The 55,433-nt window shown below is 74.6% G+C and carries 56 protein-coding genes, 1 tRNA gene and 1 riboswitch; of the genes, 24 read left to right on the top strand and 33 right to left on the bottom strand.

Going from position 1 to position 55,433, the window contains the following annotated elements; translation table 11 throughout:
- Positions 1-9 precede the first annotated feature (9 nt).
- Positions 10-84: riboswitch (cyclic di-GMP riboswitch) on the bottom strand.
- A 112-nt stretch (positions 85-196) separates the two neighbouring features.
- Positions 197-1,672, bottom strand: a complete 1,476-nt coding sequence (locus tag EJA20_RS02285) for a peptidase M16 family protein (RefSeq protein WP_129336560.1) — start codon at positions 1,670-1,672, stop codon at positions 197-199.
- Positions 1,673-2,083: 411 nt separating this feature from the next.
- Here EJA20_RS02285 and EJA20_RS18565 point away from each other — a divergent pair, with 411 nt between their 5' ends.
- A complete protein-coding gene (locus tag EJA20_RS18565) occupies positions 2,084-3,130 on the top strand; it encodes a hypothetical protein (protein WP_164983802.1) in 1,047 nt (348 codons plus the stop codon).
- Positions 3,131-3,363: 233 nt separating this feature from the next.
- Here the strand turns inward: EJA20_RS18565 and EJA20_RS02270 are convergent, their stop codons facing one another.
- The 4 genes from EJA20_RS02270 to EJA20_RS02255 form a co-directional block, all read right to left on the bottom strand.
- Entirely contained in the window at positions 3,364-4,299 is a 936-nt protein-coding gene (locus tag EJA20_RS02270) for a carbohydrate ABC transporter permease (RefSeq protein ID WP_129336557.1), read from the bottom strand.
- Positions 4,296-5,480 (bottom strand): carbohydrate ABC transporter permease, encoded by a 1,185-nt coding sequence (locus tag EJA20_RS02265; RefSeq protein ID WP_205687321.1) that lies wholly within the window; start codon positions 5,478-5,480, stop codon positions 4,296-4,298. Before EJA20_RS02265 ends, EJA20_RS02270 begins: the two co-directional genes overlap by 4 nt.
- Before the next feature lie 96 nt (positions 5,481-5,576).
- Positions 5,577-6,884 (bottom strand): ABC transporter substrate-binding protein, encoded by a 1,308-nt coding sequence (locus tag EJA20_RS02260; RefSeq protein ID WP_129336556.1) that lies wholly within the window; start codon positions 6,882-6,884, stop codon positions 5,577-5,579.
- Between the two features lie 86 nt (positions 6,885-6,970).
- The gene (locus EJA20_RS02255; RefSeq protein ID WP_129336555.1) at positions 6,971-8,608 is read right to left on the bottom strand and encodes a GH39 family glycosyl hydrolase; all 1,638 of its coding nucleotides are present in this window, start codon (positions 8,606-8,608) and stop codon (positions 6,971-6,973) included.
- A gap of 177 nt (positions 8,609-8,785) precedes the next feature.
- Here EJA20_RS02255 and EJA20_RS02250 point away from each other — a divergent pair, with 177 nt between their 5' ends.
- Positions 8,786-9,829 carry a LacI family DNA-binding transcriptional regulator gene (locus EJA20_RS02250; RefSeq protein ID WP_129336554.1) on the top strand — a complete coding sequence of 348 codons (1,044 nt, stop codon included), beginning with the start codon at positions 8,786-8,788 and terminating at the stop codon, positions 9,827-9,829.
- 289 nt (positions 9,830-10,118) lie between these two features.
- On the opposite strand, the gene EJA20_RS02245 is transcribed toward EJA20_RS02250, so the two are convergent.
- From EJA20_RS02245 to EJA20_RS02235, 3 genes are all read right to left on the bottom strand, one after another.
- The gene (locus tag EJA20_RS02245; RefSeq protein WP_129336553.1) at positions 10,119-11,708 is read right to left on the bottom strand and encodes a hypothetical protein; all 1,590 of its coding nucleotides are present in this window, start codon (positions 11,706-11,708) and stop codon (positions 10,119-10,121) included.
- Positions 11,705-12,463, bottom strand: coding sequence for a hypothetical protein (locus tag EJA20_RS02240; RefSeq protein ID WP_129336552.1), 759 nt, complete (start codon positions 12,461-12,463; stop codon positions 11,705-11,707). The genes EJA20_RS02245 and EJA20_RS02240 overlap by 4 nt, the downstream gene beginning before the upstream one ends.
- A 368-nt stretch (positions 12,464-12,831) precedes the next feature.
- Complete coding sequence (locus tag EJA20_RS02235) at positions 12,832-13,113, bottom strand: hypothetical protein (RefSeq protein WP_205687320.1); 282 nt, start codon at positions 13,111-13,113, stop codon at positions 12,832-12,834.
- Between the two features lie 37 nt (positions 13,114-13,150).
- Here EJA20_RS02235 and EJA20_RS02230 point away from each other — a divergent pair, with 37 nt between their 5' ends.
- On the top strand, positions 13,151-13,366 hold the full coding sequence (locus EJA20_RS02230; protein ID WP_420836395.1) for a tyrosine-type recombinase/integrase: 216 nt from the start codon (positions 13,151-13,153) through the stop codon (positions 13,364-13,366).
- A gap of 103 nt (positions 13,367-13,469) precedes the next feature.
- Here EJA20_RS02230 and EJA20_RS02225 read toward each other — a convergent pair whose 3' ends face one another.
- The 11 genes from EJA20_RS02225 to EJA20_RS02180 form a co-directional block, all read right to left on the bottom strand.
- Positions 13,470-15,524: a KAP family P-loop NTPase fold protein gene (locus EJA20_RS02225; protein WP_129336550.1), complete on the bottom strand. Its 2,055-nt coding sequence runs from the start codon at positions 15,522-15,524 to the stop codon at positions 13,470-13,472.
- A 515-nt stretch (positions 15,525-16,039) separates the two neighbouring features.
- Positions 16,040-16,112, bottom strand: a tRNA-Arg gene (locus tag EJA20_RS02220).
- 64 nt (positions 16,113-16,176) lie between these two features.
- On the bottom strand, positions 16,177-16,755 hold the full coding sequence (locus tag EJA20_RS02215) for a substrate-binding domain-containing protein (protein WP_129336549.1): 579 nt from the start codon (positions 16,753-16,755) through the stop codon (positions 16,177-16,179).
- Entirely contained in the window at positions 16,752-17,054 is a 303-nt protein-coding gene (locus EJA20_RS02210) for a hypothetical protein (RefSeq protein WP_129336548.1), read from the bottom strand. Before EJA20_RS02210 ends, EJA20_RS02215 begins: the two co-directional genes overlap by 4 nt.
- A gap of 47 nt (positions 17,055-17,101) precedes the next feature.
- Positions 17,102-18,718, bottom strand: a complete 1,617-nt coding sequence (locus EJA20_RS02205) for a molybdopterin-dependent oxidoreductase (protein ID WP_129336547.1) — start codon at positions 18,716-18,718, stop codon at positions 17,102-17,104.
- A 280-nt stretch (positions 18,719-18,998) separates the two neighbouring features.
- On the bottom strand, positions 18,999-19,505 hold the full coding sequence (locus tag EJA20_RS02200; protein ID WP_129336546.1) for a hypothetical protein: 507 nt from the start codon (positions 19,503-19,505) through the stop codon (positions 18,999-19,001).
- Between the two features lie 185 nt (positions 19,506-19,690).
- Positions 19,691-20,032, bottom strand: a complete 342-nt coding sequence (locus tag EJA20_RS02195) for a rhodanese-like domain-containing protein (RefSeq protein WP_129336545.1) — start codon at positions 20,030-20,032, stop codon at positions 19,691-19,693.
- Complete coding sequence (locus tag EJA20_RS19000) at positions 20,029-20,172, bottom strand: hypothetical protein (protein WP_205687319.1); 144 nt, start codon at positions 20,170-20,172, stop codon at positions 20,029-20,031. The genes EJA20_RS02195 and EJA20_RS19000 overlap by 4 nt, the downstream gene beginning before the upstream one ends.
- Entirely contained in the window at positions 20,139-20,291 is a 153-nt protein-coding gene (locus EJA20_RS18995; protein ID WP_205687318.1) for a hypothetical protein, read from the bottom strand. Before EJA20_RS18995 ends, EJA20_RS19000 begins: the two co-directional genes overlap by 34 nt.
- Entirely contained in the window at positions 20,288-20,755 is a 468-nt protein-coding gene (locus EJA20_RS02185; protein ID WP_129336544.1) for a hypothetical protein, read from the bottom strand. Before EJA20_RS02185 ends, EJA20_RS18995 begins: the two co-directional genes overlap by 4 nt.
- Positions 20,756-20,775: 20 nt before the next feature.
- Positions 20,776-21,195, bottom strand: a complete 420-nt coding sequence (locus EJA20_RS02180; protein WP_129336543.1) for a MarR family winged helix-turn-helix transcriptional regulator — start codon at positions 21,193-21,195, stop codon at positions 20,776-20,778.
- A 40-nt stretch (positions 21,196-21,235) separates the two neighbouring features.
- On the opposite strand from EJA20_RS02180, the gene EJA20_RS02175 reads away from it, so the two are divergent.
- The 5 genes from EJA20_RS02175 to EJA20_RS02155 all read left to right on the top strand — a co-directional run bounded on the left by EJA20_RS02175 (position 21,236) and on the right by EJA20_RS02155 (position 25,561).
- Positions 21,236-21,850 carry a maleylpyruvate isomerase family mycothiol-dependent enzyme gene (locus tag EJA20_RS02175; protein ID WP_129336542.1) on the top strand — a complete coding sequence of 205 codons (615 nt, stop codon included), beginning with the start codon at positions 21,236-21,238 and terminating at the stop codon, positions 21,848-21,850.
- 663 nt (positions 21,851-22,513) lie between these two features.
- A complete protein-coding gene (locus EJA20_RS02170) occupies positions 22,514-23,260 on the top strand; it encodes a hypothetical protein (protein WP_129336541.1) in 747 nt (248 codons plus the stop codon).
- 175 nt (positions 23,261-23,435) lie between these two features.
- Positions 23,436-23,810, top strand: a complete 375-nt coding sequence (locus EJA20_RS02165; RefSeq protein ID WP_129336540.1) for a hypothetical protein — start codon at positions 23,436-23,438, stop codon at positions 23,808-23,810.
- A 3-nt stretch (positions 23,811-23,813) separates the two neighbouring features.
- Positions 23,814-24,965 (top strand): PEP/pyruvate-binding domain-containing protein, encoded by a 1,152-nt coding sequence (locus EJA20_RS02160; protein ID WP_240674902.1) that lies wholly within the window; start codon positions 23,814-23,816, stop codon positions 24,963-24,965.
- Complete coding sequence (locus EJA20_RS02155; RefSeq protein WP_205687317.1) at positions 24,965-25,561, top strand: hypothetical protein; 597 nt, start codon at positions 24,965-24,967, stop codon at positions 25,559-25,561. Before EJA20_RS02160 ends, EJA20_RS02155 begins: the two co-directional genes overlap by 1 nt.
- Positions 25,562-25,897: 336 nt before the next feature.
- On the opposite strand, the gene EJA20_RS02150 is transcribed toward EJA20_RS02155, so the two are convergent.
- Together EJA20_RS02150 and EJA20_RS02145 are read right to left on the bottom strand one after the other, a co-directional pair.
- Positions 25,898-26,365, bottom strand: a complete 468-nt coding sequence (locus EJA20_RS02150) for a peptidase S9 (protein WP_129336538.1) — start codon at positions 26,363-26,365, stop codon at positions 25,898-25,900.
- A gap of 53 nt (positions 26,366-26,418) precedes the next feature.
- The gene (locus EJA20_RS02145; protein WP_164983801.1) at positions 26,419-27,015 is read right to left on the bottom strand and encodes a dihydrofolate reductase family protein; all 597 of its coding nucleotides are present in this window, start codon (positions 27,013-27,015) and stop codon (positions 26,419-26,421) included.
- Positions 27,016-27,291: 276 nt separating this feature from the next.
- Between EJA20_RS02145 and EJA20_RS02140 the strand changes: the two genes are divergently transcribed.
- Positions 27,292-29,292 (top strand): putative bifunctional diguanylate cyclase/phosphodiesterase, encoded by a 2,001-nt coding sequence (locus EJA20_RS02140; protein ID WP_129336536.1) that lies wholly within the window; start codon positions 27,292-27,294, stop codon positions 29,290-29,292.
- Between the two features lie 22 nt (positions 29,293-29,314).
- On the opposite strand, the gene EJA20_RS02135 is transcribed toward EJA20_RS02140, so the two are convergent.
- Genes EJA20_RS02135 through EJA20_RS02125 form a run of 3 tightly spaced genes read right to left on the bottom strand, consistent with a single transcriptional unit; the run spans position 29,315 to position 31,148 of the window.
- The gene (locus EJA20_RS02135) at positions 29,315-29,983 is read right to left on the bottom strand and encodes a maleylpyruvate isomerase family mycothiol-dependent enzyme (protein ID WP_338068787.1); all 669 of its coding nucleotides are present in this window, start codon (positions 29,981-29,983) and stop codon (positions 29,315-29,317) included.
- Positions 29,984-30,031: 48 nt separating this feature from the next.
- On the bottom strand, positions 30,032-30,607 hold the full coding sequence (locus EJA20_RS02130; protein ID WP_129336535.1) for a TetR/AcrR family transcriptional regulator: 576 nt from the start codon (positions 30,605-30,607) through the stop codon (positions 30,032-30,034).
- A 7-nt stretch (positions 30,608-30,614) separates the two neighbouring features.
- The gene (locus tag EJA20_RS02125) at positions 30,615-31,148 is read right to left on the bottom strand and encodes a sugar O-acetyltransferase (protein WP_129336613.1); all 534 of its coding nucleotides are present in this window, start codon (positions 31,146-31,148) and stop codon (positions 30,615-30,617) included.
- Between the two features lie 226 nt (positions 31,149-31,374).
- Here EJA20_RS02125 and EJA20_RS02120 point away from each other — a divergent pair, with 226 nt between their 5' ends.
- The 8 genes from EJA20_RS02120 (at position 31,375) to EJA20_RS02085 (ending at position 39,808) form a co-directional block, all read left to right on the top strand.
- Positions 31,375-32,664, top strand: coding sequence for an MFS transporter (locus EJA20_RS02120; RefSeq protein WP_129336534.1), 1,290 nt, complete (start codon positions 31,375-31,377; stop codon positions 32,662-32,664).
- A gap of 267 nt (positions 32,665-32,931) precedes the next feature.
- The gene (locus tag EJA20_RS02115) at positions 32,932-33,801 is read left to right on the top strand and encodes an oxygenase MpaB family protein (protein ID WP_164983800.1); all 870 of its coding nucleotides are present in this window, start codon (positions 32,932-32,934) and stop codon (positions 33,799-33,801) included.
- Between the two features lie 157 nt (positions 33,802-33,958).
- Complete coding sequence (locus EJA20_RS02110) at positions 33,959-34,759, top strand: sensor domain-containing protein (RefSeq protein WP_129336532.1); 801 nt, start codon at positions 33,959-33,961, stop codon at positions 34,757-34,759.
- A 151-nt stretch (positions 34,760-34,910) separates the two neighbouring features.
- Positions 34,911-35,507, top strand: a complete 597-nt coding sequence (locus EJA20_RS02105; RefSeq protein WP_129336531.1) for a helix-turn-helix domain-containing protein — start codon at positions 34,911-34,913, stop codon at positions 35,505-35,507.
- Positions 35,508-35,704: 197 nt separating this feature from the next.
- On the top strand, positions 35,705-36,814 hold the full coding sequence (locus EJA20_RS02100) for an ABC transporter substrate-binding protein (RefSeq protein ID WP_129336530.1): 1,110 nt from the start codon (positions 35,705-35,707) through the stop codon (positions 36,812-36,814).
- Complete coding sequence (locus tag EJA20_RS02095; protein ID WP_129336529.1) at positions 36,811-38,190, top strand: amidohydrolase family protein; 1,380 nt, start codon at positions 36,811-36,813, stop codon at positions 38,188-38,190. The genes EJA20_RS02100 and EJA20_RS02095 overlap by 4 nt, the downstream gene beginning before the upstream one ends.
- Positions 38,187-38,981 carry an ABC transporter ATP-binding protein gene (locus tag EJA20_RS02090; RefSeq protein ID WP_205687316.1) on the top strand — a complete coding sequence of 265 codons (795 nt, stop codon included), beginning with the start codon at positions 38,187-38,189 and terminating at the stop codon, positions 38,979-38,981. The genes EJA20_RS02095 and EJA20_RS02090 overlap by 4 nt, the downstream gene beginning before the upstream one ends.
- Positions 38,978-39,808 (top strand): ABC transporter permease, encoded by an 831-nt coding sequence (locus tag EJA20_RS02085; protein ID WP_129336528.1) that lies wholly within the window; start codon positions 38,978-38,980, stop codon positions 39,806-39,808. Before EJA20_RS02090 ends, EJA20_RS02085 begins: the two co-directional genes overlap by 4 nt.
- Positions 39,809-39,893: 85 nt before the next feature.
- Here the strand turns inward: EJA20_RS02085 and EJA20_RS02080 are convergent, their stop codons facing one another.
- On the bottom strand, positions 39,894-41,060 hold the full coding sequence (locus EJA20_RS02080) for an endo-1,4-beta-xylanase (RefSeq protein WP_129336527.1): 1,167 nt from the start codon (positions 41,058-41,060) through the stop codon (positions 39,894-39,896).
- A gap of 293 nt (positions 41,061-41,353) precedes the next feature.
- Here EJA20_RS02080 and EJA20_RS02075 point away from each other — a divergent pair, with 293 nt between their 5' ends.
- The 3 genes from EJA20_RS02075 (at position 41,354) to EJA20_RS02065 (ending at position 43,219) form a co-directional block, all read left to right on the top strand.
- Positions 41,354-41,590, top strand: a complete 237-nt coding sequence (locus EJA20_RS02075; protein ID WP_129336526.1) for a hypothetical protein — start codon at positions 41,354-41,356, stop codon at positions 41,588-41,590.
- Positions 41,591-41,885: 295 nt separating this feature from the next.
- Entirely contained in the window at positions 41,886-42,650 is a 765-nt protein-coding gene (locus EJA20_RS02070; RefSeq protein ID WP_129336525.1) for an AMIN-like domain-containing (lipo)protein, read from the top strand.
- 134 nt (positions 42,651-42,784) lie between these two features.
- The gene (locus EJA20_RS02065; RefSeq protein ID WP_129336524.1) at positions 42,785-43,219 is read left to right on the top strand and encodes a VOC family protein; all 435 of its coding nucleotides are present in this window, start codon (positions 42,785-42,787) and stop codon (positions 43,217-43,219) included.
- A 120-nt stretch (positions 43,220-43,339) separates the two neighbouring features.
- On the opposite strand, the gene EJA20_RS02060 is transcribed toward EJA20_RS02065, so the two are convergent.
- The 6 genes from EJA20_RS02060 to EJA20_RS02035 all read right to left on the bottom strand — a co-directional run bounded on the left by EJA20_RS02060 (position 43,340) and on the right by EJA20_RS02035 (position 50,198).
- A complete protein-coding gene (locus tag EJA20_RS02060) occupies positions 43,340-43,906 on the bottom strand; it encodes a GNAT family N-acetyltransferase (protein WP_240674900.1) in 567 nt (188 codons plus the stop codon).
- A gap of 32 nt (positions 43,907-43,938) precedes the next feature.
- Entirely contained in the window at positions 43,939-46,176 is a 2,238-nt protein-coding gene (locus EJA20_RS02055) for a putative bifunctional diguanylate cyclase/phosphodiesterase (RefSeq protein WP_129336523.1), read from the bottom strand.
- 26 nt (positions 46,177-46,202) lie between these two features.
- Entirely contained in the window at positions 46,203-47,975 is a 1,773-nt protein-coding gene (locus EJA20_RS02050; RefSeq protein WP_129336522.1) for a CYTH and CHAD domain-containing protein, read from the bottom strand.
- A 150-nt stretch (positions 47,976-48,125) separates the two neighbouring features.
- Entirely contained in the window at positions 48,126-48,482 is a 357-nt protein-coding gene (locus tag EJA20_RS19675; protein ID WP_129336521.1) for a DUF8129 domain-containing protein, read from the bottom strand.
- Positions 48,483-48,588: 106 nt separating this feature from the next.
- Complete coding sequence (locus EJA20_RS02040; RefSeq protein ID WP_129336520.1) at positions 48,589-49,758, bottom strand: zinc-dependent alcohol dehydrogenase; 1,170 nt, start codon at positions 49,756-49,758, stop codon at positions 48,589-48,591.
- Positions 49,755-50,198 carry a hypothetical protein gene (locus EJA20_RS02035; RefSeq protein ID WP_129336610.1) on the bottom strand — a complete coding sequence of 148 codons (444 nt, stop codon included), beginning with the start codon at positions 50,196-50,198 and terminating at the stop codon, positions 49,755-49,757. The genes EJA20_RS02040 and EJA20_RS02035 overlap by 4 nt, the downstream gene beginning before the upstream one ends.
- 115 nt (positions 50,199-50,313) lie before the next feature.
- Here EJA20_RS02035 and EJA20_RS02030 point away from each other — a divergent pair, with 115 nt between their 5' ends.
- The gene (locus EJA20_RS02030; RefSeq protein WP_129336519.1) at positions 50,314-50,871 is read left to right on the top strand and encodes an OsmC family protein; all 558 of its coding nucleotides are present in this window, start codon (positions 50,314-50,316) and stop codon (positions 50,869-50,871) included.
- 81 nt (positions 50,872-50,952) lie between these two features.
- Positions 50,953-51,747, top strand: coding sequence for a hypothetical protein (locus EJA20_RS02025; RefSeq protein WP_129336518.1), 795 nt, complete (start codon positions 50,953-50,955; stop codon positions 51,745-51,747).
- Between the two features lie 120 nt (positions 51,748-51,867).
- Here EJA20_RS02025 and EJA20_RS02020 read toward each other — a convergent pair whose 3' ends face one another.
- Positions 51,868-52,866 carry an aldo/keto reductase gene (locus EJA20_RS02020; protein WP_129336517.1) on the bottom strand — a complete coding sequence of 333 codons (999 nt, stop codon included), beginning with the start codon at positions 52,864-52,866 and terminating at the stop codon, positions 51,868-51,870.
- Positions 52,867-53,003: 137 nt separating this feature from the next.
- Between EJA20_RS02020 and EJA20_RS02015 the strand changes: the two genes are divergently transcribed.
- Together EJA20_RS02015 and ddaH are read left to right on the top strand one after the other, a co-directional pair.
- Positions 53,004-53,585 (top strand): SRPBCC family protein, encoded by a 582-nt coding sequence (locus tag EJA20_RS02015; RefSeq protein WP_129336516.1) that lies wholly within the window; start codon positions 53,004-53,006, stop codon positions 53,583-53,585.
- Positions 53,586-53,664: 79 nt separating this feature from the next.
- Positions 53,665-54,507 carry a dimethylargininase gene (ddaH, locus tag EJA20_RS02010; RefSeq protein ID WP_129336515.1) on the top strand — a complete coding sequence of 281 codons (843 nt, stop codon included), beginning with the start codon at positions 53,665-53,667 and terminating at the stop codon, positions 54,505-54,507.
- 118 nt (positions 54,508-54,625) lie between these two features.
- Here ddaH and EJA20_RS18560 read toward each other — a convergent pair.
- On the bottom strand, positions 54,626-55,433 hold an 808-nt coding region (locus tag EJA20_RS18560), incomplete at its 5' end, for a CAP domain-containing protein (protein WP_164983799.1).

Raw genomic sequence — 55,433 nt, 5'->3', positions numbered from 1 at the left:
TTCCCTCGGTTCGGCGGCCCGGCTGACCGCGAGGGTCCCGTGGCTTTGCGACCCCGCCTCGCGACGGGTGTGCCGTTGTCGTCTCTCCCACGACCCATCGGCCGCAGCAGTGCCGGCGTGAGGGGACCGTCCTGCGACCCGTGCGAGTGCGACCTCGCTCGAGGCAGGGCGTCGAGCCCCGGACGCGCGGCGGTCGTCAGTCCTGCCCCAGCCATGCCTTCAGGTCGAAGCGGAGGTCGGCGGACACCTCCGCGTCGATGGCTGTGACCACGGCGTCGGCGCCCGAGAAGTCCCGCGGGTCGACCGTGATGAAACAGCCCCGAGCACCGAAGAGCTGGCGCGCACGACCGTCCACACCCACCCCGACGACCTCGCCGAGCTCGATGGTGTGCACGTCGCCGTCCGTGTCGCGGAACTCCACCCGCTGCCCGTCGAACCCGAGGGCGCTGCCCTTCGCCGCGGAGGCACGGAAGCGCCGCCGCATCGGCGGGGTCGTCATCACGCGGGACATGGAGCACCCCGTCCCGTCGGGAAGCGCCGTGTCCGGCTCGATCCCACTGGGGACGAGCAGCTGCGCGCCGTGCAGCGCCTCCTGCGCGATCACCGCGACCGCCGCGGGCTCGAGCTCGGCGGCCTCGGCCCGCGCCTCGGCGTAAGTGAGCACCGGCAGGCCCGCGAGAAGACGTGCTGCAGCTTCGTCGAGGTCGTCGACGGGGTCGCGCTCCTCGTTCCCGGCGTCCCACCACTCGAGCATCTCGGAACGCTCGTCGTCGGTCACGCCCACCTCGGTCCGACGCGCCAGCTCCCGCGCCATCGCCTCGGCCACCGCACGCTGCGCGCCGGGGGCGACGCGCGCCCCCAGCTGCACGAGCACGCGACCCGTCCCCGGCAGCCGTTCGACGTCCGGCTCCAGCGAGTACACGTCCCCCTGGCCGTGGCGCAGCTCGTCCTCCAGGCGTGTGCAGATCGCACCCACCAGCGCCGGGACGACCGGGCCGTCCGGGAGCACGAAGGACAGGACCGGGCCTGCACCCTCCGAGGAGCCGACCACGCCGGGACGGGACGTCTGGACGAAGGGGCGCACCGGCACCGCTCCGGGGGGGAGGTCGAGGTCGAGGCCCTCCGGCAACGGGCCGACGACCGTGAGGACCGCGTTGTCGCGGACGAACCACCGTCGCACGTGGTCGGCGAGGACGTCACGTTCGGCTGCCTGGGGGCCCGTCCCCCAGATCATCGACAGACCTGGGCCCTCGTTGCCGAAGCGGGTGTGACGAGCGGCGTCATGAGGACCGAAGCCCGCCTCGCTCTGCTCGGCGGCGAGGACCTTGGCCTCGTGCTCCAGGTCCTCGAACGAGGGCGACGTGATGCCCGCGACGACCTCCCGGAGGAACGTGGCCACCAGCTCCGGCCGTCCTGCAGCCCAGAACGCCGTCCGGTGCATGAGGACCGCCGCGTTCGACTCGAACCGCCCGCGGCTGGTGCCGTGCATGACGAGGTGCTCCACCAGGTGCGTGACACCGCGCGTCGCCATCGTCTCGTCCGCCCACCCCACGCCGACGTGCAGCGTGGCCTTCGTGCGGCCCGGCTGGTCGACGTGCAGCAGGCGCAGCCCACCGAGCGTCCCGATCGTGGTCGCCCCGGGCGACGTCGACTCCACTGCTGCGTCCTGCACGAGGTGTCCTTCCGGTCGAGCCGTGGCCTGCACGGCGCCGCACGAGCAGCGGCGGCCTCCACGACCTACGGACGTCGCCCACCCCAGCTGAGGGCCCTGTGCAGGGTTCACCCGCTCCCTCCCCCGGAGGGCGCAGTGCCGGGACGACAGGACTGCGATCCTGCTCAATCGCCCCTCGGCCGGACGCCTCAGCCTTCGACGGCTCCCGCCATGACGCCCGTGACGAGTTGGCGCCCGAGGAGCACGAGGACGACGAGCAGCGGCAGCGCGATGAGCAGCACGCCGGACATCACCAGGCGTGGTCCGCCGTGTGGCGCCGCCCAGCTGCGGCACGACGAGGGGCAGCGTCATGTGTGAGCGCGGCACGGTGGCGGAGCGGTCGGGACCTCGTCTACGTCCTAGCCTGCTGCGATGAGCACCGGAAGACCGGGCGGCAGACGGAAGGCGTCGTTCCCCGCCGATGGCGGTGCGACGGAGCAGCCGCGCTACCGGGACACCACCAACGCCTACATCGACGACGAGCGGGTCGTGCTGTTCGGCCCTGTCACGTCACGGTCGGTGGCCGCGGCCGCCCGACGCCTGGCCGAGAAGCCGCTCCGCAGATTTCACACCCACCAGACGGAACTCCGCGACATCGACTTCCTCGTCGACCTCCCGCCGCTCCACGGTGCAAGCATCACGATCGACCGGCTGCAGGACGGGAAGGCCGCCATCGGAGACGTGGGTCGCCTGGCTCACCACGCGGACACGCTGACGTCGCTCAAGATCAGCCCGGGGCGTCGCACCGAGCATCTCGAGGTCCTGTCCGAATTGCCGCACCTGCGGGAGCTCTACGTCGAGGGCGATGGGCTGCTCACCGGACGGATCCTCGGGCGCGTCCTTCAGGGCGCTCCTGCTACCGAACACCTCGCGCTCGAGCGGATCTCGAAGGTCGAGCTCGACCTCCTCTCGAGTGCCGGCCGGCTCCGCGCCCTCGCTCTGAAGCTGGGCTCCGTCGTCGCCCTCGACGCGATTTCTGACCTCGCTGCCTTGAGATTCGTCGAGGTGTGGCAGACACGGGGCGTCACCGGCCTGCAGCCGATCGTCACGCTCCCTGAGCTCGAAGTCCTGCATCTGGAGGCGCTGCCTCGCGCGTCGGCTGAGGACTGGTCGACAGCAGCGAGCCTCCGCCACGCCAACCTCTTCAACATCAGCCTCCCCGAGGGCCCAGGGACGGTCGCGCAAGCACCTGAACTTCGGCAGGTGAGGCTCGGCGGACTTCAGACTCGGGAATCGGTGGCGCCCTTTCGACACCATCCCCACCTTCACGGCCTGCGAGTGCTGCTGCGCGGCGAGGGGCTCGTGCAGCCCTGGGGCCTCGACCACCTCCCCGACGCACCGTTCGTCGCCCACGCTGCCGGGAACATGGGCCTACCGCCGTACGGCTGGTTCGGCGACTACCTGCAGAGGCCGTCATGAGAGCTGACGAGGGCTACGCCCACCTCGAGGGTCAGGGCCAGCACCTCATCGACGGAGCCCACCGCGACGCCGTCGAGCTCGACCTGCCAGGACAGGCCCGCCTGGACGGCCTCCGCGTTCGGGGCATGCCGTCCCCTCGGGCATCGTCGCCGGCACGGTGGCCGGGACGCCATCGTGCCGGCGATCCTGCTCGCCGCGGTCGCCCGCAGCGCAACGGTCGGGCGACCGCGCGACTAGCCCTTGACGGCGCCCGCCATGACGCCTGCGACGAGCTGGCGCCCGAGGAACACGAACACCACCAGCAGCGGCAGCGCGATGAGCAGCACGCCGGACATCACCAGCGCGTGGTCCGCCGTGTACGCGCCGCGCAGCTGCGGCACGACGAGCGGCAGCGTCATCTGCGACCGCAGCACCACCGACGGCCAGAAGAAGCTGTTCCACGACTCGACGAAGGTGAACAGCGCCAGGGTCGCGGCTGCCGGGCGGGCGGCGGGCAGCGCGACGGACCAGAAGGTGCGGAACATGGACGCGCCGTCGACGCGCGCGGCCTCGACGAGCTCGTACGGCAGCGCCTCGGACAGGTACTGCGTCATCCAGAACACGCCGAACGCGATGACGAGGTTCGGCACCACGAGGGCGGCGAGCCGGTCGATCCAGCCGAACTCGTTCATCATGAGGAACATCGGCACGGTGCCCAGCTGCATGGGCACGGCCATCGTCGCGATGATGAATGCGTAGAGCGGCTTGCGGCCCCGGAAGTTCAGCTTCGCGAACGAGAAGCCGGCGAGGGTGGAGAAGAACACCACCGACGCCGAGACGATGACCGCCACCAGCAGCGAGTTGACGAAGGACGCCCAGAACTGCACCTGGTGGTTCGTCACGATGTCGACGAAGTTGCTGAACAGCTGCGGGCCGGGGAACGCACGCGGGACGGGGTCCCGGGCAATCTCCAGCCGCGTCGAGGACCCGAGCAGCGCCGTGTAGTACAGCGGGAAGACGGACACGGCGACGACGACCGCCAGGAACGCGTACGTCACCCAGCCCGGCCGCCGGTTGGCGGGGTTGTGGGACTGCTCGTTGAGGCGGATCGGCCGGCCCTGCGCCGCCCGCTTCTCGGCGTACTTCTTGGCGCCCTTGCCGGAGATGTTCTCGATCAGCGCGGTGCTCATCGGTCCAGGCCCTTCTGCGAGGTCGGCGAGGCGGTCGGCGGGACGGTCGACGAGGGGGTCGGCGAGGAGGGGAGCGCGTCCGGGTGGCCGCTGCGGCTGACGGTCCCGACGAGGGTCGGCACCCCGGCCTCGCGGGCGGCCCGCTCGGCGGCGGCCGCCGCGGCGCGCTTCTCGGCGAGCAGGCGCTTCGTCTGCGCGGCGGGGATCTTCGTCCGCGGCGCCTTCGTCGAGGCGATGCGCCGGGTGAGCGCGAAGTTCAGCAGCGTGAACACGACGATGACGGCCGCGAACAGCCACGCGACGGCGGCGGCCTGCCCGAGGCGGTCCGGCCACTCGCCGAACCCGAGCGTGAACAGGTAGAGCACGGTCGTCAGCCACTCGTCGTTGGAGCCGCCGGTGCCCGTGCCGTCGAACATCCGGGCCTCGTCGAAGATCTGCAGGCCGCCGATGGTCATCGTCAGGACGACGAAGATCATCGTCGCGCGGATGTTCGGGATGGTGATGGAGAAGAACTGCCGCAGCCGGCCGCTGCCGTCCAGCGTCGAGGCCTCGTAGAGCTCGCGCGGGACGGCCTGCATCGCGGCGAGGAAGATGAGCGCGTTGTAGCCCGTCCAGCGGAAGTTCACCATCGTCGCGATCGCGACGTGGGACAGCAGGCGCTCCTGGTAGAAGGGCGAGTCGACGCCCTCGAACAGCCCGAGCTGGTGGATGAGCGGGGTGACGAGGCCGAACTGGCCGAACACCTGCGCGAAGATCAGCGCGCTCGCCACGGGCATGACGACGAACGGCACGAGCACGCTCATGCGCCAGAAGGTCCGCGTGCGCAGGTTCTGGTCGAGCACGGCGGCGATCGCCAGCGCGAGGGCCAGCTGCGGCACGATCGACAGCGCGAAGATCGAGAACGTGTTCTGCAGGGACGTCCAGAACGCCGGCTGCTCGAGCACCCAGCGGAAGTTGTCCAGGCCGACGAAGTCGCCCTTGCCGAGGCGGCGGTGCCAGTCGTGCATGGCGACAACGACGTTGAACGCGATGGGGAAGATGCCGAACACCGCGAAGCTGAGGAAGAACGGCGAGATGTAGAGGTAGGGCGAGACCTTCACGTCCCACCTCGACGCGCGTCGGGTGACGGCGCGCAGACCGGTGGGTCCGGGGCGGCGGGGGGCCGCGGCGATGCTGGCCATGGATACGTCCCTCGGGAGGCCGTGGGTGGGGTGGAGCCGACCGCCGCGGCCCGGCTCGGGGCCGGGCCGCGGCGGTCGGGGATGTGAGGGCCGGGGTCAGTCCGTCAGGCCGAGGGCGTCGAACTCCTCGACGACGGAGTCCCAGGCCTCGTCGGGCGTCTGGCTGCCGTCCTCGACGCGCTTGAGGCCGTCCATGACGAGCGTCTGGATGCCGGCGAAGTTCACGCCGCGGTAGCCGCCGGCCGCGGCCTCACCGGCGTCGGCCGCGAGCTGGCCGTAGATGCCGCCGACCGTCTGGCCGCCGTAGAACTCGTTGGCCGTCTCGGAGACCGTCGGGTCCTCGATGGCCTCGAGCTGCGAGGGGAACTGGCCGTTCTCGAGGAACATCGCGACCGCGGCCTCGGGCGAGGTGAGGTAGTCGGCGAGCTTCGTGGCCCACTCGACGTTCGGGCCGGCGGCCGGGACGGAGAAGAACGAGCCGCCCCAGTTGCCGCCGCCCTCGGGGAAGACGTCGGCGATCGTCCAGCCGGTGATGCCGGCGGCGTTCTCCTCGATGATGCCGGTCATCCACGCGGGGGTGATGACGGTGGCCCACTGGCGGCTCTGGAACCCGGCGCCCCAGTCGGCGTGGCCGATGGCGATGCCGGAGGACACCTCCTCCTCCGCCGCCGTGGCGAAGTCCATGAAGTAGTCCCTGACCGCGGTGTTCTCCGCGAGCGGCAGGGCCTCCCCCGTCTCCGGGTCCTCGAAGGCCGCCGGCAGCAGGTTGATCGCGGCCTGCATGGGCGTGGTCACCGAGTCGGTCCAGGTCGCGTCCGAGGCGGCCGTGAACTGGCGCCCCGCCTCGAGGAACGTGTCCCACGTGGCGTCCTCGCCGCCGACGAACTCGGCGAAGCCCTCGGGGTCGGACGGCAGGCCGGCCGCGGCGAGCAGCTCGGCGTCGTAGGCGATGGCGAGCGGGCCGATGTCCGTGCCGTAGCCCTTGATCTCGTCGTCGACGGTGCCCTGGCTCTGCTTCCAGTCCACCCAGCGGCCGGGGACCTCGGGCAGCGTGGCCCAGTCCTCGGGGACGGCCATCATCTCGGTCCACCAGTCGAGCTCGACGAGGTGCACGTCCGACAGGCCGGCGCCGTTGGAGGCGAGGCCGTTGCGCAGCACCGTCTGGGCGGAGGCGCCGTCGGGGAACGAGTTGATCTCGACCGTGATGCCGTTCTCCTCCTCGAAGCCGTCGAGCAGCTCCTGCGGGAAGTCCATCCACGCGGCGACGGTCAGCGTCTCGGGCTTCTCGCCCGAGCCACCGCCGGAGCCGGCGTCGGCCGAGCCGCCGCCGCAGGCGGTGAGCAGCAGGGCGGTGGTGGCGGCGGCCGCGGTGGCGGCGGCGCCCCGGGTGCGGTTGATCCTCATCGGTGAGGCCCTCTCTTCGTCGAGAACTGGGAGTCGGACTGCAGGGTGCTGCGGGTGCGGGTGCTGCTGGTCGTCCGCGCTGGTGGTCAGCCCTGCGGGGACGGCACGAGGGACGCCAGGGCCCAGGCGGGCAGCTCGAGGTCGATCTCGAGCACCCCGGCGTCGGAGACGGTGAGGGTGCTGCGGTGGAGGCGGTCGGCGACCTCCCGCAGCTCGGCAGTCTGCTGCCGCGTGAGGTTGAGCGGGGCGCCCATGAGGTGCCACGCCTCCGCGACGTTGCCGTGCTCCCAGTCGAGGACCTCGACCGCGTAGGACGACCCCGGCTCGAGGCCCTCGACCGTGTGGCGGACCCGGCGGGCCGGGCCGACCTCGGCGAGGTGGCGCGTCTCGTCGTACCGGTTCGCGGAGCCGATGCCCCGCGTGCCCATGTCCTGCGGGTAGTTGTAGAACAGCGCCGAGAGGCTGCCGTCCGCCGACGAGCGCGTGATGGCGCCGTGCGGCGTCTGGAGCAGCAGCCGGTCCCCCAGCCGCGCGAGCATCCGCATGGCGTGGAACGTGGGCTTGTGCAGGCCCTGCTCGTTGACGAGGCCGAAGCCGCCGTGGAACGGGCCGATGCCGGCGCCGCCCTCCTCGAACACGTCGGTGAACGTCCAGTAGGAGACGGAGTCGGCCAGCGGCGCGGCCTCCAGCAGCGCGCGGGTGATGTAGGCCGCGGCGAAGAGGGTGTCGTGCATGGCGTCACGGCTGGACGGCGAGCTCGACCACTCCGTGATGTGCAGGCCGGCGTCGGGGAACGGGCTCGCGGCGATGATCTTCCGCATCGCGACGAGGTCGTCGCGCGTGGCATCGACGTGACGGTGGATCGACTTCCCCTTGCCCGCGGAGTCGAAGGCGAAGTCCGTCGGGTACAGGTGCGTGGACAGGAAGTCGACGGGGACGTCCCGGGTGGCGCACCACTCGATGAACTCCTCGATCCACACGGGCTTCCACGGCAGCGCGTCGGGGTCGGGCGCCTCCGCGGTGGCGACCTCGGCGGAGCGGTCCTGCGTCTCGCCGGCGTAGCGGTCGTCGGGGACGAAGACGCTCGTCGAGGGGCCGCCGACCTTGAGCTCGGGGTCGACCGAGCGGACGGCCCGGGCCGTGGCCTCGTAGAGCTCGAAGTACTGCGTGCGGGTGCCGGTCCAGAAGTGCGGCACGAGGTTCGGCTCGTTCCACACCTCGAAGGGCCAGGTGCGCACCTCGTCGATGCCGTACCGGTCGACCCAGTGCTGGACCGTGGCGGTGACGAGCCCGACCCAGGCGCCCATGTCGTTCGGCGGGCTGCAGTGCGCCTTCCACCAGAACAGCGTCTCGGTCTGGGTGGCCAACGCGCGGGGCATGAACCCGAGCTCGACGAAGGGCTTGGCGCCGGCGTCGAGGATGGCGTCGAACACCTTGTCGACGTAGGAGAACGTGAGGACGGGCTCCGGCAGGGGCGTCGACGGGCCGAAGCCGCCGCCGTTGTCCGTGCGGTAGACGAACATGTCGTCGTGGAACAGGCCGTGGAAGCGGACGTAGCGGGCGCCGAGCACGTCGACCGCCTCGCGGAAGTGCGCCTGCCAGTCGGCCCGCAGGGCCTCGTTGGCGCGGCCGGCGCCGACGCACGCGTTCCACACGTGGTGCAGCACGTCGTCCGCGGGCTTCTGCCCGTCGACGACCAGGGTCGCCGCGACGGTGTCGGGCATGGAGAACTCCTTCGGTCCCTCGTGTCCGTGGCGCTCCGGTCCGAAACTGTTTCGAAACCTTTGCGGGTCGGCTCACTGTAGGACACGCGCGGAGGAGAGGGAAGCCCCTCGACGAAGCGCTGCTGCTCGTGCGTACGATGTACGTCGCCGAAACATCTTTCGGAACGGGGAGGCACTGTGGCCGGACGTGCGGCAGACGGGCGGTCGACGCTCGCGGACGTCGCGCGCGCGGCAGGGGTGTCGACGGCGACGGTGTCGAAGACCCTCAACGGGCGCCAGGACGTGGCCGCCAGCACGCGCGAGAAGGTCCTGGCCGCGGTGGCGTCCCTGGGTTACCGCTCATCGACGCAGCCGAGCCCGGAGTCGGCGCGGCGCGCGGTCGCCGTCGTCTTCGACATCCCGGCCTCGCCCTACATCCTCAACGTCTTCCAGGGCGTGCTCGCCGCCGCCACGGAGGCGGGGCTGGACCTCATCACCCGGCTGGCGCCGGACAAGCAGGGCCGCCGGCAGCGCAGCACCGCGCACGCGTGGGTGTCCGACCAGGCCGACTCCGGTGTCGTCGGGATCGTCGGGCTGACACTGTCAGCGCCCGACGCGCTGCTCGACGCGGCAGCCGACGCGAACCTGCCCTTCGTCATGGTCGACCCCGTCGACACCCAGCACCGCCGCATGGTGAGCGTGGGCTCGAGCAACTGGGCCGGCGCGCGCGCCGCCACCGACCACCTCATCGGCCTGGGCCACCGACGCATCGGCTGGATCGGCGGCCCCGAGGCCTCCATCGCCGCCCGCGACCGCCTCTACGGCTACCGGGCTGCGCTCGACGCGGCGCACCTCGAGGTCGACGCCGCGCTCATGCGCACCGGCTCCTTCGACGTCGCCTCCGGCGAGATCTACGGCCGCGAGCTGCTGGCCCTGCCTGACCCGCCCACAGCGATCATGGCCGGCGACGACGAGATCGCCGTCGGCGTCCTGGCGGCGGCGCGAATCCTGGGCGTCCCCGTGCCGGAGCGGCTCAGCGTCGTCGGCTTCGACGACACCCCGCAGGCGGCGTGGACCACGCCACCCCTGACGACCGTCCACCAGCACCTCGACGGCATGGGCCGCATGGCGGTGCAGACCGTCGTCGCCATGTCAGGCGGCACCCGCCCGGCCTCCCGCCACGTAGAGCTGGCGACGTCCCTCACCCTCCGCGACACCACGGCTCCCCCGCCGCCGCACTGACCACCCTCGCTCGCGCAGGAGCAGTAACGACACCCGCTTTAGGAGTTCGATCTTGGTCTGTGGATGACGCTCTGATTTGCGGAACTACATAAGGGTAATTCGCGGGGTGACCCGATTTCCAAGTTCACGCTGACCACGCGCTGACCCCGAACTTCCTGGGGAAGCTCAGAGCGCCCTCCTGCCGCGAGGGGCGGCAGCCGTGGCAAGTGGCACTCCCGGGCGCGTCCATTGCGCCCTGGAGCGCTCCACTCTCGATGCGAAGGTCTCCGGGAGCACGCCAGCCGCCCGGTCAACCCGACAGGTACTCAAGCACCGCGGCAATCGCAGCGTTGCGCATCTGGCGAGCGCGGGTCGGCCCCACGTACCACGCCTCCATGAACTTCTGCTCATTCGAAGCTAGTACGTCGCCGATTGTCTCGAGCTCCAAACTGTGGAGGCGCTCGCGAAGAAAGTATGTGATGTCAAGCCGGTCGACGGGCTTCTTCAACTGCTGGAGCAGCGCTTCGTTGCCCTCCGTTCCGATCGCATCTAGCGAAAGCTCATCGATCGGGCGGTAGGCGGGATGATTTGCCCCGAACTCGACCATTCGCTTCACAGAAAGTGCGCTACGGACAGTGCTGCCGTACCCGACTGGATCTGCATCCAGCGCGAACTGGCACCCCAGGTTCACCATGTATCGAGTGCCTACCTCGCTCCTGGTAGCACGGATCCCAGACACGCCCTCCTGCAGCACGCCGCTATAGCAGAGGAGCCGAAGGGCTTCTCTCACAGGCTGCGGAGCGTTCCGGTGAATCCAGATGAATGAAGAGGTTTCAGGAGCTGCCGCGTTCCTCCTATAGAGCGCCGGCAACACATCACCTTCAAGGAATCGCCTTCCCCAGTCAACCAAATCTGCATGGCCGGGGTAGCGCTCGGACAGGCTTGAGTGCTCTGCCCAGATTTCCTCGCGGTAGTACTCGCGAATCGACTCCTGGACGTTCCTACGATTAAAGGGGGAGGTTCTCGCCAGTGTCTTCAGCAAAATTCTCGGGTTTCCCGTAGCGGCGAAAGCGAGCGTGTCGAAAACCTCGCCATTCGCCTCAATCGCGCGGCGGAGCGAGGCCTCCTGCTTGTAGACGATCTCGCGCATCTTCGCGGCGTAGTCGTCGTCAGTGACCGATCGATCGACGCTGAGCACGGTGGCGTCGTGATTTGGTTGGAAGGTCGGCCCGTACGAGGTCGCCCCTGGGTACACAGCCGCCTTGACGGCCATGTACGGGCTCCGGAGGTCACGCATCAGGCTGAAGAACTGGCGCTGTTGTTCAGGGATGAAGACGTGGGCAGCTTCATCGACCAGAAGGATGATCCGGCGCAGCCCCGCAGAGCGGCACAGATCTTCTATGGCATCACCCAGGACGTCGACTCCCGGAGGCTCAATCGGCGTTGCGGGCTGCGTACCCCCCTTCCAGGCATCTTCGAAGATCGACTCGACCTGCTCCATCGCGCTCGGCTGAGTGCCCCCTCCTCCGCAGAGGGCATCGATCGCAGAGCCGGCCGGAAGAGCCAACCCGTAGGTAGTTGCGGCGCGGACAATACGGTTGCAGATCTTCGCAATCATCCAGGCCTGGAACCTGCCTGCGGTGGGCGCGGTGATCAGGCCGGCCCGCGCGAACGTGAGGTAGACTGGAAGAACCCTCTTCTCCCGAAACTCTTGTTTCAACTCGGCTTCAGCGGTCCGCAGGAGGAACGATTTTCCCACACCTCTGCTACCGCGGAGGATCACAGGCGAGCGGCTCTTGAGTGCATCGACTATGTCTCGGTCGGCCGACGTCTCGACGTAGTAGTTGAGAATCTCGTCCAGACCAATGTCTTCAGTCCTGAAGAACAGGTCGAGGCTCATCGCTCAGCCCCCTCAACCGGCAGCCCGAGATCCGTCCTTACGCACTTTAGATGGCCTAGGGAGTGCTCAAGCGTCGCAGCCAGCTTCCCATCAGCGTCGCTCTTCAGGAGCTCCTCGCCGTACCTCACATATAGCAGAAACAAGACCGCCTCGCCGACCCTTCGACCCGTCTGAATCCAGTCATTCAGCACGTCAGACGAGTACGTCAACTCCGTCGGGACCGTTCTGGTGGCCGCCAACTTGCCATGCATGAACTGCGAACAACGTCGATAGCTTTCCTGGGCCCGAGATGCGTATGGCCCCGCCTCCTCGGCCGCGAATTCATTGAACTCGATTACGAACGCCCGAGCGAGCACGCCCTCGTTCTCGTCAATTGCTTTACCCCACGAGAAGTCCGCGCGATCTCCTACCCACCTTCGGCGGTGAAGTTCGTTCGCCGAGAAGTAAACGGCCGCAAAGCTGAGTTCGAGGGTCACGCGTAAGGCGCTATAGGCCAAGCTGTAGAGCCCAGTGGTGGCGGTATACAGAGCCCAGCCGAGGTGCCGCCGCGCCTCCGCCAACTGGTGGCCTTCGGGTTTGTGCGCAAGCCGCCGTTCCCACTCAGAAAGGTCGCGGTCTAGTTGCAGCAAGGCACCGAGCATCTCTGACCGCTCTTGGATCGCCTCCTCGAGGACACCTGCGGCGCGACTGTGCAGAGCCGTCATGGACTCTGCAACTGGTCCACGCACTGCTTCGGGTACCTCGACACGCTCCATGACATCCCCCAACTAGTCCGCTGGTGATCATAGGGAGGCAACAGGACCGCGGTCACAGACCCCGCGGGTGAAGGTGCGCGCGGCACCGGCATCCGGCGGTGTGGGAGTCGTGACGCAGACCGGAGCATGTCCCATCGACATGGGCACTCCTCCCCGAAGCATGTGCGGTGCAAGAAGAGTCGCCGCACGTCATCGCCCGACGCCGGCCGGTGTCTCACCCAGGCCTCGAAGCGCCTCGCGTGGTCTCGCTGGGTGTCCATGGTGTTCGCGAAGGCATCTGCGAGCAGTCGGTCGAGCCGGCCCGGGCCCGTCGTCGGAGACGAGGAGTGCCTCGGCGCGCGCGAAGAACACTTGAAGACTCGCTCGCTTCATTCGCCGAGGTCGCCGGTACGAACCTGCTCGAGCATCGCACCCTCCTCGAGCAGTCGCGTGTGGCACGGCGGCAGCACCGCCATGACCAGCCGACCGAGCTGCTCGGGCCGCAGCCAGTGCGGCTCGCGTTTGGTCGCGCCGCGCGGGAGGGACACCATCCGGGCCACGTTCACGCTAAGCCGCCGGTCGCGGATTGCGTAGTCGAAGACCAGCCGCATCATCGACAGCGCCCTACGCCGCGTCGCCGTCGCCAGCCCGCGCACCGTCAGCGCCGACATGACCCGCTCGACGTAGGCCGCTGAGATGCCGGAGATCGTGAATGCGACTCGCGCGGCGAGGGTCGAGGGGACGACGATCCACGACCTGCGGCACACCGCCGCGTCGCTTCTCATCGCGGCCGGGGCGGACGTGAAGGCCGTGCAGGTGATCCTCGGGCACTCCACCGCGACCATGACGATGGACCTGTACGGGCACCTCTTAAGCGAGGCCACCTGGCAGGCGCTGGAGCGGCTGCCGCGATACCGTTGCTAGCAGCGCCGCTCGGGCTTGAGGCACCAGCTGTCGAGCACCAGGGCGCTGTCGACTAAGCGACACACGACCGCTTTAGGCGTTTCGACTAATGTACTGCGACGACTCAGCTAGGGGCCTCCGCCGCCGAAGGCTCACTCGCCAGAAGACTTTGATAGACGGCGGGAATGGCCTTACACACATCAGCCTCCGCGATCGCCTGTAGATCTTCTAGTGCCGTAGGTCCCCATCGCTCCATAAGGTAATCGCGTCGGCGGCGCCATTCCTCAGGATCGGCCACCGGCGCTTCGTCGCTCTGCGCAAAGCCACTGTAGTTGGGCGCCAAAGAGAGCGCGAACCATGCCAGACGTTGGCGCGCCGTCCGGTCGAAACGCTTCCCCGCTTCAAGCAGCCACGCCTCGCCTTCCAGCAGAGCGATCACGAGGTGCGCCTCTGCGTCGCCCGCTACGAGCAGCCGCTCTACGGTTTCAACCCGCCCTGCTTCATCCAGGTGTCCCTGCAGCGCACGGCGCGCGCTCTCCATAGCAGCAGGCTCGAGCGCTCGTCGCTCCCTAATCCGACGAGCCAATGCAACGAGCCACTCGGGGGTATGACTGGCCTCAAGCAGCGCAGCGATGAGGCCCCGTCGCTCCTCCGCGGGCGTGGCGGCGCCTATGTCGCCCAGCGCTAGTTGCGGCAAGAAGTCTCGAAGCACGACACCATCGCCCTCGAGCCAGGCCTCTTCAAGCCGTTTCGACACAGCAACGGGCTCGCCGCGCGAGAGTTCGCCGTCTCGAAATGCGACTTCAAGCTTGGTGAGCACCAGCATCTCAAGGCGCTTCCACTCGGGGCGGAAGCTGGCGCTCCAAGGGCGCTCATCGAGGAAGCCTCGCCATGCGGCGCGTACATCGCCGTCGGGCACGTCTCGCAGTCGGGCGGAAAGGTGGAAGTACCGGTCGTAGTAGTGCGGATTCGCCAAAAAGCCAGGAAGGCGCCCCTTGTCGCTACCAAAACTCTTCTCTCCGATCCGTCGCAACGCGTGCGGAAGTATGGCCTCAAGAACAGCCGTCCGCCATCCGCCTACATCGGGGTCGCTAAGGTACGGACCCACCAGCGCCTGCAGCAACGGGTCATGGTCGCGGGAGTCGAACGGACCTAGCACTGCGGGCCACTGCCCATTCGAGCCTACGAGGTCAGCCTTATGGGTACGAAGCAGTTCGTAGAAGGGTCTGTCAAAGGCGGCGACAATTTGAATTGTGAGGTGGTCCTCCGCGCGGAGTTCTGCCTTGGAGGCGGAGGCGGCGGTGACCTCGATCTGGTTCACGATACGACGAAGGTCCCGCGGCGTTCGAAGCCACTGGAGGAGCACCTTCGCACAACGGGCGTCAACATTGTAGTCAGCCTCAAGCTTGAACCGTTCGTAGACGCGGCGCAGTTGGTCTACGGCGTCCTGTAGCAGGATTCCCGGGCTTGGTGGCGCGATCGGCACCATCACGTTCAACATCTTCTCCAGGTAGTCGTTCCCGTTGCGCAAGCCAAGGCCAGTTTCAAGCCTATCGGCGACCTCATCCGGGTCCATTGCCAAGACGAAAACGACTGGATCGTCGTCGTGCAATTCGTAGATCGAGGCGAACAGTTCATGTAGAGACGCGCTGCCCAAACGGTCTACGTCATCCACTAAGACGACAGTAGGCAGGTTGCTGCGACTCTCCGCGGAACTCTTGAGCGCGGCACGGACGCGTTGCGTGTTTCCCACTCGCTCAGCCAAAATCTCGTTTGCGATTGCCGTGGACGCTCCGACGACCCCACCTACGGCTTCGCCGGCTCGCGCGGCACCACGGATCATCGTTTTCGCGGCTCTCTGCTGGCGAGCCACTCGCTCGCCGCGAAGCCGACCCGTGATCGCATGAGCAAGGCCCGCAGCGACACCGCCAGGACCGGCGAGAGAATCCTGCCACGCTGTCACGATGGCAACCTTGTACCCGGACTGCTCGAGCATCGGCATTGCCAACCGGAGAGCCGATGTTTTGCCGCCGCCCCACGGCCCCGACAAGCCAACGCACGCTCTCCCGCTACTGTTGAGCGCTCGAACTGCGTCAACGAGGCGCTGCGCATCCTCAGTGCTGTTGTAGAGATCCTCAACTTCCTCGCTGAGGGCGTGGTCGCCCGTCAGCGTGGGCATAGCTTCGCCGCTCACGGCGACGCCTGCATGGGCGCTCGGCCAGCTGAGCCGAACCAAGTAGTACGGTCCTGCGCTGCGTTCGCGCGACCGGCATGGGATCGGCTGGACGACGACACTCGGGTCTCGGAACGGTTCTGGCTCAAGCGACTCCTTACACGGGGCCTTGGGGCGGGACTCCGTCGAAATGCGACGGGCTCGCGGTCGTGGCCCCGCCTTGCTTGACCGTACTCCGGCGCGCCGGGGAACTACAGGCGTCCCACTGGTGCCGCATCTGGGGACGCCCCGTTCGCCGGAACGTTCCGTGTTCGGCGGCGCAACAGTGACGAGCCTCACCTGTCGATGATGCGCCGCCAGGACGGCGAGCTGTCGATCTCAGGCCGTCCGCAACGCTCTGAATAGGCCATTCACATACTGAGACATGTCGCTGACCACACGCTGACCACAAGCCCTAAGCGGAGGCTGCAGCCGCAGCACGCGAGTCGCCGCTCAGGGCCGTGACCTGCAACAACACTCTGTGCGCCTGGGCAGATTCGAACTGCCGACACCCGCTTTAGGAGAGCGGTGCTCTATCCCCTGAGCTACAGGCGCGTAGGCCGGTGGGCGCGCGAGGCGTCCGCCGGCAGGACGTGGCCAGCCTAACCGTGGGACCCCCTCAGCCGGCGCGGGCGGGGACGCGGTGCGCGGGCATCGGTGTCTCGGGGCGGATTGAGGACGCGCGCACCACCAGCGAGGGGACCAGCTGGACGCGCTCGACGGGGCGGGACGGGCCGCGTTCGAGGCGCTCCAGCAGGAGCTCCTCCGCTCGTCGGCCGATCTCCTCCTTGGGTGGCGCCACCGCCGTGAGGGGTGGCGTGCTGGAGGACGCAACGTCGTCGTCGTAGGCGACCAGGCCCAGGTCGTCTGGCACCCGGACGCCCTGGGCTGCGGCCGCACCGAGGACCGCGAGCGCGCCCCAGTCCGAGTGCACCAGCAGGGCCGTCACACCTGTCGCCAGGAGCTGCGCCAGCGTCTCGTCGAGCGACGGCCACACCGAGTCCGGGGCGTCGACGGCCAGGGCGTGGACGCGCGGGTCGACCGGGAGGCGCAGGGCGCGGGCGGCGTCGCGCCAGCCGCGCAGGACGTGGATGGACGTCAGTGAGCCCTGGGACACGATGGCGCCGATGCAGCGGTGGCTCTGGGCGGCGAGGTGGCGGGCGCCGATGTCGGCACCGAGGGCGTGGTCGGTGGTCACCCAGCCGAGGCGGTGGCTGCCCGCCGCCGAGGGTGCCGTGCTCCATGAGGATCGTCGGGGCGGGGACGTTCTCCAACCACGGCAGCAGGCGGGCGCCGATGGGGCCCTCCGCCGCCGGGGCCACCAGCAGACCCCTCGACACCGGCCGCGTGCAGCAGGCGGGCGATCTGGGCGTGGTCGCCCTCGCCGCCGTCGTCGGCGGAGCCGCGCAGGAGGATGCGTGCGCCGTGCTCGTCGGCGGCGGCCCGGGCGCCGGCGATGACGTCCGGCCAGGAGTACTCCAGCGACGGCACGACCATGCCGATCGTGCGGCTCGCCCGGACGACACGGCGGCTCGTCGGGACGCCTACTCGACCGTGACCGAGATGGAGTGCTGGCCGGTGGCGCCGTCCGGGACGGTCTCGACGCGGTCCGCGGTCTGCACCTCGCCGGTGCCGTCCGTCGCGCGGACCGTCAGCTGGTGCAGGCCCGGCGTGGCGTCCCACACGAACGACCACTGCCGCCAGGTGTCGACGTTCGCCTCCGCGGCCAGGGTCGCCGGCAGCCACTCGCCGCGGTCCACCTGCACCTCGACGCCGGTGATGCCGCGCTGCTGGGCCCAGGCGGTGCCGCCGATCGCGACCTGCCCGGCGGGGACGCGGGCGAAGGAGGCCGGCACCTCGATGCGCGAGGCCGTCTTGATCGGGCCCTTCTCCGACCAGCCGCGGTCCGTCCAGTAGGCGCGGGCGTCGGCGTAGCGGGTCACCTCGAGGTCGACGAGCCACTTCGTCGCCGAGACGAACCCGTACAGCCCGGGGACGACCATGCGGACGGGGTACCCGTTCACGGCGGGCAGCGGCTCGTCGTTCATCCCGATCGCCAGGAGCGCGTCCCGGTCGTCGGTGAGGGCCTCCAGGGGGGTCGAGGCGCTGAAGCCGTCGATGCTCGTCGACAGGACCATGTCGGCGCCGTCGGTGGGCCGGGCGCGGGCCAGGAGCTCGCGGACGGGCAGCCCGAGCCACTTGGCGTTGCCCGCGAGCTTGCCGCCGACGACGTTCGACACGCACGTGAGCGTCACCCAGGACTCGACCAGGTCGGCGTCGAGGAGGTCCTGGTAGGAGATCTCGACCTCCTCCTCGACCATCCCGTGGATGCGCAGCCGCCAGGTGTCGGCGTCGACCTGCGGGATGTCGAGCGCCGTGTCGATCCGGTAGAAATCCTCGTTGGGGGTGACGAACGGGTCCGCGCCGGTGACGCCGGACTCCACCCCGGCCGGCAGCGCGGGCGCCCGTCGTGCGGGGGTCGGGAGCTTGAGGGCGCGGCGGGCCGCCTCGACGCTCTGCGTCGCCTTGCTCAGCAGCTGCGCGCCCGCGCCGGCCGTGGCGGCGAAGGCGGCCGTGAGCAGGGCCGTAGCGACGAAGGTGCGTCGGGTCGGGCCGGTGCCGGCGGGCCTGGCCGTCGTCGGGCTGTGCGCGACGTCAGTGGCGGCGCCCGCGGAGCCGGTGGTGGCGGCGGCCGTCGTCGCGGCCCGGCCTCCGGGCAGCCGGGACAGGAGGAGGCGCAGGGCGAGCAGCCCGACGAGGCCGCCGACGAGGCTTGGGGCGACCGCGAACGTGCCGGCGTTCGCGCGGGTGGCCCCGGCGACGGCTCCCACGAGCGCGAGGGCGACGACGACGCCGCCACCGAGCCAGAAGCGGCGCCGCGCGAGCACCCCCGCCACGGCGGCGGCGACGGCGATGACCACGCCCATGCCGAGGAGCAGGACGAGCTTGTCGTTCGTGCCGAACGTCGCGATCGCGAAGTCCTTGAGCGGCGGCGGCGTCGCGTCGATGAACGCGCCGCCGACGGCGACGAGCGGTGCCGCCCGGGGAGCGACCAGCACCGCGACGAGCTGCGCGACCGCGAGGGTCGTCGCCGCGGCGAGGACCCCCGACAGCGCGGCCCCCGGCCAGGTGCGCGCCCGCCGGTGCGCCGCCGCGCTCACGGTCGACTCCGGCTGGGGCGCCGGTCACCGGTGACCGCGCCGGCGGGGCGGCTCGTCGTGCGCGCGAGCGGGTGGGGCGTGCCCATGGGGACCTCGTTCCGGACGTGCGACCCGACGCCCGGCGTCGGGGTGCGGCTGACGTCGGAGGTTCGGACCCCGGGACTGTCGGGATGGGTCGGGATGGGTCCGGAGCCGGGCGCGAGGCGGCGGCCCCCGGACGGCGCAGCCGACGCGGTCCCCGCGTCCACCGACGCATCGGGCTCCCCGCCGTCGCCCGGCGTCAGGCGGAGGCGTCCTCTACCCGCGACGGCGGACCCGGGGGCGCGAGCCGCTCCCCGACCCCGGCCCACTCCTGCAGCAACGGCACGAGGACCGCGGGGGCGGGTTCGACGCCGGCGATCGTCACGGCGCCTCCGGTCGTCTCGACGACGGTCTTCCCCGACCACGACGGCCGGCCCGCGACATCGCCGTGGACGGCCCGGACCGCAGCACGCGCCACGACGACGTCGGTGCGGAACGGACGCCGCCACACGAGGACGTCGCCGCGGGTCGACAGGACGCTCTGCCGCGACGAGGCGGCGAGCGCGACGCCGCAGACGAAGGCGACCGACAGCAGGACCAGGAAGAACCGGTGCTCCGTGGACGGCTCCTCGACGACGCGCACCACGGCCAGGACGAGCTGGAACCCGAAGAGGACCGCCAGGACCACGGCGAGCCGCTGCTGCGGCGCCCGCGCCAGGACGGTCTCGTCGGCCGGGACCGTCCGCTCCCTCCGCAGCCGCACCATCTGCGGAGCGTGGCACGGTGGCGCTCCCGCTGCTGCTCGAGGAGGGGGACTGAGGCCACGCGCCGGCGCCTGGTTCAGCCGTCCTCCGCGTCGAGACCCCGACGGCCGTGCTCGACGTCGCCGTCGATCCGCCCGGACGGACGACGTCGTCCGACGCTGCTCGTCCTCGTCGTCGCCGGCGCCTCTCAGCCGGAGCGGTCGCCCACCAGGGGAAGGCCCGCGGCGCGCCACTCGACGAGGCCGCGGCCGAGGGAGACCGCGTCGAACCCGAGCTCCACCAGCAGGTTCGCCGCGCCGCGCGAGAGCAGCCCGCCGGTGCAGGACGTCACGAGGACGCGGTCGTCGGGCAGGTCCACGGCGCGCTCCTCGAGCTCGGCGAGCGGCACGTGCACGGAGCCGGGCACGTGCTGCCGCCGGAACTCGCGCTCGCCGCGGACGTCGACGACGAGCGCGCCCGCCTCGACGAGCCGGACGGCCTCGTCGGCGCTCACCACGGGCGCCCGGCGGAGGTGGTGCCGCAAGCTCACCGCCGCGCCTCCCGCCGCACGTTGACGAGGGTGAGGACGCCGCCCAGCACGGGGACGAGCGCCTGCCACCGGGTCCGCCGCAGCAGCCCGCGCGCGAGCACGGCGATCACCGCGACGGCGAGGTAGAGCGCGCCGTGCACGGGCCCATCGCCGACGTCACGGCCTCGGCGTGCACGGTGACGAGGTTGGTCAGCAGCACCGCGATGCTCACCAGCTCCAGCACCGAGAGGACCTCGAGCGCGCGCAGCACCGGCCTCATGCCGACGCCCCCGGCCGGACGACCATGAGGACGACGACGGCCGCCCACAGGAGGTTGAACACCCCGGCCAGGGCTCGCAGGCCCCGCAGCCGCGTGCCGTCGTCGGGCGCCGCGAGCGCGTCCGCCTGCGCCGGCGTGATCCGCAGGACGAGCAGCCCGCCCGCGACCGCGGTGAGGACCATCGCCGCGGTGATCCACACCTCGCCGAGCCGGCCCTGCACGGCCGCCAGCAGCAGCCCGACGAGCGGCACGACGAGCGCGAGCCGCCCGTACCCGCGCGTCGCGCGGTGCAGCGCCTGCGCGACGGCGACGCTGCGGCCGCCGCCCTCGTCATTCCCGGCGGGGCTGGCGGGGTCGGCGACGACGACGGGCGCGACCCGCGGGAAGAGGCTCGTCGTCACGGCCAGCGGCCCGACGAGGAGGATGCCGGCCAGCACGTGCACCGCGAGGAGGACCTGTTCCACCCCTTCAGTCTAACTGAAGGTCAGCGACGCTCCACGAAGATCGCCTCGAGGTGCCGGCGCAGCGCGTCGGTCAGCCCCGGGTTCGCCGCAGCGAAGGCGGCGTCGAGCACCGCGACGGCACGGCCGGCCTCGTCGAGCAGCCGCTCCCCCGCCGCCGTCACCTCCAGCCGGGACGAGGCGCCGGCCTGCGCCGTCGCGTCCTGGACGAGCCCGTCCGTCACGAGCCGACCCATGGCTGCGTGGGCGCTCTGCACCGTGATGCGCGAGCGCCGCGCGAGCTCGCTGAAGGAGATGCCGGGCGTGCCGCGGACGTGCCCGAGCAGGCCGAAGGTCCGGGGCGTGAGGCCCAGCGGCTTGAGCGCGTCCGCGAGCGCGGCCTCCTGGACGCGGGCGAGCGTCAGCAGCGTCACCGTCGGGCTGAACGGCGGCGTCGGGGGCACAGCCGCAGGGTAACGTCCCGGCCTACGGCAGGATCGGGGCGTGAGCGACGTCTGGCCCGCCGTGCACGCCGAGCGGCTCGCCCTCGTGCGCGACCTGGAGGGGATCGCGGTCGAGCGGTTCCTCACGCCGTCGTTGTGCCCGGTGTGGACGGTGCACGACGTCGTCGCCCACCTCGTCGACGACGCGACGACCACACCGCTGCGCTTCGCTCGGGGGCTGCTCGCGACCCGGTTCGACTTCGACGCCCTCAACGCGGCCGGCGTGGCGCGGGAGCGGCGCGACGACCCCCGGGCGACGGTGGCCGCGCTGGCGGCCGCGGCCCTGCGCACGACGAGCGCGCCGGCGCCACGGGCGACGCGGTACGTCGAGGTCGTCGTGCACGGCGAGGACGTGCGGCGCCCGCTGGGACTGGTGCACACGTACCCGCCGGAGGCGGTCCTCGCGGCGCTGCGCCACCAGCTCCGCACGGGCGTCTCCACCGGCGGCGGCCGCGAGCGCGCTGCCGGCGTGCGGCTCGTCGCCACCGACGCCGACCTCGCCCACGGCACCGGCCCGGAGGTCCGCGGCACCGCGCTCGCGCTCCTCCTGGCCGTCTCGAGCCGCCCCGTCGCCGCCGACGAGCTGACGGGCCCGGGCACCCCCCTCGTCCGCTGACCGGACGCCTCCCGCACCCGCCCCACTCTCACGCCTCACGCCCACGTTCCACGCCCCACCCCCCACGCCCCACGCCCCACGCCCCAACGGTCGGCGTCGCACTTCGCCATCGAGGTCGCACCCGTACGTGCGTCTCCGACGGCGAAGTGCGACGCCGAGCCGACCCGACGGTGCGTGCCGCCTTCGCCCCTGCCGCCGCCCGCGTCAGCCCCGCACCTCGCCCCATCAGCCGCGCACTCCGCCCCGGCGGCCTCGCACGTCGCTGTCCCCGTCGCACCTCGCCGTCGCGATCGCACCTGGTGGTGCGTCGCCGGCGGCGGGGTGCGACGCCGACGGGGCCTCGGGTCGTCAGCCGCCCACAGCCCTGGTCGCGCGACGAGACCCTCCACCAGGAGCCACAGGGGCGCGCTCCGGTCGCCGCGACGCCCGACTCTGCCGGGGTGCCCGTGCGACCCGGCTCCCCGTGCCCTCGACCGCTCTCCCCCGCCGGCCTCCCGGCGGTCCTGCTCGCCCGCGACCATCCCGACGAGGAGATCGCGGCCCGGGTCGCGCAGGGCGCTGCCCGGCGGGTCACCCGCGGGGCCTACCTCGCTCAGGCACGGGACGCTGGCGAGGGGGGCGAGCCCGGAGGCGCTGGCGGCCGTCGTCGGCGTGCACCGGCGGTTGCGCGCCGACCACGTGCTGAGCCACACGTCGGCGGCACTCCTGTGGGGGCTGCCGGTGTGGACGAGCACCCCGCTCGTCGTGCACGTGCGGCAGCGGCACGCACCGGGTTCCGGCCGGGACCGCGGCGTGGTGCGCCACCGGGGAGGGTGGGACACCACGCGGACCGCCGTCGTCGCCGGGCTACCCGTGACCGACCTGGCGCAGACCGTGGCGGACTGCCTCTCCGGGCTGGCGGCGGGGCCGGCCCTCGTCGTGGCCGACGCAGCGCTCCGAGCCGGTGCGGACCGGGCTGCGGTCGACGAGATCCTCGCCGGTCAGCGCTCGGGGCGGACACGGGGGGCGGCGGTGCTGGCGCTGGCGGACCCGGGTGCGGAGTCCGCGGGCGAGTCGATGACGCGGTTCGCCCTGCTGCGGGGCGGCCTGCCGGCACCCGTGACGCAGCCGTCCGTCGGCACACGTCTCGGCACGTTCTGGGCGGACCTCGGCTGGCCCGAGCACCGGGTGCTGCTGGAGTACGACGGCCGGTCGAAGTACGCCGTTGCCGGCGGCGAGGCCGTCGTCCGCGAGAAGCGGCGCGAGGACGCGGTGCTCGACGAGGACCAGCGGCTCGTGCGCGTGGCCGCCGAGGACCTGCGCCGGCCGGCCGAGCTGGTCGCCCGGGTGCGCCGTCTGCTGCCCGCCGACCTGCCGCACGTGCCGCGGCCCCATCTGTCGTCGGCGGCGGGACGACGGGGCCGACGGTGACCCCCGTACGTCCGGGCCACTCGTCGGCGAGCGCGCGTCGCACTTCGCCACCGAAAGGGCACCTGCAGGTGCGACACCGACGGCGGAGTGCGACGCCGACTCCGACGGGACATGGAGCTGCCACAATCTTCAACGATCCGTTGACAACGTCGCGTTGGGCTGCAACGGTCGGGGCGTGGACGACGAGGACCAGCGGGCAGCAGCCGCCCTGGCGCGGGCGCGGGAGGCGGTGCTCGGCGCCGGGGCCCGTGAGCTCGGACGGCGGCCCTGGCAGGCGCCGGGGCAGCCGCCCGCCGACCTCGACCTCGTGCGGCACGCCGCCTGGGTGGCGCGCGAGCCGTCCGCGCCGACGGACGTCGTGCTGGCGGGGCTCCGCCTCCTCGCCGCCGCCCGGGCGGAGCTCGACGGCGTCGAGGCCGCGCTGCTCTTCGCCGCCCGCGCCGACGGCGTGACGTTCCAGGCGCTCGGCGAGGCGCTCGGGCTCGGCTCCGGCCAGGCGGCGCAGCAGCGCATGGCCCGCGTCGTCGCGCGTCTCGACGCGCAGGGCTGAGCCGTGGACCGGGCCTGGGTGCTGCTGCGCGAGGCGGACTCGACGTGCGGCGGGAAGGCGGCGACCCTCCGGCGCCTCCTGGACGCCGGCCTCGACGTCGTGGACGGCGTGGTGCTCGTCGTGCCGGCGGCCGCCGCCGGGACCCGGCTCGACGAGGCCCTGGCGCTCCTCGGGCCGGGGCCCTACGCCGTGCGGTCCTCCGCGCTCGACGAGGACGGCGGCACGGTGTCCTTCGCCGGCCAGCTGCTCACGGAGCTGCACGTACCGGCCGCGGAGGTCGGTGCCGCCGCCGCACGCGTCGCGGCCTCGGCCGGTACCGCCCACGCCCGTGCGTACGCGGATGCGGCGGGCCGCGGGCCGGGTGCCGTCGCGGTGCTCGTCCAGCCGATGCTCGCCCCGCGCGCCGCCGGCGTGGCGGTCACGCGGCACCCCGTCACCGGGGCCGACGTGGTCGTCGTGGAGGCCGTCGCCGGGCTCGGGGACGGCCTCGTCGACGGCTCGGCGGAGCCCGCACGCTGGGTCGTCGACCGCCTCGGGTGCGTCCGGGGCGGGACCGACCTGCTCGTGCACGACGAGGTGCGCGCGGTCGCGGACCTGGCCCGCGCCGCTGCGCTGCACCTGGGCGTCCCCGTCGACGTGGAGTGGGCGCTCGAGGGTGACCGCCTCCGCCTGCTCCAGGCGCGGCCGCTCACCGCGGGCGCCCGCCCCGGTCACGAGAGCGGTCACGCCGAGCTCGTCGGCGAGGAGCGCTCGGACGGCGCCGACCGCCCGAGCGGCGTCCTCGTGCGCGGCACGGGTGCGGGCGCCGGCCTCGCCCGCGGACCCGTCCGCCGCGTGATCGGCGTCGACGGCTTCGCGAGCGTGGAGCCCGGGGACGTCCTCGTCTGCCGCGCCACGTCGCCGGCGTGGACCCCGGTCCTGGCCCTGGCGGCCGCGGTCGTCACGGAGACGGGCGGCGTGCTCGCGCACGCGGCGGTCGTCGCCCGCGAGCTCGGCATCCCCGCCGTCACCGGCGCCGCCGACGCCCTCGCCCGGCTCGTCGACGGGGAGCACGTCCTCGTCGACGGCCGCTCCGGGGTCGTCCGGCGGGACGGGTCCGCACGGGGGCCCGCAGCGGGGGCTCCGCGGGGGACCGCACGGGAGACCGCACCGTGATGCCGTCGACCCCGGCGGACCTCGCCGTCCTGCACGCCGTGCGGCTGCTGGGCTTCGCGGCCGCCGACCGCGTCGCCCGGCGCACCGGCCTCCCGCCCGACGAGGTCGCGGACCACCTGCTCGACGCCCAGGCCCGCGGGTGGCTGACGCACTCGGCCTTCGGCGGCACCGCGGGCTGGTCGCCGACGGAGGCCGGCCTCGCCGAGGGCCAGCGGCGACTGGCCGAGCAGCTCGACGCCACGGGCGCCCGCCCCGCGGTCGAGGCCGTGCTCGACGCCTTCCTGCCGGTCAACGAGCAGGTGGTCCGGCTGTGCACGGCGTGGCAGCTCACCGGGATGGGGCTGGCCGACCCGCCGATCGGTGCGGCCGAGGTCCTCGGCGGGCTCGCGACCGCCGGGGCGGACCTGCAGGACGTCGACGAGCGGCTCACGGCGCTCCTGCCGCGGTGCGCCGGGTACCACGCCCGCTTCGCGCACGCGGTCGCGTCGGCGGCGGGCGACCCCGGCTGGATCGCCGGCATCGACCGCGACTCCTGCCACGCCGTCATCCTCGAGCTGCACGAGGACCTGCTCGCCACCTTGAACCTCGCGCGCTGACCACCCCACGCAGCCGGTCCGCGTCGCACGTCGCCGTCGGAGGGGCACCTGCAGGTGCGACGCCGACGGGAAAGTGCGACACGGACGACGACGTGCGTCCGCGTCGCACTCCGCCGTCGCAGGGGCACCTGCACATGCGACGCCGATGGAGAGGTGCGACACCGACGACGACGTGCGTCCGCGTCGCACTCCGCCGTCGCAGGGGCACCTGCAGGTGCGACGTCGACGGCGGGATGCGACCCGGGGAAGGCGCGGGCGGCGGTTCGGCGCGGGCCTGAGTCAGCACGCGCCGGTGCGTCGGAGGATCCAGGCGGCGGCGGCGGGCGTCCGACGCGGTCAGGTTGCGTCGGGGCGGGCGTCCGAGGGGTCGGGGACGAGCGCCAGGGCGGCGGTGACGAGGCCGACCGGCACCGCCGCGCGCGTGTGCGCCCAGGGGACGCCGGCGGCCGCGCGACGCTCGCCGCGCCGGAACATCCACCGCTCGCCGACCACCGTGAGGGCGGTGCTGCCCCCGAGCAGGACCACGGCCGCGGCCGCGAGCGCCGCCTTCCGGGACGCCGAGAGCCCCTCGAGCACCTCACGCGACGTCGGGAGGCCCTGCGCCTCGGCGGCCTCCCGGGCCGCGACCCGGGACCGGCGGAACTCCGGCACCCCGGCGGCCATCACAACGACGCAGAGGGCTGCCTTGACCCCGGCACGGGCCCGGCGCGAGCGGACGAGGTCGGGGCTGGCGTACCAGGCGGTCGTCGTCACCGCCGTGACGAGGGCGGAGGCGACGCGGGCGGGCGTGGGGGCGGCCGTCATGCGACCCATCCTCACCCGTCCCCGCCGCCCGCGGGCCCGGTTCGCGGGGTCGGTCAGCCCCGCTCGACGGTGTAGGTGGCGGTGACGGAGCCGGCCGGGGACACGAACGCGTCGGACACGGCGAGCCGTGCCGGCGGGGGCCCGTCGAAGAGGCGCAGGCCCGGCCCGACGAGGAGCGGGACCGTGGTGAGCAGGTACGCGTCGACGAGGTCCGCAGCCGCGAGCGCGTGGACGAGCTGGATGCTGCCGAGCACGACGATGTCGCCCTCCACCTGCTCCTTCACCGCACGGACGCCCCCGACGAGGTCCGCGCCGTCGACGCGGTGCGACGCCGGGTGCGGCAGGGGCTCGGCGAGCGTGCTCGTCACCACGTGCTTCGGGGTGCCCCGCAGGATGTCGGCGAAGGGGTTGGGGTCGGACGTGCCGAGCCAGTACCCGACGAGGTCGAGGTACGTGCGGCGGCCGAAGAGGAACGCCGCGGTGCCGCCGCTGCCGCGCATCGCCGCCCCCGCACCCTCGGGGTCGCCCGCGAACCAGGTCATGGCCCAGCCGCCCCGGTCGAACCCGTCGCGCGCGTCTTCGTCGGGCCTCCCCGGCGACTGCGCCACCCCGTCCAGCGTCACCTGCTCCACCACGACCAGCCGTCCCATGCCCGTCCCCCTCCGTGCCGCGCGCGGGGTGCACGCGTGCACTGTGCGGACCGACCGGGCCCGGGGGCCGGACTCATCGCCTGTCGCCCGAGCGGACCGCTCCTCGTCGCCTCCGACCCCGCCTCCGGCCTCCGGCATCCGGTCTCCGGCATCCGGCATCCGGCACGACGACGACGCCCGACACGGACGAGGGGCGCCCGACGAGGCCGCGGTCGTGACCGGGTGAACACGGCGGAGGGGTTCAAGCCGGGGCCCGACCGGCCGATGTCCTCCCCTATGCGCATCGGGGGGCTCGTCGAGCCGCGGGACGCCGGCGGCGCCGGCCCGACCGCGGGCACGCTCCTCGCGCTCGGCGCCGTCGTCTCCGCCGCCTTCGCCGCCCTCGAGCCGCCCCCCGGCCGGCTCGCGCACGTCGTCGTCTGGGCGGTCCCGGTCCTCCTGCTGGCCGCGAGCGCGGTCCTGCTCTCGCACCGCGGCCGCCGGTCGCGGAGGCTGCTGGCCCTGACCCCGCTCATCGGCGTGGTGACGGTCTTCGCGCTGGCCCTCACCACCCAGGACGCCACGCTGACCGGCCACATCTTCTTCGTCTTCCCGGTGCTCTACGGGGCCGCGGTCCTGCGGGCGCGGGCGGCCCGCCTCGTCGCCGGCACCGCCGTCGTCCTGGACGCCACGCTGTCGTTCACCCTCCGCGAGCCCGTCGCGGCGTTCGTCGACACCCTCTACATGACCACGACGCTCGTCGCCCTCACCGTCGTGCTCGTGCGCCGGGGCGACCGGCAGGACGCGACGGTCGCCGAGCTCGAGCGCCACCGCGAACGGCTGGCGCACCAGGCCACGCACGACGCCCTCACCGGCCTGCCCAACCGCGTGCTGCTGCACGAGCGGCTCCGCACGGCCCTCGCCGACCCCGGGCGCGCGGCGGCGGCGGCGAGCCCCACCGCCCCGGGCTCCACGGCTCCGGGTGGCGAGAGGCGGGGCGCGGCCGGGCCGCGCGACGAGGTCGCCGTGCTGCTCTGCGACCTCGACGGGTTCAAGGCCGTCAACGACCGGCTCGGGCACCGCGCCGGCGACGAGCTGCTGGTCGCGGTGGCGCACCGGCTGCGGGCGCAGGTGCGCGGGTCCGACGTCGTCGCGCGGCTCGGCGGCGACGAGTTCGCCCTCGTGCTGCCCGGGACGGACGAGGCCGGCGCCCTCGCCGTCGCCGACCGCCTGCTCGGCGCCCTCGCCGACCCGCTGCCCGCGGCGGGCCAGCTCGTCCACGTGGGCGCCAGCATCGGCATCACGACCGCGGCGGCCGGTGCGGGGGTCCTCGGCGACGCCCTCGTGCGCGAGGCCGACGTCGCCATGTACGAGGCGAAGGCCGGCGGCCGGGGCACCCGCGTGCTCTTCGTGCCGGCGATGCTCGAGGCGCACGCCGCCGAGGCCGCGCTCGTCCAGGACCTGCACGGGGCCGTCGACCGGGGCGAGATCGTGGTGGAGTACCAGCCCGTCGTCGACCTGGCGACCGGCCGCACCGACGGCCTCGAGGCGCTCGCGCGCTGGGAGCACCCACGGCTGGGCCGCGTCCGGCCCGACGTGTTCATCCCCCTGGCCGAGCGCAGCGGGCTCATCGGCGAGATCGGGCTGCACGTGCTGCAGGAGGCGACCTCGCGCGCCACCGCGTGGGCCGCGAGCGCCGCCCGCTTCGTCAGCGTCGGCGTCAACGTCTCGGCGCACCAGCTGACCGACCGCCGCCTCCTGGACGCGATCCCCACCGGCACCACGGCCACGACCCAGCTCCTCCTGGAGGTCACGGAGAGCACGCTGGTCCGCCCCGACGTCGTGCCCGTCCTCGACGAGCTGCGCCGTCGCGGCGTGCGCATCGCCATGGACGACTTCGGTGTGGGGCAGTCGTCCATCGCGGCGCTGCGCACCATGCCGGTCGACGTCCTGAAGCTCGACCGGGCGTTCACCGTCGACATCGCCTCGGACCCGCGGGCGGCCGCCGTCGTGCGGGCCGTGGCCGTCATGGCCCGCGAGCTCGGCCTGCCGCTCGTCGCGGAGGGCATCGAGACCCCGCATCAGCGGCAGGCCCTCCTCGACGTCGGCTGCCCGTTCGGGCAGGGCTTCCTCCTCGCCCGGCCGATGAGCGCCTCGGCGACGGCGACGCACCTGCACGCACCCGACCCCGCCACGCCCGGCGCCGCCACGCCCGACGCCGCGATGCCCGACACGGCGATGCCCGTGGTCCCGCGACCGGCGCGCGTCCCGGCCGACGGGCTCGTCCCCTCGCCCTGAGGGCGTCGGCGCCGCGCGCCGCTCAGCTAGCGGCGGCGATGCGCCCGCGGAGCACCTCGACGCCCTCGCCGCCCAGGTCGTCGAGGGCCGCCGGGCGACCGGCCATCGCGAGGACGAGCGCGAGGGTCGGGCCCTGCACGAGCGGTCCCGCGCCGGCGCGGAAGGGCCCGTCGGCGGCCTCGAGCCGCAGCCCGCGGGCCGTGCGGCTGCTGGGGACCGCGAAGTCCCGGCGCGCGAAGAACTGCGCCACGGCGGTGGCGGCCGGGACGTCCGGCGCCGCCGTCAGGCCCAGGGGGCGGCGCACGTCCTCGCCGTGCACGAGGACCTCCCCCAGCCAGGCGGCGGTGTGGCCGGTCGGGCCGGCGGGGCCGTCGACCGTGGCGCGGAAGCGCGCGAGCGTCTCGGCGGGGTCCGCACCGCGGTGCTGCGCGAGGCGCCGCGCGTTGTGCAGGTCGGCGTCGAAGCGGGCGGCCGCGATGCTGCGCAGCCACGCCCACCGGCCCGTCCGGGCGGCGGCGACGAGGTGCGCGACGACGTCGTGCACCGTCCAGCCGTCGCAGAGCGAGGGCCGGCGCCACTGCGCCTGGTCGAGCCCGGCGAGGTCGTCGGCCAGCGCGGCCCGGGCGCGCACGACCGCCGCCGTCAGCTCCCGCCGTGTCGTCGGCGTCCCCCCTGCGTCCACGGTCCCCACGGTTCCGCCCCCTCCTCCGGGGACCGCCGCCGGTCCCGCCACGGCAACCTAGCGGGCGGCCCGCCCCGGCGGAGGACCCGCGACGCCGACGATCTTGCGCACGGCGTCCAGGGTCACGGACCGGTCGAACGGGTCCTCGTCGAGCGCGCGGTGCAGGGCCAGGCCCTCGATGAGCGCGTCGAGCTGCCGCGTGAGGGACGGGTCGAGGTGGCGCTCGAGCTCGCGCCGGCTGCGGGCCATCCAGCCCGTGGTGATGGCGCGGTAGCGGGGGTCGCGCGCCGCGAGCGTGTAGAGCTCGTAGGAGACGACCTGGTCGCGGTGGTTGCCGTGGTCGGACAGCTCGTGGACGAGGTCGACGACGGCCTCCACGGCCTCCTCGACGTCCCGCGCCGCGCCGAGGCGGGCCTCGAACGACGCCGCCACGTGCTCCGCGAAGCGCGTGAACGCCTCGTGCAGCAGCTCGTCCATGCCGGTGAAGTGGTACGTCATCGACCCCAGCGGCACGTCGGCGCGGGCTGCGATCTTGCGGTGGGAGACGCCGGCGACGCCGACCTCGGCGATGAGGTCGACCGTCGCGTCGACGATGCGGTCCCGGCGGTCCGGGTCCGTGCGGCGGGCGCGCACCGGGGCCTCAGATGCTCCGGACGACCCGCGCGGGGTTGCCCACCGCGAGGCTGTTCGGCGGCACGTCCCGCGTGACCACGGCGCCCGCGCCGACGACGCTGTTCTCGCCGATCGTCACCCCCGGGCAGACGATCACACCGCCGCCGAGCCAGACGTTGTCCGCGATCGTGATGGGCTGCGCCGCCTCGAGCCTGGCCCGTCGCGGCTCGGGGTCGACGGGATGCGTCGGCGTGAGGAGCTGCACGTTCGGGCCGATCTGGCAGTCGGCGCCGATGCGGATGTCGGCGACGTCGAGCGCGGTGAGCCCCATGTTGACGAACGTGCGCGGCCCGACGAAGACGCGGTCGCCGTAGTCGACGAACAGCGGCGCGCGCACGTGCGCGCCCTCGCCGAGCTCGCCCAGGAGCTCGCGCGCCACCGCCTGGCCGGCGTCGGGGTCCTCGTCGTAGGCCGCGCGGAACCGGGCCATGAGGCGGACGGCGCGGCGGACGGCGTCGGCGATGGCCGGGTCGTCCGCGACGTAGAGGTCCCCGGCGAGCATGCGCTCGTGGTTCGTGCGGGGGTCGCCCGCGAACCAGTCGTGGGCCGCGGGGTCGGCCGAGCCGTCGCCGTCGGGGGCGGTGGCGTCCACGGCGGCGGTCGCAACGTCGGTCGCGGTCTCGGGCAGGTCCTCGTCGGGCATGTGGACGAGCGTACCCATGGCCGTGTACGTTCGTCCACATCGCGGCCGAGGACGGCCCGCGGACGACCACCACCCAGGACACGCCATGGCCCCCGCCGCCCGCACCCCCGCCCCCGGGCCCTCGACGCCCCCGGCCCCCGCGCCGGCTGCCCGCCGCGCCCGCGCGGCCGTCTCCGGCCTCTTCCTCGTCAACGCGGTGCTCTACGCGAACCTCGTGCCGCGGCTGCCCGAGGTGAAGGACCGCCTGGAGCTGACGAACGCCGCGTTCGGCGCGGGCATCGCCGCGATGCCGCTGGGCGCGCTGCTCGCCGGCCTCGCCGCGCCCGTGCTCATCCGGCGGTTCGGCTCCGGCCCCCTGGCGTCGGTGGGGCTCGTCCTGCTCTCGCTCGCGGTGCTGGCGGTCCCGTTCGCCGGCTCCTGGTGGGCCTTCGCCGGCGCGCTGCTGCTGGCGGGCGCCTTCGACAGCGTCGTCGACGTGGCGCAGAACGCGCACGGCTTCCGCGTGCAGCGGCTGTACGGGCGCTCCATCGTCAACGCCTTCCACGGCCTGTGGAGCGTCGGCGCGGTGCTCGGCGGCCTCCTGGGCTCGCTCGCAGCGGGCCTGGACGTGCCGCTCGGCCTGCACCTGGCCGTCGTCGCCGGCGTCTTCAGCGCCGTGGCCCTCGTCGGGCTCCGGTTCCTGCTCCCCGGTCCGGAGGACGCCGAGCGCGCCGAGGCCCCCGCGGCGACCGACGACGAGGCGCCCGCCCGCCGCGGCCTGGGCACGGCCGCGCGCGGCACCCTCCGGCTGCTCGCGGTGCTCGGCCTGCTCGCCCTGTGCGGGGCGCTGGTCGAGGACGCCGGCGCGTCGTGGGGCGCCCTCTGGATGCGCGACGGGCTCGGCGCGGCCCCCGCCCTCGCCGGGCTGGCGTTCGTCGCGCTCATGGTGGCGATGACCCTCGGACGGCTGACCGGCGACCGCGTCGTCGACCGCCTGGGACAGGTGACGGTCGGCCGGGTCGGGGGTGTGCTCGTCACCGTGGGGCTCGGCACCATGCTGGCGTTCCCCTCCGTCGCGACGACCCTGGTCGGGTTCGCGCTCGCCGGCCTGGGCGTCGCCACCCTCATCCCCGCCGCGATGCACGCCGCCGACGAGATCCCCGGCCTGCCGCACGGCCTCGGGCTCACCGTGGTCAGCTGGCTGCTGCGAGTGGGCTTCCTCGCCTCGCCGCCCCTCGTCGGGCTGCTCGCGGACGCGGTCGGCCTGCGGGTCGGGCTGCTGCTCGTCGTCGTCGGCGGCGCCCTCACGATCGTGCTGGCCCCGGCGCTCGGCCGCCCGCACGCCGCCGTCGCGGTCGCCGCGGCCCGCCGCGAGGCGGCACCGACCCGCGACTGAGATGCTCGCGCCCCTCCTGCCGCGACCTTCCTGCCTCGACCCCTTCCTCCACGAGGTGCCGGTTCCGGCCGCTCGTGACCTGGGTGCGACGACCGGAACCGGCATCTCGCCGGAGGGGTGCCCGGCCCCAGCCCGCCCCTCCCGTCCACGAGCTGCCAGTTCCGGCCGCTCATGACCCGGGTGCAGCGACCGGGACCGGCATCTCGTCGGGAGACGGGTCTCCAGCGGTCGCGGGGGGGGGCGGCGGGCGGGTGCGAGCATGGGCGGGTGCCGTCCCTGAGCACCTTCTTCCCGGCCGCGCCCGCCGCCGGCCGGCCCGGCGACCCCGGCCTCTTCGGCCCCGGTTCCGCCGCCTGGCGGGTCGGCCGCGAGCGCGCCCTCCTCGCCGGTGGGCCGGCGGCGCTGCTGCTCCAGGTCGCCCACCCGCTCGTCGCGGCGGGGGTCGCGGCGCACAGCGACTTCGGCAGCGACCCGCTGCGGCGGCTGCGCGGGACGCTCGACGCCGTCCTCACCGTCGTGTTCGGCGACACGGACCAGGTGCGGGCGGCGGCGGAGCACGTCTCCCGACGGCACCGGCCGGTGCGGGGTGCGCTGGTGGAGCAGGTCGGGGACCTGCCCGCCGGCACCCCCTACCGCGCGGAGGACCCCGACCTCGCCCTGTGGGTCTTCGCGACCCTCGTGTGGTCCGCGGTGCGGGTCGTCGACGGCTTCGTCCGGCCCGTGGGGGCCGCCGAGCGCGACGCCTACTACCGCGACATGACCCGCACGGCGCCGCTGTTCCGCGTGCGGCCCGACGACCTGCCGGAGGACCACCACGCCCTCGAGCGGTACGTCGCGGAGCAGGTGGCCGGCACCCTCGTCGTCGACGCGACGGCCCGGGCGCTCGCGGCCCAGGTCCTCACGCCCACCCCGCCGCTGGTGCCCGCACCGCTGCGCCCGGTGCCGGCGCTCCTCGCCGCGGGCGTCCTGCCCCCGCCCGTCCGGGACGCGTACGGCCTGCCGTGGCGACGCCGCGAGCGCGCCGCGTTCGCCGCCGCGCGCCACGCCTCGCGCCTCGTCGTGCCGGTGCTCCCGGACCGTCTGCGCACGTGGCCGCACCACGCGGTGGCGGTGGACCGCCTGCGCGCGACGTCCTGACGGCGGGTGCGGCGGGAGGCGCCGCCCGACCAGCCCTGACCTGCGCCGTCGGCGCCGCGTCCCGGGCGGTGCCCTTGCGCCCGCGCTCCGCGCCCCGCCAGGGTGGGCGCGGGCCCCGGGGACGACCCCGACGACGGGCTCCGAGGAGGGGGACGCCGTGCGCAGGGGTGTGGACGCGGGCAGGGACCGCCGGCTCCCGGGGGCGGCGCTCGCCGCTGCCGCGCTCGTCGTCGGGCTGGCGGCGTGCGCCGGCGGCGACCCCGTAGGAGCGGGGCCGTCCGCGACCGGCGCACCGGGTGCCGACGCCCCGACCGCGCCGGGCAGCACGGGACCGAGCAGCACGGGACCGGGCAGCGCGGAGCCGGCGGCCGGTGCGGGCGGGAGCGGGGCGCCCGTGCCGACGGACCTGCCCCCCGACGCCCTGCTCCCCCCGACGGCCTTCCCGGCCTCCCGCCCGGGGCTGCAGGAGCAGGACGAGGTCACCGCCTGGCTGCTGCCCCCGGCCTGCGGCCCCGCGCCCGTCCCCGCCGCCGCCGCGATGCGGACGCACCGGCACGGCGACGGCGCGGAGGAGAGCACCGTCGGGGTGCAGCAGGTGGCTCTGTTCCCGGACGCGGACGCGGCCACCACCGCCGCCGACGGCGTGGTCGACGCGCTCGACGCCTGCGCCACCACGGGCGGCGGCACGGGCGGCGGCACCACGACCTACCGCGTGGAGGAGGTGCCCGTCGGGGCCCAGGGCCACGGCCTCGTCACCGACTACCACGACGCCGGCGCGGGTGGGGCCGACGACGGCGCCCTGGGCAGCTACCTCGTCGTCACGCGACGGGGCACCGCCGTCACCCTCGTCGCGGCGGACGGCGGCGAGTCGAGCATCGGCAGCGCGCGCACCACCGTGACCGAGCAGGCGCAGAGCGCCTGGACGCTGCTCTGCCGCTACGAGGCCGCCGGCTGCTGAGGGACGCGCAGCCGACCACCTGGGCGGCCGACGCCTCGTGGACGCCGTCCCGGAGCGGTTAACACACTGTTTACTGCCGTGAAACGGCTCCCTCGACCGGGCCGCTATACGTTCTGTTCGCAGCAGTAAACAGAGTGTTCAGGAGGCACCGGTGGAGGCCACGGCCACCCAGATCGACGCGCTCGGCGCGCGGGTCCGCGAGCTCCGCGGCCTCAAGGGCATGTCCATGCGGACGCTCGCCGCCCGTGCCGGCGTCAGCGCCGGCTACGTCAGCCAGATCGAGAACGGCCAGGCCACCCCGAGCCTGCAGGTCGTCCGCGCGCTGGCCGACGCCTTCGGCATCACGTGGCTCGAGCTGTTCGAGGCGACGCCTCGTACCGGTCGCGTGCTGCGCAAGGAGGACCGTCCCCGCCTCTTCAGCTCCGCGGCCGTCCGCCACTTCGGCATCACCCAGCCGCCGATCGGCAACGTCGAGGTCATCGTCTCCGAGTACGCCCCCGGCGAGGGAGTCGGCGACGCGAACTACACGCACGGCGACTCCCAGGAGATCTGCCTCGTCCTGCACGGGCGCCTGCGGTTCACCGTGGGAGGCACGGAGCACGTCCTCGAGGCCGGCGACAGCATCGAGTACCGCACCGACGTCCCCCACTCCCTCGTCAACGACGGTGACGAGACGGCCGAGGCGGTGTGGGTCGTCACCCCGCCGTCCGTGCCGCACCGGCCACCCGTCCCCGGCGACGACGCCTGACCGGCGCCACCTCGTCGCACCTGCCGTTCACCTCCGCCCCGGCACCCCCTCACCCCCCGCGCCGACCGCGCACGACCGGTTCCTCGTCGTGCCGCTCCTCGGCGTGCCCCGGGCCGCCTCGCGCCGCCCCGCCCAGCCCGGCCGACCCCTCCTCCCTGCTCCCCGACCCCCGCCCTCCCCCGCCCCAGGAGACCGACGTGACCCTCCGGACCACCCCGCTGGCGCTCGGCGCCGCCACCCTCACCGCGGCGCTGCTGCTCGCCGGCTGCGCGGGGGAGAGCTCCCCCGCCGGCGCCGACGGCGAGGACCTCAGCCCCCTCCGCTTCGCGCTGCCGACGCAGATGGGCGCCAACAACGCGCCGCTCGCCGTGGCCGCGAGCCTCGGCTACTTCATGGAGGAGGGGCTCGACGTGGAGATCATCAACACCTCGGACTCCACCTCGATCGTGCAGGGCGTCGACTCCGGCTCCATCGAGATCGGCTCCACGCCCCCCGAGCCGCTGTGGCAGACGGTCGCGGCCGGCGGCGACGTCACGCTCGTCTACAACTACATCCGCCAGCAGACGGGGTCCGTCGTGTCGCTGGCGGACGGGCCGGTCCAGAGCCTGGACGACCTCGAGGGGAAGGCGGTCGGCCAGTCCAGCCTCGGGTCGAGCAACCTCCTGCTCTCCAACGGCATCCTCGCCTCCGTCGGGCTCGAGGAGGACGTCGACTTCACGAACGTGGCCGTCGGGACCGGCGCCGCGGCGCTCCAGGCGCTCGAGACCGACCAGGTCCAGGCGCTGTCCCTGTGGGACACGGAGTACGCCGCCTTCGAGGAGACCGGCGCCGTCCTCAACTACTTCACGACCCCCGAGGTCGAGCAGCTGTTCTCGACGACGTACTTCACGTCGCCGGAGTACCTCGCCTCGAACGCCGACGAGGTGGCCGCGTTCGGGCGGGCGATGGCCCGGGCCACGCTGTTCACCTCGACGAACCCGGCCGCGGCGCTGCAGGTGATGTACGAGGGCTACCCCGAGACGCGGCTGGCCGGTGTGGGCGAGGAGGAGCAGCTCGCCACGGACCTCGTCGCGCTCGAGCGCCGGATCGTCCTGCTCAACGCCGGCGACCCGCAGGCCCACGGCACCTGGGGCGCGTACACGCCCGAGGCCGTCGAGGCGTGGGCGGAGTTCGCCGCGTCGGCGGGCATCGTCGACGCCCCGATCGACGCGTCCGCGCACGTCAGCACGGACCTCGTCGAGCAGTACAACGACTTCGACGCCGACGCGGTGGTCGCGCAGGCGCAGGACTGGAGCGCGGACGCATGAGCACCCCCACCGACACCCTCACCAGCAGCCTCACGCCCGGCGCCGCCCTGCCCGCGCCGACCTTCACCGCCGGGGTCCCGGCCGTCGACCACCACTCGCACGCGGGCTACATCCGCCCGGGGCAGAAGGTCGAAGGGGTGGACCAGTACGAGCTCGAGAACGCCATGGGGCACGTGGAGGGCCACGTCCCGCACGACGAGTACCAGGCCTACATGCGCCTCGTCGAGGGCGGGGAGACGGCCGAGGCCGGGAGCGCGGCCAAGCGGCTGGGGATCGACGCGCTCGTCGCCGACAGCCTGCGGTTCCAGTCCACGACCGTGCACGCCGCCGCGCTGGCCGAGGGGTCCACCGCGCTGTACGGGCGCCTGACCCGGGAGGCGACGGTCGCGGCGAGCCGCGAGGCCCGCACGCAGGACCCCGTCGGGCTGTACGACCGGGCGCTGCTGCTGTCCGGCACCGCCGCCGTGCTGACGGACATCCCCGAGATCGACGCCGAGCTGTGGCCGCACGCCCGCTACAAGCCCGTCGCCCGCATCGACCCGTACCTGTTCCCCTTCGGCCACCCGGAGTGGACGGGCCGCGGCACGGACACCCCGCGCTTCCGGCGCATCTTCTCCCGCGTGCTCGACCGGCAGCTCGAGCTGGCCGGCACCACGCTGCCGACGACCCTGGCGGCCTACGAGGAGTTCGTCGTCTCCTCCCTCGTGCGGCGCCGCGGCGCCGGGTTCGTCGGGCTGAAGATCGCCTCCGCGTACGTGCGGACGCTGCACTTCCAGCGCGTCGACCGGGCCGACGCCGAGTCCGCCTGGCGACGGCTCGCCGCGGGGCCGGACGTCGACCCCGCCGCGCACAAGGCGCTCGCCGACCACCTCGCGTTCCTCGTCCTGGAGTGGGCGGTGCTGCACGACATGCCCGTGCAGATCCACACCGGCTTCGGCCACACGGAGCCGGGGCTGCGGATCAGCACCGCGAACCCGCTCCTGCTCGAGGAGCTGCTCGGCGACCCGAGGCTCAACACCCTGCGGGTGGTCCTCATCCACGGCGGGTTCCCGTACAGCTCGAACCTCACGGCGCTCGCGCAGATGCACGGCAACGTCCACCTGGACTTCTCCTGGATGCCCTACCTGCAGCACCACACGGTGCAGCGGGTGCTGGAGGAGTGGCTCGAGCTCCTGCCGGCGAACCGCGTCATGTACGGCACGGACACGGGGTCGCCGGAGCTGCACCTGGCCTCCACGCGTCGCGCCCGCACCGCGCTCGACGCCGTCCTCGGCAACGGCGTCCGCGAGGGCCTGTGGACGATGCGGCAGGCCGGCTGGCTCGCCGAGCGCGTCCTGCACCAGAACCTCTGCGACGTGTACGGGATCGAGCTGTGACGGCGGCAGGCACGGCACCGGAGGGAACCGCGCCCCTCGTCGACCTGCGCGGCCTCGGGAAGGTCTACCCGACCCGGACCGGGGACGTCACCGCGCTCACCGGCGTGGACCTGCAGATCGCCGACGGCGAGTTCGTGGCGGTCGTCGGCCCGTCGGGCTGCGGCAAGACGACGCTGCTGAAGATCCTCGCCGGCCTCGAGCAGCACACGGCCGGGCACGGCACGCTGCACGGCACGGACCTGGGCCGGCCCAGCGGCGACGCCGGGATGGTGTTCCAGAAGGCCACGCTCCTGCCGTGGCTGGACGTCCTGGCCAACGTCCTGCTGCCCGTGACCCTCGACCACCGGGCGACGGCCGCGGACCGGGAGAAGGCCCTCGGACTGCTGCGGATGGTGGGGCTGGAGGACTTCGCGACGAAGCGCCCCGGCGAGCTGTCGGGGGGCATGCAGCAGCGCGTGGCGATCTGCCGGGCGCTCGTGCACGACCCGTCGCTGCTCCTCATGGACGAGCCGTTCGGCGCGCTCGACGCCATGACGCGCGACGCGCTCAACGTCGAGGTGAACCGGGTCTGGCGCGAGACGCACAAGACCGCGGTCCTCATCACGCACAGCATCCCGGAGGCGGTCTTCCTCGCGGAGCGGGTGGTCGTCATGAGCCCGCGGCCGGGGCGGGTCGTCGACGAGGTGGCCATCCCCTTCGGCACGGTCCGCACGCCGGACCTCATGGGCACCCCCGAGTTCGGGGCCCTCAGCGCACGGATCCGTCGACACTTCGAGGTGAAGGCCGCATGACCGCCGCGACACCCCTCCTCGCCCAGAGGCGCCTGCGCCCGACCCGCCGCCCCGGTGCCGGGGCAGGGGGCCGCGGGCAGCTCGTCGGGGGCCTGGCCCTCCTGGCGGCACTCCTGCTCGCCTGGCAGCTCCTGCCGCCGGCACTGGGGACGCCGACCTACGTGGTGCCGGTGCTCAGCGACGTGCTGGCGGCCCTCGTCGATCCCGCCGCGCTCCCCCGCTACCTCGAGCACGGGGCGGCGACGATGACGGAGGTGCTGCTCGGCCTGGGCATCGGCGTCGTGCTCGGCCTCGGGCTCGCGCTGGCCCTGGCACAGCTGCCACGCGTGTACGCCGTGGTCTTCCCGTACGTGGTGGCGATCGAGTCGATCCCGAAGGTGGCCGTCGCGCCGCTGTTCGTCATCTGGTTCGGGTTCGGGCTGCCGTCGAAGGTCGTCGTGGTCGTGCTGCTCGCGTTCTTCCCCGTGCTGGTCAACGCCATCCACGGGCTGCGCAGCGTCGACCGCGACCAGCTCGACCTGTTCCGCGTGAACGGCGCCACGCCCTGGCAGATCCGGGTGCGGCTCATGCTCCCCGCGGCGCTGCCGCAGATCTTCAGCGGGCTCGAGCTCGGCGTCGCGAACGCGATGATCGGCGCGATCGTCGCGGAGTTCGTCGGGGCGCAGAAGGGGCTCGGCGTGCTCATCCTGCAGGCGCAGGGACGCATGGAGACGCCCGCCGTCTTCGCCCTCCTCATCATCCTGTCGGCGCTGGGCATCGCGCTCAACGTCCTCGTGCGCACCCTGCGCCGCGTCGTCATCAGCTGGGAGCCGCGACCGGGCCGGTGACCGCCCCCGCCCCGCACGCGCGACGCCCCGTCGTACCCCCGGACCGGGGGTGCGACGGGGCGCGCGTCGTACGGGGCCCGTCGGGTCAGCGGACCCGCGGCGCCGCGTCCGAGGTCGCGAGGACCTCGCGCAGGTCGGCGAGCTGCGGCTTCGCGTTCAGGTGGTCGTCCCACAGCAGGGCCGCACCCTCGCCGGGGAAGACGCCCGGGATCCAGGAGTTGGAGTCCGCGAGGCCCCACACCGTGTAGGACACGCAGGCCGGGACGGCGAGGCAGGCCTCGAGCGTGCCGACCCAGTACTCGCGCTGGGCGGCGAAGCCCTCCGCCGTGGCGGGGGTGCTCGTCCACTCGCCCTCGTGGTTCTTGCGCGGGGCGACGGCCGTGCGGACGTCGACCTCCGTCAGCGCCACCTCGAGGCCGAGGTCGGCGAACCGGTCGAGGTTGGCCTCGAGGTCGGGGAACCCGTACTGGGTCGACAGGTGGCCCTGGAAGCCCATGCCGTCGATCGGCACGCCGTCGGCCAGGAGGTCCTGGGCCAGGGCGTGGGCCGCGTTGCTCTTCGGCCCCGTGAACTCGAGGTTGTAGTCGTTGTAGTACAGCTTCGCCTCGGGGTCGGCCTCGTGGGCCCAGCGGAAGGCGTCGGCGATGTAGCCGAGCGGGTCGAGGCCGAGGGCGCGGTACGCCTCGGACCAGACGCTGACGCGCGGGGTGCCGTCCTCGTTCAGCGCCTCGTTGACGACGTCCCAGTGCCAGATGTCGCCCTTGTAGTGGGTGACCTGCGTGATCACGTGCTCGCGCAGGATCTCGCGCAGCTCCTCCGGCGAGAAGTCGGAGCTCACGCCGTCCGGCGAGAGCCAGTCCGGCAGCTGCGAGTGCCACACCAGCGTGTGGCCGCGCACGAGCTGGCCGTTCGCCTCGGCGGAGGCGACGAGGGCGTCGCCGGCCGCCCAGTCGAAGACGCCCTGCTGGGGCTCGACGGACTCCCACTTCATGGCGTTCTCGGGCGTCACGGTCGAGAACTGACCGGCGACGAGCTTCGTGTACTTGCGGTCGGCGCCGAGCTGGTCGGCGGCCACCGCCACGCCGATCTCCAGGCCGATGGGCTCGGCCAGGGCGGCGAGCGAGCGGCTCGCCAGGGCCGGCGAGCGGTCGACCGCACGGGGGTCGGCGGGCGCGGCCACGGCGGCCGACGCGCCGGCGGCGGTGACGGCCAGGGCGAGGATGCCCGCGATCAGGGTCTGGGGGTGCTTCACGTCATGCTCCTTCGCATGGGCGCCCCCCCGGGGGGGACGCCGACGGACAGCTGCGTCCGGCCGGGACGCCGTGACCCTACGACGACTCGCAGGGCTTCGCAAACGTTCTCGACATCGTTTAACAGTCGCGCCGACGACCCCGCCCCGCGCGCCTGCGGCACGGCACGGCGGGACTCTCGTGCCCCGGGTGGACGCCGGGCCCTCCCCCGCGCCCCCTGGGGGGCACCGCGCGCACCGCCGGCTCACACCCGGCGCCGACGCGGCACACCGGGTGCGCTCCCTAGCGTGGCCGCATGACCACGACGGCCCCCGCAGCGGCCCAGCTGCCCCTGACCACCACCTCCTTCGACACCACCGACCGCCGGATGCTGCGCGTCCTGTCGGCCGCGAGCGCGGCGGCGCTCGCCGTCGCGGCGATCGGCAGCGCCCTGGCCGGGCCGGGCACGGCGGCCCCGGGTGCCCTCGTCGGGACGGCCCCGGTCGTCGTGACGAGCACCGTCCTCCCCGCCGACGCCCCGCGCCGGGACTGACGGCTCCGGGCCCTCGGTCGCGGGACCCCGGGCTCGAGGACCGACGGGCCGGACCGGCGGGCCGGACCGGCGGGCCAGGTCGACGGGCCAGGTCGACGGGCCGGGTCGACGGGCCAGGTCGACGGGCCGGGTCGACGGGCCGGGTCGACGCGTCCGACCGGCCAGGGCCGGCCGCGCCGGGCGGTGCGCAGCGCGACCTCACCCGCGCGCTCCCTTGCCCGCGCCGCCGGGCACGAGGACCGTGGGTCGTGCAGCGCCGGGGGCGCGTCCGTGCCCCCGGTCGAGGGAGGCCGAGATGTCCACCCGAGCGCGACGTCGCGCACGCCACCCCTCCGGCCGCCGCGCCGCCGCCCTGACGCTGGCGGTGCTCCTGGTGCCCGCCGCGCTGGCCGGGTGCACCGGGGACGACGAGGGGCCCGGCCCCTCCGCCACCGCCGCCCCCGCGCCCGACGCGACGCCGTCCGTGCCGGCCACGCCCGTGCCGGGCAGCCCGGCGCCGGGCGGCGGCCCCACGGGACCGGCGACCGTGCCGCCGCCCTCGCCCGGGCCGACGGTCACCGTCCCCGCGGGCGGGACGGAGGACGACGCGCCGGCCACCGAGGTGCCCTTCCCCGCCGACACCTCCGTCGACACCTCCGTCGACACCGCGGACCCCGCCGGGGAGGCCCGGCTGGGGCTCGTCGACGTGCGCGTCGGGGCGCACGTCGGCTACGACCGGGTCGTCCTCGACCTGGCCGGGACGGGTACGCCCGGGTGGCGCGCCGGGTACACGGCCGACCCCCGGGAGGACGGCTCCGGCGCACCGGTCGCCGTGGCGGGCGGCGCCGTCCTCGGCGTGGTCGTCAGCGGGACCACGTACCCGGGCGAGAGCGGGGTCCCGCCCTACAGCGGCCCCGCGCGGCTCACCCCGACGGGTACGGGCGCCGTCGTCGAGGTCGTCCACGGCGTCGTGTTCGAGGGCCTCACGTCGGTCTGGGTGGGTGTGGACGAGCGGCGGCCCTTCCGCGTCTTCGCCCTGGCGGACCCGCCCCGGGTGGTCGTCGACGTGCGGACCGGGTGACCACGGGGTGCGACGGGGTCCGGGCGCGCTCCGCGACGGGAGGGGCCGCGGGGTCCGGGCGCCGTGTCGGTGGCTCCCGCTAGCGTCGGCGGGGACGCCGGATCGACGTCGTCCGACCGACACGGGGGGCAGACATGGCCACGGGTTTCCAGGTGACGTTCGACGCCGCCGACCCGCTCGCGCTGGGGCGGTTCTGGGGGGAGCTGCTGGGGTACGTGGACCAGCCGCCGCCCGACGGCTTCGACTCGTGGGACGCGTTCCTCGACGCGCAGGGGGTGCCGTCCGACCAGCGCGACTCGGCCTGGTCGGTGGTCGACCCGGAGGGGGTCGGCCCCCGGCTGCTGTTCCAGCGCGTGCCCGAGGGCAAGACGGCGAAGAACCGGGTCCACCTCGACGTGGCCGTCGGCGGCGGCCGCGGCGTCCCGCTGGACGAGCGGCGGGCCCGGGTGGACGCGCGGGTGGGCGAGGTGCTCGCCCTCGGCGCCACCCGGATCGGCCAGGGCGAGGAGATGGGCAGCTACTGGGTGGTGATGCAGGACCCGGAGGGCAACGAGTTCTGCCTCCAGTAGGGGCGGCCGGCGTCCCGGCCGCGGGCTCCTGCGGTGCGGTGGTGGTCGTCGGGCCGGCGCTGCGGAACGCCCTCGGGCGGGACCGACGGGCCCGGGCGTCCGCCCACGGACGGCCTGCCGTCAGCGCGGGTCGGTCTCCAGGATGCTCATGAGCACGGCGTCGACCCACTCGCCCCGCCAGCGCAGGTCGTGGCGGCGGCGGCCCTCCACGACGAAGCCGGCCTTCTCGTAGGCCCGCTGCGCCCCGGGGTTGTACGCCAGCACGTCGAGCGTCACGCGGTGCAGGCCGATCCCGGAGAAGGCGTGCTCGACGACGGCCCGGGTCGCCTCCGTGCCCAGGCCGCGGCCGCGCCCCTCGGGCAGCAGGGCGATGCGGAAGTTCATCGTCGCGCTCTCCGCGTCCAGGTCGTTGAGGACGACCTCCCCGAGGTACGCACCGTCCTCGGCGCGCGTCACGGCCCAGTCGAGACGGTCGTCGGACGCGGCGAGCCCTGCCAGCCAGCGGTCGACGGACGCGCGCGTGAACGTGGCCGTCGTGCCGGTCAGCCGGTTGCCCTCGTCGTCCTGCAGCAGGCGCCACGTCCCCTCGGCGTGCTCAGGGCCGAGCGGTACGAGCACGAGGTGCTCCGTCCGCAGCGTCGGCCGGGGGCGCAGGGGGCGCAGGGGGGACGTGTCGGGCGTGCTCACGGCGGCACCCTGCCACGGGCCGGGGACGGCTGTCAGTCGCGGCTGCCGGCCGCCGGCACCGCCGTCCCGCTGGCGGTGAGCCAGGCCACGAGGTCCGCCTCGAAGAGGGGCCGCGCGAAGTGGTAGCCCTGGGCGCGGTCCACCCCCGCCTCGCGCACCCAGCGCGCCTGCCCCTGGTCCTCGACGCCCTCCGCGAGCAGGGACAGCCCCAGGTCCCACGTGAGCCGCCGGACGGCGCGCACCACCGCCTGCACGCGCGGCTCGTCGAGCTGCGCGACGAAGGACCGGTCGACCTTCACCTCGTCGAGCGGCAGCGACGCCAGGTAGGACAGCGAGGACCAGCCGGTGCCGAAGTCGTCGATGGAGGTGGCGAAGCCGTGCGCGCGCAGGTCGGCCAGCGCGCGGCCGGCCGCCGTCCGGTCCCGCAGCACGGCCTCCTCGGTGAGCTCCAGGACGAGGGCCTCCGGGGGCAGGCCGTGCCGGTCGACGGCGGCGGCGAGCCGCGCCGTGAGCAGGGGGTCGAGCAGCCCGGCGGGCGCGAGGTTCACCGACACGGCGAGGGGGTGGCCGCCGTCGCGCAACCGGCGGCACGCGGCGAGCGACTGCTCGAGGACGGCCTCCGTCAGCGCCGGCATGAGCCCGGCCCGCCGCGCGGCGCCGAGGAACTCCCCGGGGCCCAGCAGGCCGCGCGTCGGGTGCTGCCACCGCACCAGCGCCTCCACGCCGTGCGGGTGGGGGACGCCGTCGCCCAGCGTCACCTGGGGCTGGAACGCCACGACCAGGTCGCCCTCGCCGATGCCCCGGCGCAGGGTCTCCGCCAGCGTCAGCCGGGTGAGGGCCTGGTGGTGCGCGGCCACGTCGTACACGACCGTCGCCGCGGCGTCCTTCGCGTCGTAGAGCGCGATGTCGGCGCGGCGCAGCAGCTCGTGCACGTCGAGCTCGTCGGGGTCCGTCACCGCGACGCCGAAGCTCGCGGACACGTGCACGGCGACGCCGTCGGCGAGGTGCACGGGGCGCTCCAGCCGCCCGCGGAGCCGCTCCACCAGCGCTCGCGCGACCCTCTCGTCGCCCGCGCAGCACACCGCGAACTCGTCGCCGCCGAGCCGGGCGAGCAGGTCCCCGTCGCGCAGCGCGCCGTGGAAGCGGCGGCCCACGACGGTGAGCAGCTCGTCGCCCGCCGGGTGCCCGAGGGAGTCGTTGACGTCCTTGAACCGGTCGAGGTCGATGAGGACGACCGCGACGGCCTGCCCCTGCCGGGCCGACTCGACGCCCTCGAGGAACGCGCGGCGGTTGGGCAGCTCCGTGAGGACGTCCGTGCGCGCCTCGACGCGGCTCTCGGCCAGCGCGGTCGCGTCGACGGCCAGGCGCACCGTCCGCACCAGGCCCACGAGGACGGCCGCCGCGGCGCAGGCGACGACGACCGGGCTCTCGCGGAACGTCGTCACCGCCAGCATGAGCACGCTCGTCGTGGTGCCCACGAGCGGGACGACGACCCCCCACACGGGGGCGCCGGGCGTGTCCGCCGCGCGCCGGCGCACGTGCGCGCCGAGCGCGAGGAGCCCGGCCGAGACGATCCAGAGCGTGTCGACCGGCCCGCCCCGGACGAAGACCCCGTCCGACTGCTGCAGGGCGTAGAGGAGGTCGGCGACCGCGAACGCCCCGAAGCCGAGGCCGAGACCGGTCCAGGTGGGGTCCGGCCGCCAGGAGCGCACCGCGAGGGCCACGAGGACGAGCGCGACCAGGACCAGGTCGCCGACGGGGTAGAGCAGCGCCGTCGCGACGTCCTCGACGTCCCCGCGGACCTCCGGCCGGGCGATCGACAGGACGACGGCGCCGGCCGAGAGCGCCGCGATGAGCCCGTCCGCCCCGAGGGTCAGCGGCGCGTCGTTCCGGACGCGCCGCACGTGGCGGACGATCGAGGCGTAGGCGAGGAGGTAGAAGGCGACCCAGAGGACGTCGGACGGCGTGGGGAAGTCGAACGGGAGCCACGGGTCCGCGTCCAGCCAGAGCAGGCTGCCCGTCCCGTAGGCGACGAGACCGGCCGCGAGCATCACCCACGAGGCGCGGTCGGCACGGTCGAGCACCGCGCGCACGGCCACGACGAACGCCGCGAGGGCGAACGCGCCGACGAAGAGCGCGCCGCCCACGGGGCGGGGCACGTCGACCGACGTGAGCGCCGCGACCCCGTGCACGACCGCCGCGAGCGCGAGCAGGACGAGCGCGCCGACGGCCGCCGCCCGCAGGGCGCGCGCGGTGGGGGCGCTCGTCATGCGCCGATCCTGCCCGCTCCCGCCCCTCAGCCCAACCAGCGGCGCAGACGGCGGCGGCGCGCCGCGCGCCAGGCCTTCTCCACGCGGGCCCCCGCGGCGGCCGCGCGGTCACGCTCGACGGCGTCGAGGCGCCCGAGGAGGAAGGCCGTCCGCCGCGCCGTGCCGCCCTGGCGGGCCGTGCGGGCGAGGGTCTCGCGGGCGACCACGGCGTCCTGGTGCTCCCCCAGCACCTCCTGCACGCCCTCGACGGCCGCGGCGAACCGCGCGGCGTCCTTGCCGAAGGCCGGCGCGACGGACTCCGCCGCGTACCGCGCCCTCTTGGCCGCCTTGCGCGCCTCGTGCCAGGTCCGGTCGCGCTCCTCGCCCGGGGGCAGCGACCTCGCCCGCTCCACCAGCCGCCGCAGCCGCTTCCAGGACCAGCGCACCCGCCCCGGCAGCACGCGGGAGGCGCGGCGGTCCGCCGCCGGGGTGAAGGGCGGTGCGGCGACGAGGGCGTGCAGGGCGACGAGCAGCGCGCGGTACCGCTCGGAGCCCAGCGACCGGCCCACGCCCTCGAGGGCGGCGCGGTGGTCGCCCTCCAGGCGGCGGTCGAGCGCGTGCAGCGCCTTCTGGTCGTGCCCGCCCTCCGCCCGGGCGGCGCCGACGAGCCGCTCACGGAGCACCTCGGCGTCGCGGGCCGTGCCGAGCTCGCCCGCGAGCCACCTCAGCTCGGCGCGCAGCGGCTCCGTCGTCGCCGGGTCGAGCAGGGGTCGGAACGTGCGCAGCGCCGACCGGAGCCGCCGTGTCGCGACGCGCATCTTGTGCACCGCGTCGGGCAGCTCGAGGCGCACCGCGAGGTCGCGCTCGACGACCTCCCGCACCTGCTCCGCCAGGTGGGCCCGGACGACCTCGGCGGCCGTCGCCCGCGGGGACCGCAGCCGCGCGGCGTCGACCGGGCCCGGCGGGGTCGCGCCGGGCACGTCCCCCGCGGCCCCGTCCGTCGGGTGCTCGTCCTCCGCCCCGCCCCCGCCGCCGGTCGCGCCGGGCTCGGCGCCGGCCAGCGCGCGGGCGCGCTTCGACCCGCTCGACGAGGGCCGCACGCCGGTCGCGCGCAGCGCGGCGTCGAGGCGCTCGAGGAGCCCGGGCTCGCCGTCGACGAGCTCGAGCTCCGCCTCCCGCCACCGCTGCACGGGACCGCTCTGCTCGCCGGCCGCCGCGTCCTCCGTGAGCTCCTCGCCCGGCCCACCCTGGTCACCCTGGTCGCCCTGGTCGCCCTGGTCGCCCTGGTCGCCCTGGTCGCCCTGGTCGCCCTGGCCCGGCGCGGGTGCGGCGGCCGCCGGCCGGACGCGCCGGGCCTCGACCCGGTCGTCGGCGAGCTCGACGAGGACCGGGCCGTCCGGTCGCGCCAGCCGGCGGACGTGCCGGTGCACGCGCAGCCGGGCGACGGGGGCCAGCGGGCCGTCCTCCGTGCGGGCCCGCACGAGCTCGACGAGCTCCTCCGGCACCGTCTCGTCCGCCGTCAGCGGCAGGTGGACCTCCCGCCGCGCAGGGGCGTCGCCGCCCTCGACGGGGACCTTGAGGTGCCAGCCGTCGTCGACCCCGCCCTCGCGCCGGCGCAGGGAGATGCCGTCGGCGGCGAGCCGTCCGTCCGGGGTGTCGAGGTAGACGGTGCGCAGCTCGAGGTCCTCGGCGCTCTCGACGGGCGACGCGTCCTCCTCGCCCCCGCCCCCGGCGCCGGCGAGGAGCTCCGTGAGGGACGGCAGCGCCGCCCCCTCGTCGAGCTCGTACTTGTGCTCCGTCTCGACGTGGCTGGTCGGCATGCCCCAGTTCTATCCCGCCCGGGGCGCGGGGGCACGCGCCGGGCGCGGGGGCGTGGTGCAGGGGAGGACCGCGGGGCGACGGCCGCCCCGACAGGGGGTCGACCGCCGCTCGCAGCGGTGCGCCCGGGCGGTGCCGCCGGCCGGCGGCGGTCAGCTCCGGGGCTGGGCGGGGTTCGTCGGGTCGCCGTGGGAGGGCGGGTTCTGGGCCGGCCCCTGGATCGCCGGGCTCACGGCGCTCCCCCCGGCAGCCCCGGCAGCCCCGGCGGCGAGCTCCGGCGCGACGGCGGCCGGGTCGCCGCCCGAGGGCTCCTCCCCCGCCGCGAGCTCGGACAGCCGGGTGTCCACGAGCTGCAGCACCGGCACGCGGTTCCCGTGCGCCACCTCGTACCGCCGCAGCACCTCGAGCTCCTCGGCCTCCAGCGACCGCAGCCGGTGGCCCAGGCTGCCGATGGGCAGGTGGTCGTAGTCGGGGATCGGCAGCGTGCCGCGGGCCGTCTCGTCGCTCATCGTGACCTCCTGGGTGCGTGCGCCGGCACGGGTCCGGCCGGGCCGGGTCGCCCCGGTCCCTCGTCGTGCCGCCCGACGGCTCCAGGCGGCGGGGACGCCGGCCGCGTCAGGGCGTGAAGACCGCCCGGACGCAGCCGTCCTTCTTGTCCTTGAACAGCTCGTAGCCGTGCGGGGCCTCCTCGAGCGGCATCACGTGCGTCGCGAGGTGCTCCGTGACGATCTCGCCGCGCTCCATGCGCTCGAGGATCCGGGGGATGTACCGCGGCCCGTGCATCTGCGCGCCGCGGACCGTGAGCCCCTTGTTCATCATCGCGCCGACGGGGAACTTGTCGACGACCCCGGCGAAGACGCCGAGGACGAAGACCGTCCCGCCCTTGCGGCACTGGTAGACCGCCTCCCGCAGCGCGGTGGGCCGGTCCGTCTGCAGCCGCAGCTGCTGCTTGACCTGGTCGTAGAGGAAGTCCGGGCCCGGCGCGTGCGCCTCCATCCCGACGGCCTCGATGCAGACGTCGGGCCCCCGGCCGCCCGTCGCCTCCAGCAGCTCGGAGCCCACGTGCTGGGTGCTGTAGTCGATCGTCTCCGCGCCGACGTACCGGCGGACCTGCTCCAGCCGCTCCGGGACCCGGTCGATGACGAGCACCCGCTCGGCGCCGACGAGCTGGGCGACCCGCGCCGCCATCTGGCCCACGGCCCCCGCGCCCCAGATCGCGACGACGTCCCCCGGGGCCACCCCGCCGAGCTCGACGCCCGTCCACGCCGTCGCGACGGAGTCGGAGGCGAACAGCGCCCGCTCGTACGAGACGGCGTCCGGGATGGTGAACGCCGTGTGGTCCGCCATGGGCACCCGGACGTACTCCGCGTGGCTGCCGGCGTTGCCGCCCATGGCGTGGGAGTAGCCGAAGCAGCCGCCGGGCGAGAAGCCCCACAGCGCCTCGGTGATGGCGGGGTTCGTGTTGGTGTTGTCGCAGAGGGAGAACTCCTCGTGGCGGCAGTACCAGCACCGCCCGCACGCGATGAAGGACGACATGACGACGCGGTCGCCCACCCGGTGGCGGCGCACGTCCGCGCCCACCTCGACGACCTCGCCGACGAACTCGTGCCCGATGACGTCCCCGGCCCGCATGAAGGGGATGTACCCGCCGAGCAGGTGCAGGTCCGACCCGCACGAGACCGTGCGCACGACGCGCACGAGCATGTCGGTGGGGCTCTGCACCGTCGGGTCGGGAACCGTCTCGACGGAGAGCTCGTTCACGCCCTGCCAGGTCAGCGCCCTCACAGCCGGCCCCCCTCGCGCCCGTGACGGATGGCGAGCTCCAGCGGCAGCGACGTCACCGTGCGCCGCGTCGTGCCGGGCTCGTCGGGCTGGACGACCTCGCCGACCTCGAGCAGGGACCGCGAGCGCCGCAGCGCGTCCCGCACGTCCGCGTCGACGAGCAGCCCGGGGCGCCGCGCGCGGGCGCGCAGCTCCGTGCCCCGGTCACCGGGTGCCGGCCGCAGGTCGATCTCGAGGTCGTCGCCGAGCGCCGCGAGGGGCTCGGGCGGCGCGGCCGCCACCCCCTGCAGGTCCGCGGGGGCGCGGTCGACCGTCACCGCGTGCCAGCGGTCCGGGCGCGGACGGGGGCGTGCCTTCTGCACCGCGCGCGTCGCCGCGACCGACGCGCCGCCGATCCCCAGCGCCCCCACGAGGGCCGCCGTCCACCGTGCGCTGCCGTCCACCGCGTCCACCCCTCGTCGTCCCGCCCGCCGTGCCCGACCAGCATCACCGAGGCCGCGACGACGCGCATGCGGGCGACCCTCCCGCCCGCCGCGCCCCCGGTGCGACGATGGCGGCATGATCACGCACCTCGACGCCGCCGACGCCGGCAGCCCCGTGGACGTCGCCGACCTCACGGCCGACCCCCGCAACGCGGAGAGCACCGCCCTGTGGGTGGAGCGCACCGGCACCCGCGCCTACACCGGCCGCAGCTCCCGCGGCGCGGAGGTCCGCATCGCCTCCGTCGGCACCCCCGGCGCCTTCTCCCCCGGCGAGCTCCTGAAGATCGCGCTGGCCGCCTGCTCGGGCCTGGCCGCCGACTTCACGATCTCCCGCCGGCTCGGCGACGACGTGCCCGTCACCATCCGCGTCGGCGGGCCGACGGACGAGAGCGCCGACCGCTACCCCGCGCTGGCGGAGGAGCTCGTCGTCGACCTGTCGGGGCTCGACGAGGCGGCCCGCACGCGCCTGCTGACGACGCTCGCCCGCGCCGTCGACGAGCACTGCACCGTCGGCCGGACGCTCGAGCACGGCGCGGAGGTGGCGCTGCGCGTGGTCGACGCGGTGCCCGCCTCGCAGGACGGCCTGCGGGCGGCGGGCGGCCAGGAGCAGCAGGCCGAGCAGCCGGCCGGGTAGGGGCGTGCGCGGGGCCGTCGCACGCTGCCCCACGACCGCGCCACCGCGCCGCGGCGGGGTGCCCGTGCCACGATCGGGACCATGGAGTCCCCTCTCGTCGCGGCGCTCGACAAGGCCCTGCAGATCCCGTCCGACCGGATCCACGACCACGTCCAGACGCTGCGGCGCCGCAACCCCGAGGCCGGTCCCGCCCGCGTCCTGGAGCTGCTCGAGCGCGAGTACATGCTCCTCGTGCAGGGCTCCGGCGGGGCGGTCGGCGCCGCCGCGACGCTCCCCGGCGTCGGCACCGGGACCGCGATGGCGCTCACCGCGGGGGACGTCGCGTCGTTCCTCGCGGCGTCGGCGGCCTTCTCCCTCGCGGTGGCGGACGTGCACGGCATCGCCGTGGAGGACATCGAGCGCCGCCGGGCGCTGCTGCTCACGACGATCCTCGGCGAGGACGGCGCGAAGACCGTCACGGACGCCCTCGGCCTCGGCTCGGCCCGGGCGGCCAGCTCGCTCGTCACCCGCTTCCCGATCGGCACCGTGCGGTCGGTGAACAACCGGCTCGCCCGCCGTCTCCTGCGCAACCAGCTCGCGAAGCGCGGCGGCCTCCTGCTCGGGCGGCTCGTGCCGTTCGGCATCGGCGCGGCCGTCGGCGTCGCCGGGGCGCGGGCGCTGGGGCGCACCGTCGTCGAGGGCGCGCGTGCGACCTTCGGCCCCCCGCCGGAGCGGTTCCCCACGGTCATCGAGGTGGTCGGCACGTCGCCCCGGATCGGCGCCGGCGCGGCCCCCGCGGGCCCGGAGGACCTCGGAGGCCTCGGCACCGTCCACCGGCTGCCCTCCGGCGACGACGGGCGGCGCGGGATCCTGGGACGGCTGCTCCACCGGGACTGACCCCGCAGCGCGCGCCGCAGCGGACGCGGACCGGCCCGGCACCCCTGAGGGTGCCGGGCCGGCGTCGTCACGGGCGCCCGTCGGCGCGCGCCGGGAGGGCGCGAGCGGGGGGGCGGCGCCTCACCAGCGCCCGTGCACGTGCTCCCGGACGCGCTCGTCGTAGACGGCACGCAGCGCGTCCAGGGTGCCGGCGTCGAGCGGGGCCAGGTCGGCCGCCGCGGCGTTCGCCCGCGCCTGCTCGCCCGTGCGCGCACCCGGGATGACGGTCGTGACGCCGGGCTGGTCGACGATCCAGCGCAGGGCGGTCTGCGCCGTCGTCGCCCCCGCGGGCGCCCGGGCGGCGACCTCGCGGGCGGCGGCGACGCCGACCTCGTAGGGGACGCCGGAGAACGTCTCCCCCACGTCGAACGCCTCGCCGTGGCGGTTGTAGGTGCGGTGGTCGTCGGCCGCGAAGGTCGTGCTCTCGTCGTACTTGCCGGAGAGCAGCCCGCTCGCCAGCGGCACGCGGGCGATGATGGCCACGCCCGCCTCGGCGGCGGCGGGCAGGACCTGCTCGAGCGGCTTGCGCCGGAAGACGTTGAGGATGATCTGCACGGACGCGACGTGGGGCCGGGCGATGGCGGCCAGTGCCTCGGCGACGGTCTCGACGGAGACGCCGTAGGCCGCGACGCGCCCCTCGTCGACGAGGGTGTCCAGCGCCTCGTACGTGGCGTCCGTGCCGAGGACCGCGGACGGCGGGCAGTGCAGCTGCACGAGGTCGAGGGTGTCGACGCCGAGGTTCTGCCGCGACCGGTCCGTCCAGGCGCGGAACGCGTCGAGCGTGTACGCCTCCGCCACGTGCGGGTCGGCACGGCGGCCCATCTTCGTCGCCACCGTCAGCGGGCCGCCCGGGCCCGTCCCGCCCCGCTCGGCGACGAGCTGCCCGACGAGCCGCTCGCTGCGCCCGTCGCCGTAGACGTCGGCCGTGTCGAGGAAGGTCACCCCCGCGTCGACGGCGGCCGCCAGGACCGCGAGCGCCTGGTCCTCCCCGACCTCGCCCCAGTCCGCGCCGAGCTGCCAGCACCCCAGCCCCACGACGCCGACGGACCGCCCCGTCCTTCCCAGCACACGAGTCTCCATGCGGCCGACGCTAACCGAGCCGGCGCGCACGCGCTCCCACGGGCCCCGGCGCCGACCCGTCCGGCTGCCTGTGGAGACCCCGGGGGGCCCGGCGTCCCCGGTCGCCCGCGTCCCGGCCCGTGGCTACGCTCCCCGCCATGCCCGAGACCCAGCACGGCGGCCCGGTGCCGTCCGCGTCCCCCACCGGCGGGACCCCGGACGCCGACGGCTCCGCGGGGCCCGCCGGGGTGCCGACGGTGCGCGTGACCCGGTTCTTCGACGTCCCCGCGCCGCTGGCGTTCGCGCTGCTGGCGGACGGGCGCAACCACGGCGCGCTCATCCCGCTCACGCGCGTGACCGGGGACGACCCGGCTGTCGGCGAGGTGATCCGCGCCGTGTCGGGCCCGTTCGCCCGTCGCTCCGGCCGCGGCCTCGTCGACACGATGCGGATCGACCGGTGGGACCCGCCGGCGGGCGCCGCCCCGGGTGACGCACCGGGGCGGTCCCGCTTCACGAAGCTCGGACCCCTCCTGCTCGGCACGGCGGGGATCGACGTCTCCCCCGCGCTCCCCGTCGGCGGGAGGGAGCGGTGCCGCGTCACGTGGACGGAGACCGTGCACCTGGCCGGACCGGTCCCGGCGCGGCTGACGGGCCCCCTGCTGGCCCCCGTCCTGCGCGCGATGCTCCTGTGGTCCCTGCGGGCGGCGGACCCCTACCTGCGCGGGCACGCCGGCGCCTGACGCCCGCCTCACGGGGGTGGGCCCGCGCCCGTCGTAGCGTGGGCGCGTCCACCGGTCCTCACCACTCCCGAGGAGCTCCATGACCCGCGCGACCACCCGCACCGCGCCCGGCGCCACCCCCCGCCGGTACCTCATGTGCGAGCCGACGTTCTACACCGTCTCGTACGAGATCAACCCCTGGATGGACCGCTCGCGCGCGACCGACACGCAGCGCGCCGTCGACCAGTGGCGGCGCCTGCGCGACGTCTACCTCGAGCTCGGGCACACCGTCGACACCATCGAGCCCCTGGCCGGGCTCCCCGACATGGTCTACGCCGCCAACGGGGCCACCGTCCGGGGCGGGGTCGTGTACTCCGCGCGGTTCCGGCACCCCGAGCGCCAGCCGGAGGGGCCGGCGTACGAGAAGTGGTTCGCCGACCACGGCTTCGTCACGCACACCGCCGACGAGATCAACGAGGGCGAGGGCGACATGCTCCTCGTCGGGGACGTGCTGCTGGCGGGCTGCGGCTTCCGCACCGACCGCGCCGCCCACGCCGAGGCCGGTCGCGTGCTGGACGTCGAGGTCGTCGGCCTGGAGCTCGTCGACCCGCACTACTACCACCTCGACACGGCGCTGGCGGTCCTCTCGAGCGACCCCGCCGACCCGCAGGTCGCCTACTACCCGCCCGCCTTCTCCGACGCCTCGCGCGCGGAGCTCGAGCGGCGCTTCCCGGACGCGGTCCTCGCGACGACGACGGACGCCGCCGGGCTCGGCCTCAACGCGGTGTCCGACGGCGAGAACGTCGTCGTCGCGCCCGCGGCCGTGGACCTCGCGGAGCAGCTGCGCCTGCGCGGCTACCGGCCCGTGCCCGTCGACACCACCGAGCTCCTCAAGGGCGGCGGCGGCGCGAAGTGCTGCACCCTGGAGATCCGCTCCGCCTGACGCCCCCGCCCCGGCCGGCGGAGACGTCGGCCGGGACGAGCCCCTGGCGGTGCCGTCCGCGCGGTCGCCCCCGACCCCTACGCCGGCCGGGGGCGCAGGGACTCGGCGCAGGGACCCGTCAGGAGAACGCGACGACGCCGTAGAGCCAGCCGCCGAGCCCGGCGCCGCCCACGGCCATCGCCGTCACGTCCGTGCGGTCCATCTGCGCCCTGTGCGGAGGCGACGCCTCCCACGCCGCGACGAGGGACCCCGCGCTGCCGTCGCTCACGCACCCGACGACGTGGTCGGCGCCCGAGTGCCAGATGCCCCCGGCGTCGGCCTGGGTGACGGCGTGTTCGACGAGGCCGCCCGACCGCGTCACCGACAGCGCGGGCAGACCCCGCGCCTCCCGGTAGGCGTTGACGGCCGCGCCGACGGCGGTGACCCCGAGCTCGCCGGCGCCGGGGCCCGTCGGCGCACCCGGGCACTCGAGGCCGCCGGCCGGGATCGTCGCGACCTCCGCCGGGGCCGCGGGCGACCCCGGTGCCGGCGGGGTCGCCGCGGCGTCGGCCGGGGAGGCCGGGGCGACCGGGGACGCGGACCGGGAGGCCGCGCTCGTGCCCCGCCGCTCCTCGTCCGCGGCGGGGGCGCCGGCCTGGGGCGCCGCGGTGTCGTCGGCGGACGCCTCCGCGGCCCGGGCGTCCTCCCCCGCCTGCCGGGCGGCCTGGGCGGCGGTCACCGGAGCGACGAGGGACGGCAGCGCGGCCACCCGGTCGGCGACGACCCGTGCGACCGGTAGCGGGCGGTCGAGGGCGGCCGCGAGCCGTGCGGCGCCCGCGGCCAGCGCCGCACGCTCCGCGTGGGGGGCGGCGGGCGACGTCTCGAGCGCCGCCCGCGCCGCGTCCAGCGCCGCCACCGCCGCAGCCCGCTGCTCCGGGGTGGCCGGT

This window comes from Cellulomonas endophytica (assembly GCF_004123805.1).
Taxonomy (GTDB): Bacteria; Actinomycetota; Actinomycetes; order Actinomycetales; family Cellulomonadaceae; genus Cellulomonas; species Cellulomonas endophytica.
The sequence above is the reverse complement of the archived record's forward strand: the minus strand, read 5'-3'. Positions and strand labels throughout refer to the sequence as shown.

Coding starts and splice junctions, on each gene's coding strand:
- EJA20_RS18565 (WP_164983802.1), top strand. CDS start 2,084: ATGAGCACCGGAAGACCGGGCGGCAGACGGAAGGCGTCGTTCCCCGCC.
- EJA20_RS02270 (WP_129336557.1), bottom strand. CDS start 4,299: ATGAGCACCGCGCTGATCGAGAACATCTCCGGCAAGGGCGCCAAGAAG.
- EJA20_RS02265 (WP_205687321.1), bottom strand. CDS start 5,480: ATGGCCAGCATCGCCGCGGCCCCCCGCCGCCCCGGACCCACCGGTCTG.
- EJA20_RS02260 (WP_129336556.1), bottom strand. CDS start 6,884: ATGAGGATCAACCGCACCCGGGGCGCCGCCGCCACCGCGGCCGCCGCC.
- EJA20_RS02255 (WP_129336555.1), bottom strand. CDS start 8,608: ATGCCCGACACCGTCGCGGCGACCCTGGTCGTCGACGGGCAGAAGCCC.
- EJA20_RS02245 (WP_129336553.1), bottom strand. CDS start 11,708: ATGAGCCTCGACCTGTTCTTCAGGACTGAAGACATTGGTCTGGACGAG.
- EJA20_RS02240 (WP_129336552.1), bottom strand. CDS start 12,463: ATGGAGCGTGTCGAGGTACCCGAAGCAGTGCGTGGACCAGTTGCAGAG.
- EJA20_RS02235 (WP_205687320.1), bottom strand. CDS start 13,113: ATGTCGGCGCTGACGGTGCGCGGGCTGGCGACGGCGACGCGGCGTAGG.
- EJA20_RS02225 (WP_129336550.1), bottom strand. CDS start 15,524: ATGCCCACGCTGACGGGCGACCACGCCCTCAGCGAGGAAGTTGAGGAT.
- EJA20_RS02210 (WP_129336548.1), bottom strand. CDS start 17,054: ATGGTCGTGCCGTCGCTGGAGTACTCCTGGCCGGACGTCATCGCCGGC.
- EJA20_RS02200 (WP_129336546.1), bottom strand. CDS start 19,505: ATGGTGCGGCTGCGGAGGGAGCGGACGGTCCCGGCCGACGAGACCGTC.
- EJA20_RS18995 (WP_205687318.1), bottom strand. CDS start 20,291: ATGAGGCCGGTGCTGCGCGCGCTCGAGGTCCTCTCGGTGCTGGAGCTG.
- EJA20_RS02155 (WP_205687317.1), top strand. CDS start 24,965: ATGCCGTCGACCCCGGCGGACCTCGCCGTCCTGCACGCCGTGCGGCTG.
- EJA20_RS02150 (WP_129336538.1), bottom strand. CDS start 26,365: ATGACGGCCGCCCCCACGCCCGCCCGCGTCGCCTCCGCCCTCGTCACG.
- EJA20_RS02145 (WP_164983801.1), bottom strand. CDS start 27,015: ATGGGACGGCTGGTCGTGGTGGAGCAGGTGACGCTGGACGGGGTGGCG.
- EJA20_RS02140 (WP_129336536.1), top strand. CDS start 27,292: ATGCGCATCGGGGGGCTCGTCGAGCCGCGGGACGCCGGCGGCGCCGGC.
- EJA20_RS02125 (WP_129336613.1), bottom strand. CDS start 31,148: ATGCTCGCCGGGGACCTCTACGTCGCGGACGACCCGGCCATCGCCGAC.
- EJA20_RS02120 (WP_129336534.1), top strand. CDS start 31,375: ATGGCCCCCGCCGCCCGCACCCCCGCCCCCGGGCCCTCGACGCCCCCG.
- EJA20_RS02095 (WP_129336529.1), top strand. CDS start 36,811: ATGAGCACCCCCACCGACACCCTCACCAGCAGCCTCACGCCCGGCGCC.
- EJA20_RS02085 (WP_129336528.1), top strand. CDS start 38,978: ATGACCGCCGCGACACCCCTCCTCGCCCAGAGGCGCCTGCGCCCGACC.
- EJA20_RS02075 (WP_129336526.1), top strand. CDS start 41,354: ATGACCACGACGGCCCCCGCAGCGGCCCAGCTGCCCCTGACCACCACC.
- EJA20_RS02070 (WP_129336525.1), top strand. CDS start 41,886: ATGTCCACCCGAGCGCGACGTCGCGCACGCCACCCCTCCGGCCGCCGC.
- EJA20_RS02065 (WP_129336524.1), top strand. CDS start 42,785: ATGGCCACGGGTTTCCAGGTGACGTTCGACGCCGCCGACCCGCTCGCG.
- EJA20_RS02055 (WP_129336523.1), bottom strand. CDS start 46,176: ATGACGAGCGCCCCCACCGCGCGCGCCCTGCGGGCGGCGGCCGTCGGC.
- EJA20_RS02050 (WP_129336522.1), bottom strand. CDS start 47,975: ATGCCGACCAGCCACGTCGAGACGGAGCACAAGTACGAGCTCGACGAG.
- EJA20_RS19675 (WP_129336521.1), bottom strand. CDS start 48,482: ATGAGCGACGAGACGGCCCGCGGCACGCTGCCGATCCCCGACTACGAC.
- EJA20_RS02030 (WP_129336519.1), top strand. CDS start 50,314: ATGATCACGCACCTCGACGCCGCCGACGCCGGCAGCCCCGTGGACGTC.
- EJA20_RS02025 (WP_129336518.1), top strand. CDS start 50,953: ATGGAGTCCCCTCTCGTCGCGGCGCTCGACAAGGCCCTGCAGATCCCG.
- EJA20_RS02020 (WP_129336517.1), bottom strand. CDS start 52,866: ATGGAGACTCGTGTGCTGGGAAGGACGGGGCGGTCCGTCGGCGTCGTG.
- EJA20_RS02015 (WP_129336516.1), top strand. CDS start 53,004: ATGCCCGAGACCCAGCACGGCGGCCCGGTGCCGTCCGCGTCCCCCACC.
- ddaH (WP_129336515.1), top strand. CDS start 53,665: ATGACCCGCGCGACCACCCGCACCGCGCCCGGCGCCACCCCCCGCCGG.